This window comes from Nocardia sp. NPDC020380 (assembly GCF_044386975.1).
In the GTDB taxonomy this organism is placed as follows: Bacteria; Actinomycetota; Actinomycetes; order Mycobacteriales; family Mycobacteriaceae; genus Nocardia.
This window is the reverse complement of sequence record NZ_JBIRVQ010000001.1, coordinates 173015-229301: the sequence shown is the minus strand read 5'-3', so window position 1 is coordinate 229301 and position 56287 is coordinate 173015. Positions and strand designations below refer to the sequence as shown.

Annotated in this window: 58 protein-coding genes (2 of these 58 cut by a window edge); 31 read left to right on the top strand and 27 right to left on the bottom strand. The window is 67.8% G+C overall.

Annotated features, from left to right (window positions below):
- The 4 genes from ACH438_RS01030 to ACH438_RS01015 all read left to right on the top strand — a co-directional run.
- Window positions 1-101: the 3' end of an AMP-binding protein gene (locus ACH438_RS01030; RefSeq protein WP_396999767.1), read on the top strand. Its footprint begins 1420 nt before the window's first position; 101 of the gene's 1521 nt are visible here — the last part of the coding sequence; its start codon lies beyond the left edge, outside the window; the stop codon is at window positions 99-101.
- 216 nt (window positions 102-317) lie between these two features.
- The gene (locus ACH438_RS01025; RefSeq protein WP_396999765.1) at window positions 318-1880 is read left to right on the top strand and encodes a hypothetical protein; all 1563 of its coding nucleotides are present in this window, start codon (window positions 318-320) and stop codon (window positions 1878-1880) included.
- Window positions 1881-1904: 24 nt separating this feature from the next.
- Entirely contained in the window at window positions 1905-2777 is an 873-nt protein-coding gene (gene folP / locus ACH438_RS01020; RefSeq protein WP_396999763.1) for a dihydropteroate synthase, read from the top strand.
- Window positions 2774-3712 carry a glucosyl-3-phosphoglycerate synthase gene (locus ACH438_RS01015; RefSeq protein ID WP_396999761.1) on the top strand — a complete coding sequence of 313 codons (939 nt, stop codon included), beginning with the start codon at window positions 2774-2776 and terminating at the stop codon, window positions 3710-3712. The genes folP and ACH438_RS01015 overlap by 4 nt, the downstream gene beginning before the upstream one ends.
- A gap of 69 nt (window positions 3713-3781) precedes the next feature.
- Here the strand turns inward: ACH438_RS01015 and ACH438_RS01010 are convergent, their stop codons facing one another.
- From ACH438_RS01010 to sigE, 5 genes are all read right to left on the bottom strand, one after another.
- The gene (locus tag ACH438_RS01010) at window positions 3782-4618 is read right to left on the bottom strand and encodes a hypothetical protein (protein ID WP_396999759.1); all 837 of its coding nucleotides are present in this window, start codon (window positions 4616-4618) and stop codon (window positions 3782-3784) included.
- A gap of 59 nt (window positions 4619-4677) precedes the next feature.
- Entirely contained in the window at window positions 4678-5079 is a 402-nt protein-coding gene (tatB, locus tag ACH438_RS01005; protein WP_396999757.1) for a Sec-independent protein translocase protein TatB, read from the bottom strand.
- A 62-nt stretch (window positions 5080-5141) separates the two neighbouring features.
- Window positions 5142-6737: a S1C family serine protease gene (locus tag ACH438_RS01000; protein WP_396999755.1), complete on the bottom strand. Its 1596-nt coding sequence runs from the start codon at window positions 6735-6737 to the stop codon at window positions 5142-5144.
- A gap of 10 nt (window positions 6738-6747) precedes the next feature.
- Window positions 6748-7143 carry a hypothetical protein gene (locus ACH438_RS00995; RefSeq protein WP_396999753.1) on the bottom strand — a complete coding sequence of 132 codons (396 nt, stop codon included), beginning with the start codon at window positions 7141-7143 and terminating at the stop codon, window positions 6748-6750.
- Window positions 7144-7214: 71 nt separating this feature from the next.
- On the bottom strand, window positions 7215-7928 hold the full coding sequence (gene sigE, locus ACH438_RS00990; RefSeq protein ID WP_396999751.1) for an RNA polymerase sigma factor SigE: 714 nt from the start codon (window positions 7926-7928) through the stop codon (window positions 7215-7217).
- Window positions 7929-8160: 232 nt separating this feature from the next.
- Between sigE and ACH438_RS00985 the strand changes: the two genes are divergently transcribed.
- The 6 genes from ACH438_RS00985 (at window position 8161) to ACH438_RS00960 (ending at window position 13208) form a co-directional block, all read left to right on the top strand.
- Entirely contained in the window at window positions 8161-8808 is a 648-nt protein-coding gene (locus ACH438_RS00985) for an O-methyltransferase (protein WP_396999749.1), read from the top strand.
- Window positions 8809-8949: 141 nt separating this feature from the next.
- Window positions 8950-9585, top strand: a complete 636-nt coding sequence (locus ACH438_RS00980) for a TetR family transcriptional regulator (protein WP_396999747.1) — start codon at window positions 8950-8952, stop codon at window positions 9583-9585.
- 51 nt (window positions 9586-9636) lie between these two features.
- Entirely contained in the window at window positions 9637-10596 is a 960-nt protein-coding gene (locus ACH438_RS00975) for an ATP-binding cassette domain-containing protein (protein ID WP_396999745.1), read from the top strand.
- The gene (locus ACH438_RS00970) at window positions 10593-12245 is read left to right on the top strand and encodes an ABC transporter permease (RefSeq protein ID WP_396999743.1); all 1653 of its coding nucleotides are present in this window, start codon (window positions 10593-10595) and stop codon (window positions 12243-12245) included. The genes ACH438_RS00975 and ACH438_RS00970 overlap by 4 nt, the downstream gene beginning before the upstream one ends.
- Window positions 12246-12463: 218 nt before the next feature.
- Window positions 12464-12694 carry a hypothetical protein gene (locus tag ACH438_RS00965; protein ID WP_396999741.1) on the top strand — a complete coding sequence of 77 codons (231 nt, stop codon included), beginning with the start codon at window positions 12464-12466 and terminating at the stop codon, window positions 12692-12694.
- Between the two features lie 94 nt (window positions 12695-12788).
- Entirely contained in the window at window positions 12789-13208 is a 420-nt protein-coding gene (locus tag ACH438_RS00960) for a hypothetical protein (RefSeq protein WP_396999739.1), read from the top strand.
- A gap of 44 nt (window positions 13209-13252) precedes the next feature.
- On the opposite strand, the gene ACH438_RS00955 is transcribed toward ACH438_RS00960, so the two are convergent.
- The 3 genes from ACH438_RS00955 to glgC form a co-directional block, all read right to left on the bottom strand.
- Window positions 13253-14470, bottom strand: a complete 1218-nt coding sequence (locus tag ACH438_RS00955; RefSeq protein WP_396999737.1) for a hypothetical protein — start codon at window positions 14468-14470, stop codon at window positions 13253-13255.
- A 77-nt stretch (window positions 14471-14547) separates the two neighbouring features.
- On the bottom strand, window positions 14548-15732 hold the full coding sequence (locus ACH438_RS00950; protein ID WP_396999735.1) for a hypothetical protein: 1185 nt from the start codon (window positions 15730-15732) through the stop codon (window positions 14548-14550).
- 89 nt (window positions 15733-15821) lie between these two features.
- Window positions 15822-17036 carry a glucose-1-phosphate adenylyltransferase gene (glgC, locus tag ACH438_RS00945; protein ID WP_396999733.1) on the bottom strand — a complete coding sequence of 405 codons (1215 nt, stop codon included), beginning with the start codon at window positions 17034-17036 and terminating at the stop codon, window positions 15822-15824.
- A gap of 286 nt (window positions 17037-17322) precedes the next feature.
- Here glgC and glgA point away from each other — a divergent pair, with 286 nt between their 5' ends.
- Window positions 17323-18480 carry a glycogen synthase gene (glgA, locus tag ACH438_RS00940; protein WP_397000705.1) on the top strand — a complete coding sequence of 386 codons (1158 nt, stop codon included), beginning with the start codon at window positions 17323-17325 and terminating at the stop codon, window positions 18478-18480.
- Window positions 18481-18497: 17 nt separating this feature from the next.
- Here glgA and ACH438_RS00935 read toward each other — a convergent pair whose 3' ends face one another.
- Complete coding sequence (locus ACH438_RS00935; RefSeq protein ID WP_396999731.1) at window positions 18498-18983, bottom strand: GNAT family N-acetyltransferase; 486 nt, start codon at window positions 18981-18983, stop codon at window positions 18498-18500.
- Between the two features lie 81 nt (window positions 18984-19064).
- On the opposite strand from ACH438_RS00935, the gene ACH438_RS00930 reads away from it, so the two are divergent.
- A complete protein-coding gene (locus ACH438_RS00930; protein WP_396999729.1) occupies window positions 19065-19952 on the top strand; it encodes a LysR family transcriptional regulator in 888 nt (295 codons plus the stop codon).
- Here the strand turns inward: ACH438_RS00930 and ACH438_RS00925 are convergent.
- The 9 genes from ACH438_RS00925 to ACH438_RS00885 all read right to left on the bottom strand — a co-directional run bounded on the left by ACH438_RS00925 (window position 19934) and on the right by ACH438_RS00885 (window position 28553).
- Complete coding sequence (locus ACH438_RS00925; protein WP_396999727.1) at window positions 19934-21019, bottom strand: putative RNA methyltransferase; 1086 nt, start codon at window positions 21017-21019, stop codon at window positions 19934-19936. The two genes, ACH438_RS00930 and ACH438_RS00925, sit on opposite strands and share 19 nt — an antisense overlap.
- Window positions 21020-21114: 95 nt before the next feature.
- Window positions 21115-21282 carry a DUF3117 domain-containing protein gene (locus tag ACH438_RS00920; RefSeq protein ID WP_396999725.1) on the bottom strand — a complete coding sequence of 56 codons (168 nt, stop codon included), beginning with the start codon at window positions 21280-21282 and terminating at the stop codon, window positions 21115-21117.
- A gap of 165 nt (window positions 21283-21447) precedes the next feature.
- The gene (locus tag ACH438_RS00915) at window positions 21448-22023 is read right to left on the bottom strand and encodes a DNA-3-methyladenine glycosylase I (RefSeq protein WP_396999723.1); all 576 of its coding nucleotides are present in this window, start codon (window positions 22021-22023) and stop codon (window positions 21448-21450) included.
- The gene (locus ACH438_RS00910; RefSeq protein WP_396999721.1) at window positions 22020-22502 is read right to left on the bottom strand and encodes a DivIVA domain-containing protein; all 483 of its coding nucleotides are present in this window, start codon (window positions 22500-22502) and stop codon (window positions 22020-22022) included. Before ACH438_RS00910 ends, ACH438_RS00915 begins: the two co-directional genes overlap by 4 nt.
- Window positions 22503-22580: 78 nt before the next feature.
- The gene (locus ACH438_RS00905; protein ID WP_396999719.1) at window positions 22581-23717 is read right to left on the bottom strand and encodes an Mrp/NBP35 family ATP-binding protein; all 1137 of its coding nucleotides are present in this window, start codon (window positions 23715-23717) and stop codon (window positions 22581-22583) included.
- Between the two features lie 221 nt (window positions 23718-23938).
- The gene (locus tag ACH438_RS00900; protein ID WP_396999717.1) at window positions 23939-24811 is read right to left on the bottom strand and encodes a lytic transglycosylase domain-containing protein; all 873 of its coding nucleotides are present in this window, start codon (window positions 24809-24811) and stop codon (window positions 23939-23941) included.
- A 193-nt stretch (window positions 24812-25004) separates the two neighbouring features.
- Window positions 25005-26486, bottom strand: coding sequence for a lytic murein transglycosylase (locus ACH438_RS00895; protein ID WP_396999715.1), 1482 nt, complete (start codon window positions 26484-26486; stop codon window positions 25005-25007).
- A 157-nt stretch (window positions 26487-26643) separates the two neighbouring features.
- The gene (locus tag ACH438_RS00890) at window positions 26644-27231 is read right to left on the bottom strand and encodes a DUF1003 domain-containing protein (protein ID WP_396999713.1); all 588 of its coding nucleotides are present in this window, start codon (window positions 27229-27231) and stop codon (window positions 26644-26646) included.
- Window positions 27228-28553, bottom strand: a complete 1326-nt coding sequence (locus ACH438_RS00885) for a magnesium transporter MgtE N-terminal domain-containing protein (protein ID WP_396999711.1) — start codon at window positions 28551-28553, stop codon at window positions 27228-27230. The genes ACH438_RS00890 and ACH438_RS00885 overlap by 4 nt, the downstream gene beginning before the upstream one ends.
- Before the next feature lie 72 nt (window positions 28554-28625).
- On the opposite strand from ACH438_RS00885, the gene ACH438_RS00880 reads away from it, so the two are divergent.
- From ACH438_RS00880 to ACH438_RS00840, 9 genes are all read left to right on the top strand, one after another.
- Window positions 28626-29606: an HpcH/HpaI aldolase/citrate lyase family protein gene (locus ACH438_RS00880; RefSeq protein WP_396999709.1), complete on the top strand. Its 981-nt coding sequence runs from the start codon at window positions 28626-28628 to the stop codon at window positions 29604-29606.
- A gap of 12 nt (window positions 29607-29618) precedes the next feature.
- Complete coding sequence (locus tag ACH438_RS00875; RefSeq protein WP_396999707.1) at window positions 29619-30110, top strand: general stress protein; 492 nt, start codon at window positions 29619-29621, stop codon at window positions 30108-30110.
- 3 nt (window positions 30111-30113) lie between these two features.
- Complete coding sequence (locus ACH438_RS00870; RefSeq protein WP_396999705.1) at window positions 30114-30689, top strand: suppressor of fused domain protein; 576 nt, start codon at window positions 30114-30116, stop codon at window positions 30687-30689.
- 31 nt (window positions 30690-30720) lie between these two features.
- Complete coding sequence (locus tag ACH438_RS00865) at window positions 30721-31575, top strand: PHP domain-containing protein (protein WP_396999703.1); 855 nt, start codon at window positions 30721-30723, stop codon at window positions 31573-31575.
- Between the two features lie 10 nt (window positions 31576-31585).
- Entirely contained in the window at window positions 31586-31852 is a 267-nt protein-coding gene (locus tag ACH438_RS00860) for a hypothetical protein (RefSeq protein ID WP_396999701.1), read from the top strand.
- A 50-nt stretch (window positions 31853-31902) separates the two neighbouring features.
- Complete coding sequence (locus ACH438_RS00855) at window positions 31903-33471, top strand: FAD-binding protein (RefSeq protein WP_396999699.1); 1569 nt, start codon at window positions 31903-31905, stop codon at window positions 33469-33471.
- Window positions 33472-34091: 620 nt separating this feature from the next.
- Window positions 34092-35300 carry an NADP-dependent malic enzyme gene (locus tag ACH438_RS00850; protein ID WP_396999697.1) on the top strand — a complete coding sequence of 403 codons (1209 nt, stop codon included), beginning with the start codon at window positions 34092-34094 and terminating at the stop codon, window positions 35298-35300.
- Window positions 35301-35590: 290 nt separating this feature from the next.
- Window positions 35591-36775: a sensor histidine kinase gene (locus ACH438_RS00845; RefSeq protein WP_396999695.1), complete on the top strand. Its 1185-nt coding sequence runs from the start codon at window positions 35591-35593 to the stop codon at window positions 36773-36775.
- Window positions 36772-37431, top strand: coding sequence for a response regulator (locus tag ACH438_RS00840; RefSeq protein ID WP_396999693.1), 660 nt, complete (start codon window positions 36772-36774; stop codon window positions 37429-37431). The genes ACH438_RS00845 and ACH438_RS00840 overlap by 4 nt, the downstream gene beginning before the upstream one ends.
- 70 nt (window positions 37432-37501) lie before the next feature.
- Here ACH438_RS00840 and ACH438_RS00835 read toward each other — a convergent pair whose 3' ends face one another.
- The 7 genes from ACH438_RS00835 to ACH438_RS00805 all read right to left on the bottom strand — a co-directional run bounded on the left by ACH438_RS00835 (window position 37502) and on the right by ACH438_RS00805 (window position 43464).
- Entirely contained in the window at window positions 37502-37828 is a 327-nt protein-coding gene (locus ACH438_RS00835) for a hemophore-related protein (protein WP_396999691.1), read from the bottom strand.
- 124 nt (window positions 37829-37952) lie between these two features.
- Window positions 37953-39329: an ATP-binding protein gene (locus ACH438_RS00830; protein WP_396999689.1), complete on the bottom strand. Its 1377-nt coding sequence runs from the start codon at window positions 39327-39329 to the stop codon at window positions 37953-37955.
- The gene (locus ACH438_RS00825) at window positions 39326-40000 is read right to left on the bottom strand and encodes a response regulator transcription factor (RefSeq protein ID WP_396999687.1); all 675 of its coding nucleotides are present in this window, start codon (window positions 39998-40000) and stop codon (window positions 39326-39328) included. Before ACH438_RS00825 ends, ACH438_RS00830 begins: the two co-directional genes overlap by 4 nt.
- Window positions 40001-40046: 46 nt before the next feature.
- Entirely contained in the window at window positions 40047-40727 is a 681-nt protein-coding gene (locus tag ACH438_RS00820) for an ABC transporter permease (RefSeq protein WP_396999685.1), read from the bottom strand.
- Window positions 40724-41407, bottom strand: coding sequence for an ABC transporter permease (locus ACH438_RS00815; RefSeq protein ID WP_396999682.1), 684 nt, complete (start codon window positions 41405-41407; stop codon window positions 40724-40726). The genes ACH438_RS00820 and ACH438_RS00815 overlap by 4 nt, the downstream gene beginning before the upstream one ends.
- On the bottom strand, window positions 41404-42552 hold the full coding sequence (locus ACH438_RS00810) for an ABC transporter ATP-binding protein (RefSeq protein WP_396999680.1): 1149 nt from the start codon (window positions 42550-42552) through the stop codon (window positions 41404-41406). The genes ACH438_RS00815 and ACH438_RS00810 overlap by 4 nt, the downstream gene beginning before the upstream one ends.
- A 15-nt stretch (window positions 42553-42567) precedes the next feature.
- The gene (locus ACH438_RS00805; RefSeq protein ID WP_397000703.1) at window positions 42568-43464 is read right to left on the bottom strand and encodes an ABC transporter substrate-binding protein; all 897 of its coding nucleotides are present in this window, start codon (window positions 43462-43464) and stop codon (window positions 42568-42570) included.
- A gap of 243 nt (window positions 43465-43707) precedes the next feature.
- On the opposite strand from ACH438_RS00805, the gene ACH438_RS00800 reads away from it, so the two are divergent.
- The 5 genes from ACH438_RS00800 to ACH438_RS00780 all read left to right on the top strand — a co-directional run bounded on the left by ACH438_RS00800 (window position 43708) and on the right by ACH438_RS00780 (window position 48155).
- The gene (locus ACH438_RS00800; protein ID WP_396999678.1) at window positions 43708-44697 is read left to right on the top strand and encodes a glycine betaine ABC transporter substrate-binding protein; all 990 of its coding nucleotides are present in this window, start codon (window positions 43708-43710) and stop codon (window positions 44695-44697) included.
- A 166-nt stretch (window positions 44698-44863) separates the two neighbouring features.
- Window positions 44864-45028 (top strand): hypothetical protein, encoded by a 165-nt coding sequence (locus tag ACH438_RS00795; RefSeq protein WP_396999676.1) that lies wholly within the window; start codon window positions 44864-44866, stop codon window positions 45026-45028.
- Between the two features lie 83 nt (window positions 45029-45111).
- Complete coding sequence (locus ACH438_RS00790; protein WP_396999674.1) at window positions 45112-45972, top strand: Crp/Fnr family transcriptional regulator; 861 nt, start codon at window positions 45112-45114, stop codon at window positions 45970-45972.
- A 52-nt stretch (window positions 45973-46024) separates the two neighbouring features.
- Window positions 46025-46531: a hypothetical protein gene (locus tag ACH438_RS00785; RefSeq protein WP_396999672.1), complete on the top strand. Its 507-nt coding sequence runs from the start codon at window positions 46025-46027 to the stop codon at window positions 46529-46531.
- 1 nt (window position 46532) lies between these two features.
- Window positions 46533-48155: an MFS transporter gene (locus tag ACH438_RS00780; protein WP_396999670.1), complete on the top strand. Its 1623-nt coding sequence runs from the start codon at window positions 46533-46535 to the stop codon at window positions 48153-48155.
- Here ACH438_RS00780 and ACH438_RS00775 read toward each other — a convergent pair.
- Window positions 48108-48737 carry a TetR/AcrR family transcriptional regulator gene (locus tag ACH438_RS00775; RefSeq protein WP_396999668.1) on the bottom strand — a complete coding sequence of 210 codons (630 nt, stop codon included), beginning with the start codon at window positions 48735-48737 and terminating at the stop codon, window positions 48108-48110. The genes ACH438_RS00780 and ACH438_RS00775 overlap by 48 nt on opposite strands.
- A gap of 87 nt (window positions 48738-48824) precedes the next feature.
- Between ACH438_RS00775 and ACH438_RS00770 the strand changes: the two genes are divergently transcribed.
- From ACH438_RS00770 to ACH438_RS00755, 4 genes are all read left to right on the top strand, one after another.
- On the top strand, window positions 48825-50327 hold the full coding sequence (locus ACH438_RS00770) for a flavin-containing monooxygenase (protein ID WP_396999666.1): 1503 nt from the start codon (window positions 48825-48827) through the stop codon (window positions 50325-50327).
- Between the two features lie 25 nt (window positions 50328-50352).
- Complete coding sequence (locus tag ACH438_RS00765; RefSeq protein WP_396999664.1) at window positions 50353-51183, top strand: SDR family NAD(P)-dependent oxidoreductase; 831 nt, start codon at window positions 50353-50355, stop codon at window positions 51181-51183.
- Window positions 51184-51192: 9 nt separating this feature from the next.
- Window positions 51193-52107, top strand: coding sequence for an alpha/beta hydrolase (locus ACH438_RS00760; protein ID WP_396999662.1), 915 nt, complete (start codon window positions 51193-51195; stop codon window positions 52105-52107).
- A gap of 112 nt (window positions 52108-52219) precedes the next feature.
- Entirely contained in the window at window positions 52220-54013 is a 1794-nt protein-coding gene (locus tag ACH438_RS00755; RefSeq protein WP_396999660.1) for an AMP-dependent synthetase/ligase, read from the top strand.
- A gap of 52 nt (window positions 54014-54065) precedes the next feature.
- Here the strand turns inward: ACH438_RS00755 and ACH438_RS00750 are convergent, their stop codons facing one another.
- Complete coding sequence (locus ACH438_RS00750) at window positions 54066-54938, bottom strand: LysR family transcriptional regulator (RefSeq protein WP_396999658.1); 873 nt, start codon at window positions 54936-54938, stop codon at window positions 54066-54068.
- Window positions 54939-55016: 78 nt separating this feature from the next.
- Here ACH438_RS00750 and ACH438_RS00745 point away from each other — a divergent pair, with 78 nt between their 5' ends.
- On the top strand, window positions 55017-56287 hold the 5' portion of the coding sequence (locus ACH438_RS00745; RefSeq protein ID WP_396999656.1) for an MFS transporter. The gene runs 142 nt beyond the window's last position; the window shows 1271 of its 1413 coding nt (coding positions 1-1271); it begins with the start codon at window positions 55017-55019; its stop codon lies beyond the right edge, outside the window.

Sequence of the window (56287 nt, the reverse complement as noted above, 5' to 3'; positions counted from 1 at the left end):
GCATCGACATCGTCGCCGAGCTGCCCCGCGACGACAACGGCAAGGTCTACAAGCAGCGGATCCGGGAACTCCTCACCGCCGCTGGCAATCACGGCGCGTAGTCGGCGGGCCCACCTTCGAGTGGTGCTGACGATATCCAGCAATATTCTGAGAACATACGTTCGATTTGGAATATGATCGCTGGATGAATCCGGGTCGGAGCGGTGGATGGTACGAGCTGAGGACTCGACTGTGCACAGGGCATCGGGATGCGTAGAGCTCGCCGCGAAACCCCGTTCGTGGTCGCGGCCCCATCGTATGCGCGGATTCGAACCCGTTTGCACGTCACCGATTCGGAGGCTGCGGCGTTGTTCGAAATAGGCAATTTTCTCGGTGGACTGTTCCGTACGGGGCTCGCCGCGCGAGTTGAGAGCGGTCATCTGGACCACAGGCATCAGGCCGAAGACCGGGCCGCGAGGAAACGTGACTTGACTGCGGTGTCGTCGTCCAGGTGGGCCGGTGCGATCACCCGCGCGGTCGAGGATCAGTATCAGACAGGTATCCGTGGACTGGTCGCGCACCTGCGTAGTCTCGATGAGGCGATCGGGATGCTCGAAAAGCGTTGCGCTCTTTCACCTGGCGAACGGGATGGGAAGGTTGCCGGCTACCGCACTGGAGCCGAAAGGTTCGAGAAGACGCGTCGACTGGCTGTGCTGAGAGGTAGGGCCGAGGAGACGAAACGGCGGTTGGAGGATGGCCGGCCCTCGATGGTTGTGGGCGGTAAGCGGTTGTGGCGCAACCGAAACAATCTCGATGCCGCCGGCCTCACCGAATCGGAGTGGCGTGAACGCTGGGATACGGCACGGATGTTCCTTACTGCGGACGGTGAAACCGGCAAAGCGGGTGGCAACGAGACCATCCGTGTTTCACCGGCCACCAGGCAACTACGCATCAAGGTTCCCGCTGCGCTGGTGGATCGATTCGGAACGCACCTGATCATCGGCACACCGGTAAGTTTCAGTCACCGCCGGGAACAGTGGCAGGAGCGCATTCGCGCGAGTCGCGCGGTCCGATACGACATGGTCTATGACCCGGAACGCGGAAGGTGGTACCTGGACGCTTCGTGGCGCGTCGAGCCGGAACCGCAACTTCCACTCGCCGTACTTCGGGCCGGTCGCGTTCTCGGCGTGGATATGAATGCCGGGCACTTGGCGATATGCGTCGTGGATAGCTCGGGCAATCCGGTCGATGAACCGTGCACGATCAATCTTGTTGTACAAGGCTTTCCGGCGACTACGCGCGACGGCAGACTTCGAGCTGCTGTTACCCAGTTGCTCGATCGTGCCGAGGCTGCTGGATGTGCCGCGGTGGTGATCGAGAACCTCGACTTCGCCGACGCACGGTCGAGCGGTCGCGAGACGATGGGCCGAGGAGTGCGGGGCAGACGATTTCGCAGAACCGTCGCAGGTATGCCGACCGCGAAGTTCCGGGATCGACTGCGGGGCATGGCGGCTCGGCGAAACCTTGCTCTGATCGCGGTCGACCCCGCACACACCTCCAAAACCGGTGGCAAACATTGGCGCAAACCACTTCAGCATCGAACTTCCGATCGAGACGTCACCGTCCACGATGGTGCGGCCGTCGCGATCGGCAGGCGCGCACTCGGATACAAGCTTTCGCGTCACCCCGCAGGACCCTGTGCTCGACAGCGGACGAGTACAGGCATGCCACGGGGCTCGGCGGCTGCGCTTAACCGGGTTCGGGCGACGTCCGGTGGGCCCCGCCCCACCACCGGCCCCTACGAGGAGGCCGGAGCGGTTCGGCGGGCAGCGCCGCACGTCAGCGACCAAGACCGTTCGGGTCGCATCGAGCGAACTTACTATCGCTTGCTAACAGGTTAGGAACGGTAGGTACAGTCGAGAGTTATGTGTGCGCCGTTGCCGACATTGTGCGGGAAGCCGGTGGCGACGGATCGGGCGCTGGTGATGGCGATCGTGAACCGGACGCCGGATTCTTTCTATGACAAGGGCGCGACCTTCAGCGACGAGGCCGCCATGGCCGCGGTCGCGCGGGCGGTCGCCGAGGGCGCGGATCTGGTCGATATCGGCGGCGTGAAGGCCGGGCCGGGCGCCGAGGTGGACGCCGCCGAGGAGGCCCGCCGCACGGTGCCGTTCGTGGCCGCTATCCGCGAGCGTTTCCCGGAGCTATTGATCAGCATCGACACCTGGCGGGCCGAGGTGGCGCGGGCGGCGGTGGCCGCGGGCGCGGACCTCATCAACGACACCTGGGCGGGCGCGGACCCGGAGCTGGTGGGCGTGGCGGCGGAACTCGGGGTGGGCATCGTGTGCAGCCACACCGGGGGTGCGATTCCGCGGACCCGGCCGCATCGGGTGCGGTACGCCGATGTGGTGGGGGAGGTCGTCGAGACGGTCGTGGCGGCGGCCGAGAACGCCGCGGCGGCGGGTGTGGCGAAGGACTCGATTCTCATCGATCCGACGCACGATTTCGGCAAGAACACGTACCACGGGCTCGAATTGTTGCGTGCAGTGGACGTTCTTGTGAAAACCGGATGGCCCGTCTTGATGGCGCTGAGCAATAAGGATTTCATCGGAGAGACTCTTGGTGTCGGCCTGTCCGAGCGATTGGAGGGCACATTGGCAGCGACTGCTTGGTCGGCCGCCGCGGGCGCCCGCGTTTTCCGGGTGCACGAGGTGGCCGCAACACGCCGGGTGGTGGACATGATCGCCGCGATCCAGGGTCTCCGCCCACCCGCCCGAACTCTGCGAGGTCTCGCATGAGCAAGAAACATCTGCCCACCGACTGGGCGAGCACCCACACCTTCGACCGTCCCGACTGGTCCGTCGACGCACTCGTCGAGGCCAAGGGCGACCGGACGGTCTCCGTCGTGTTGCCCGCACTCAACGAGGAAGACACCGTCGCCGACGTGGTGGCCAGCATCCGGCCCCTGCTCGGCACGCTGGTAGACGAACTCGTGGTGCTGGACTCCGGCTCCACCGACGCCACCGCGGAGCGCGCAGCGGCCGCGGGAGCCACCGTGGTCAGCCGCGAGCAGGCGGTGCCCGAACTCGAGCCGGTCCCCGGCAAGGGCGAATGCCTGTGGCGGTCGCTGGCCGTCACCTCCGGGGACCTGATCGCGTTCGTCGACTCCGATCTGATCGACCCGGATCCGCGGTTCGTGCCGAAACTGCTCGGCCCGCTGCTCACCGTGGACGGCATGCATCTGGTCAAGGCGTACTACCGCCGTCCGCTGCGGCAGGGCGCCACGGTGGACGATCACGGCGGTGGCCGCGTCACCGAACTGGTCGCCCGGCCGCTGCTGGCGGCGCTGCGTCCGGAACTGTCGAATGTGCTGCAGCCCTTGGGCGGCGAGTACGCCGGCACCCGGGAACTGCTCACCTCGGTGCCGTTCGCGCCGGGCTACGGCGTCGAGATCGGGTTGCTGCTCGACACCTACGACATGCTCGGCCTGCCCGCCATCGGCCAGGTGAATCTCGGTGTGCGGCAGCACCGCAACCGGCCGCTCTCGGATCTGGGCGTCATGAGCCGCCAGATCCTGGGCACCGTGCTGGGCCGCAGCGGCGTGCGGGACTCGGGTGCGGCGCTGACCCAATTCCCGCTCGTCTCGGGTGAATTCACGGCGCAGTCCACCGAGGTGTCGCTCGTGGACCGGCCGCCCATGAACACGCTGCGTCCCGAATGGGCCGCGGCCTGAGGGCTTTTCACCGCGCGCTTTCCAAGAGAGTGGACGGAATGCTTTTCAGCATTCCGTCCATTCTGCTTTTCAGCGGTCGTGCCGATAGATCGGCGTGAGCAGATCGGCCTCGATCGGCTCGCCGGTGTTCCGGTCGTAGCGGACGCCGACCACCGCCGAGAACGGGTGGGTGCCCGCCCGCTCGTGCAGGGTCGCGAGTCTCGTTGCCAGCAGCCGGATTGCGCCCAGCGAGGCCGGCGGGTGCAACCCGTCGATGACCAGGACCGTGCCCTTGCCGTCCGGGCGGGGAACACGCGCCAGATACGCGATGTCGTACGGTTCGGTGCCGCCCGGCCGGTACACGCGGCGGGCGGCGCGATCCTCGATACCGCGGCGCACTCTCCCGGCGCGCGCCACGGTGCGGCGCAGCCGCGGGTCCGCCGCCACCAGATAGCGCAGGCTTGGCGACAATTCGGGCCCGCCGAGCACGATCAGGCCCTCCCGATCCAGGTCCAGTGGCCGCCCCGGCAGGAACCGCTGCACCTGGGCCTGGAAGCCCAATTCCCGCAGCAGCTCGACCAATCGGTGCGGCGCCGCCGGATCGGGGGCGCCCACCAGGGCGATGGATCGCGTGGTGCTGCGCACGTCCGGGGTCAGGATGGTGAGCGGACCGTGGCCGAAGAACAGGCCCTCCGGTACCGGCCCCTGCGTGCTGACCTGATGGATGCGCGCCCGCGAGAGTCCCGCGGCCGCACCGATTCTGGCGAACGTCCAGCCCTCGGCATGCAGTTCGCGAATGACGGCGCGGCGTATCCGGGTCAGCTCATTGATCTGCTGTTGCGCGGCAGCCACGCCTTCGGTGGCGGCTTTCAGGCGTTCGACCTTGTCTTCGATCGCGAATACCCGTGCCACCTCGTCGGCCGACATGTGCGCAGTCTAGATAGCTGGACAGGATCTGGCGTCAAGTCCACTGGACGGATTCGATCTCAGGTGGCGTCCGGATCCACCGGCGGACGTTCGTTGCGCTCCAGCGGTTTCTGCGGTTTCGGCATCGAAACATCCGAATAACCGCTGCTGGGGGGCGTGACAGGCTTGTCGAAATTACCCGTCAAGAATGAATCGTCGCCATCCAGAAGGTGTTTGGTGACCATCGATTTGGGATTCATACTGCGCAGTTCGTTCAGCTGCTCGAGCGGTTTCCGGATCTCGTCGAATTCCGGCCCGAGCTCCTCGCGCAATTGGTTCGTCGCACCCGTCGCGTAATCACGAACCTGCCGGAGGGTATGCGCGGTCCAGCGCACAGCGCCGGGCAAACGCTCCGGGCCGAGAATCACGAGTGCGGCGACGAGGAGAACGAGCATCTCGCCCCAGCTGATATTGCCGAACACGGGACCAGATTACCTGTGCCCGATTCCGGCGTTTTCGCCGCCGCACCCGTGCGGGAACATGTTTACTTCTGGTCCGACTGGAGTTTCACCGGGACGTCCACTTCGCGTCCGTCGCGAATCAGCTTGATGGTCACCGTTTCACCGGGCTGATGCGACTGCACGGCCACCGTCAGCTCCTCCGGGCCCGTCACGTCACGGTCGCCCACCTTCACGATGACATCGCCCTCCACGATGCCCGCCTGGGCCGCCGCGCTACCCGCCTGCACATCCGCCACCGCGGCGCCGCTCATCACGTCGTTGGAGACGATCTGGGTCTTGGCGCTCACGCCCAGCACCGCGTGCTGGACCGTGTGGTTGGGGTCGTTGATCAAGGTCTGCGAGATGCGCTTGACCTGATCGATCGGAATCGCGAAGCCCAGGCCCACCGAACCACCGGACTCGGACTTGATGGCCGAGTTGATGCCGATCAGCCGGCCCTGCATATCCACCAGTGGGCCACCGGAATTGCCGTGGTTGATGGCGGCGTCGGTCTGCACGGCGTCCAGGGTGGCGTCGGTGTCGGTGCCCTCGCCGCCCACCTTCACCGGGCGGTGCAGCGCGGACACGATGCCGGAGGTGACCGTCTCGTCCAGGCCCAGCGGCGAACCGATGGCCAGCACGTCGTCACCGACCCGCACGTCATTGGAACTGCCGAGCTGGATGACGGACAGGTTCCTCACATCGACCTTCAGTACCGCCAGGTCGGTCTTGATATCGCGGCCCACTATGGTGGCCGGCACCCGATTGCCGTCGGAGAAGACCACCTGCAGCTTGGCCTTGCCGGTCTTGTCATTGGCGAACAGCGAGATCACGTGATTGTTGGTGATGATGTAGCCCGCGCCGTCGATCACCACGCCGGATCCGGTGGATCCGGTGTCGCCGACCCAGTTGCGCACGGTCACCACGGTCGGCATGACCGTATTGACCACCTTGCTGATCTGGTTGTGCGAGGCGTTCCCGGCCGGCGCGGACGCCAGCGACACCTTGTGCGAGGTCAGGGAGGTGGTGGATTCGGCGGTGAGCCGCCCGACCAGTCCACCGGCCACGCCGATGACCAGCGCCACCACGCCCAGGATCGCCAGCGCCTGCCATGCCACCCCGCGGCCGAACAGCACCTCGCGGGCGCCCAGCTTGCGGCCCGGCACCAGCGGTTCCGGCGCGGGCACGCCGACGGCCGGAGTGCCCAGGCGGACCGCGGAATTCGGATCCCGCCACGGATCGGCCGGCCCGGCCGCCGCGGCCTGCTCGGCCTGCGCCTCCGGATCCCGGCCCAGCAGCTTGGTGGAACCCTCCGGCCGGCCGAACGCCTCGGCCAGCACGGCATCCGGCGGACGGTTCTGGATCTCGAGCGGTTCGGGCGCCTTGGCGGGCGCCACGCCATTGGGTCGCGCCCCGAACGAGCCGCTCTGCCCGCTCGGGCGGCGGAAGGCGCGCGCGGTATGTGTGTCGACATGCGGCCGATAAACCGGCCGCGGTCCCAGGACCGGTGCGTCCGACGGCCTCAGGTTCCCCCGATCGGCCGCCGAATCAGAAGTCGCGGCAGTCTCGGTCGACCGCTGCGCAGTACCGTCGGGCCCCTCACCCGGTACCGGGCCCGTGTTCTTCGATTCGGTGGTCACGCGATGAACTCTACTTGCGCCACCACGCGGTCCACCGTCTGCTGTCGAACGAATCTTGGCGCAGGCCGAAGGAAGTCACGCCCCAGGACAGCACGCCGCGATCGGCGGACCGCTCGGGCTCGGGCGTCGCGCCCGGGAGCTCGGACATCGGAATCCGGCTCAAGGTGTCGTGCAGCCGCAGCGGCGCCGAAATCTGATCGGAGGACTGCCGCAGCGCAATCCGCGCCTGCTGCTGCGCCTCCACCTCGGCCGCGCACTCCACGCACACGGAAAGATGATGGGCGGCACGCAGATACGCGTTCATTCGTAGCTCGCCGTCCACATAAGCCACGATGGCCTCGCTGGCCAGGTGCTCGGTGGGAGCGAAACGAGGCGGACGACGGGGCGGTCTGTCCTCGCCACTCATACGCTGCACACACCCTTTCGGACGATTCGAGCTGTATCGGGAATGCCGAGGTGCGGGCTCAGGGCCCGCCCTCACCCGACCTCTTCGGTGGCGGCGAAACGCCGCTCCACTCCATTATGCTCGAGGTGCTCGCGCAGTGCCTGACGTCCTCGGTGGATACGGCTGCGCACGGTGCCCAGTTTGACGCCCAGCGTCGCGCCGATCTCCTCGTACGACAGTCCTTCGATGTCACACAACACCACCGCGGCACGGAACTCCGGCGCCAGCGCGTCCAGCGCCGACTGCAGGTCCGGGTCCAGATTGGCGTCGTGATAGAGCTGCTCCGGGCCGGGACCGTCGGACGGCACCCGGTCGTAGTCCTCCGGCAGCGCCTCCATGCGGATGCGGTTGCGGCGGCGGACCATGTCCAGGAACAGGTTCGTGGTGATGCGGTGCAGCCAGCCCTCGAAGGTGCCGGGCTGATAGTTCTGCAGGGATCGGAAGACGCGGATGAAGGTCTCCTGCGTCAGATCCTCGGCGTCCTGCGGATCACCGGTGAGGCGGTAGGCCAGGCGGTACACGCGGTCGGCGTGCTCGCGGACCAGCTCGTCCCAGGTCGGCATCTTGGTGCGGTCGCCGCTGGCGTCGAAGGCCGCGGTACCGCTCAGGTTGGCCGGATCTTCGGCGAGCAGGGCCGCACCGGAGTCGGCGGACAGAATGAAATCGCCGCTCAGCGAGGTGTCGCCGGCGAGCGGCTGAATCTGCGGGTGCAGAGTGTTGGCGTGTTCACGCGCCGCGTCGACCATGTGGATGGGATTACCTCCTACTCGGGACCGTGAACGTCGTTCCGGTTACAACCGATCGGTTGGATCAGTTCTTCCCGGCCCGGGATCACGATCGCTGGCCTGGCGTGACGCTTACTCTGGTCGGTCGTGATGAGGCCGCAGTATGTGGAGGCTGAGGGACACCTGAGAAAAATCGCGGGCCCGTCCGGTCGCCGCCACGCGATCATGCCCCCGCGCCGTTAGCCTCTAGGGCGTGAGCCAGACTCCCGCGGCACAGAACCTGCAGCGCAACCTCGCCTACGTGGAGGAATCCGTCGCCGAGGACGAGATCCTCGTCGGCGCGCGCGAACGCGCCGTCGAACTCGGCGCGGCGCCGGTGCCACCCGCGGTCGGGGCCCTGATCGGCATGTACGCCCAGCTGCTGGGCGCACGAGCCGTGGTCGAGGTCGGCACCGGGGCCGGCGTCAGCGGGCTCTGGCTGCTGGACGGCATGCGCGAGGACGGCACCCTCACCACTATCGACTCCGAACCCGAGCATCAGCGCGCGGCCCGCGAGGCGTTCCGCTCCGCGGAGATCACGCCCGCCCGCACCCGGCTCATCAACGGGCGCGCCCTGGATGTGTTGCCGCGCTTGGCCGATGGGGCCTACGACCTCGTATTCATCGATGCCGCACCGCTGGAGCACCCGCAGTACGTGGCGCAGGCCGTGCGGCTGCTGCGCGAGGGCGGAGCCATCCTGTTGCACAACGCTTTACTAGGCGGCCGGGTACCGGACCCGGCCCAGCGCGATCCGCAGACCCAGGCCGTGCGCGCCGCCACCCGCGCCATCGCCGAGGATCCGGACCTGACCAGCGTGCTCATCCCCGTCGGCGACGGACTGCTCTGCGCCTCGCGCGGCTGAACCACCCGGTGACGCGCGGCCGTTCGTGCCGCGCGCCACGGGGCCGATCGCGCTGCGCGTGGTCAGGAATTCATAAATTCCGCTTCGACACGCCCGGCCGGCTATTGCCAATGGATTGAACGACTGTTTAGCATTTTGAACATGCGTTCAACCGACGATCTCACCACCCGGGCCCGGATTCGCGATGCGGCGATCACCGTGTTCGGCCAGGAGGGATTCGCGGTGGGGGTCCGGGCCATCGCCGCCGCGGCCGGCGTCTCGCCGGGCCTGGTCATGCACCACTTCGGCTCCAAGGACGGCCTGCGCGAGGCCTGCGACGCCTGGGTCCGCGAGACCGTCCGGACCGCCAAGATGCAGTACATCGAGAACCCCACACCCGGCAGCCTCATGGAACAGCTGGGCCGGATCGAGGACTTCGCACCGCTGATGGCCTATCTGGTCCGCAGCTTCCAGGTGGGCGGCCCGCTCACCCGGACCTTCTTCGAGCACATGGTCGAGGACGCCGAGCAGTACCTGCGCGCGGGCATCGCCGGCGGCAGCATCAAACCGCTGCGCGACATCCCGGCCACGGCGCGCTTCATCGCCACCAACAACGGCGGCGGCATGATGATGTTCCTGCAGCTCTACGCCACCGAGCACGAGGGCCCGATCGACTTCCGGAAGGCCCTGCGCGAGTACGCCGATCGCATGATGCTGCCCGCGCTGGAGATCTACACCAACGGCCTGCTCACCGACTCGTCCGCACTGGACACCATGATCCAGCACGAGCAGCACTAGCTCATTCGCAGCACAAACCCATCCAACGTCGTTTTCCTGCAAGGAGATTCGATGAACGTCCCAGCCGCCCCGGTGATCGAAATCCGGGACCTGCACAAGAACTTCGGGCAGGTGCACGCGCTCGACGGCCTCGACCTCGAGGTCGCCGAAAGCGAGGTGCACGGATTCCTGGGGCCCAACGGCGCCGGGAAATCCACCACCATCCGCGTCCTGCTCGGCATCCTGTCCCGCACCTCGGGCGAGGCCCGGGTCTTCGGGCGCGATCCGTGGACCGACGCGGTCGCACTGCACCGCGACCTCGCCTACGTCCCCGGCGATGTCACGCTGTGGCCGTCGCTGTCCGGCGGCGAGACCATCGACCTGCTGGCCCGCATGCGCGGCGGCATCGATCAGGCACGCCGCGCCGAGCTCATCGACCGCTTCGAACTCGACCCGAAGAAGAAGGCGCGCACCTACTCCAAGGGCAACCGGCAGAAGGTCGCGCTGGTCTCGGCGTTCTCCTCCAACGCGCGGCTGCTGCTGCTCGACGAACCCACCTCCGGCCTGGACCCGCTGATGGAACAGACCTTCAACGAATGCGTGAGCGAGGCCGTCGCGCGCGGCACCACCGTGCTGCTCTCCAGCCACATCCTTTCCGAGGTGGAGAAGCTGTGTAAGCGGGTCACCATCATCCGCGCCGGCAAGACCGTGGAGACCGGCGCCCTCGCCGATATGCGGCACCTGTCCCGCACCTCCATCACCGCCGAATTGACCGGCAGCCCGGGCGATCTCGGCCGCATCCCCGGCGTCAGCGATATCGACATCGAGGGCAACACCCTGCACTGCCAGGTAGACGCCGAACACCTCGGCGAACTCATCCGCGTGCTCGGCGACGCCGGCGTGCGCAGCCTCGTCAGCCAGCCGCCGACGCTGGAAGAGCTGTTCCTGCGGCACTATTCGCTCAACGGCGACGCGCCCGCCGCCGGCGAGCGGCCCGCGTCCACCTCCGCATTGCAGCAGGCCGCGAAATGACCGCCATTACCGCCACCGCACCGCGAGCGCTCGAATCACCGTTGCGCTCAACGGATTTCACCGGCACCGGGCAACTGCTGCGGCTGTACCTGCGCCGCGATCGCGTGGTGCTGCCGCTGTGGGTCGTCATCCTGTCGCTGCCGCTGGGCTCGGTCTACATCAAGAGCATCGCGAAGGTGTATCACACCCCCGCCGACCTGGCGAACTTCGTCTCCAGCGTGCTCGCCAGCCCGGCGCAGCTGGCCATGTACGGGCCGATCTACAACAACAGCCTGGGCGCGGCCGGCATCTGGAAGGCGGGCATGTTCCATGTGCTCGTCGCCGTCGCCACCATCCTGACCGTCATCCGGCACACCCGCGCCGAAGAGGAGACCGGCCGTGAGGAATTGGTCGCCTCCACCCGCGTCGGGCGGTTCGCTGGTCTGACCGCGACCCTGCTGCTGGTCTACGGGGCTTGCCTGCTGATCGGGCTGCTCGCCTTCGTGAGTCTCGCGAAAAGCGATGTGCCCGCCGCGGGTTCGCTGGCCTTCGGGCTGGCGCTGGCCGGGTCCGGTGCGGTGTACGCCTCGGTGGCTGCCGTCGCGGCCCAGCTGAGCACCGGCGCCCGGGTGGCGCGCGGCATCGCCTTCGCGGTGCTCGCCGTGACCTACACGCTGCGGGCCATCGGTGACGTCCGCGCCGGAGCCGGACCCACCAGCGTCCTCACCTGGCTCTCCCCGCTGGGGTGGGCGCTGCAGGTACGGCCCTATGCCGGTGATCATTTCGCCATCCTGCTGCTGCAGCTGGCGCTGGCGGTGGTGCTCACCGGCGTCGCGTACTACCTGCTGGCGCACCGGGATCTGGGCGCGGGCCTGATCGCCGAACGACCCGGCGCGGCCACGGCGGGACCGCTGCTCGGCGGTCCGTTCGGACTGGCCTGGCGGCTGCAACGCGGCACGCTGCTGGCCTGGACGGTCGGGCTCGGACTGTACGGCCTGCTGCTCGGCAGCGTGGTGCACGGCATCGGCAACGAGCTCGGCAGCAGCCAGGGCATCCGGGATGTCATCACGCGCATGGGCGGCAATGCCGCGCTGGAGCAGGCGCTCATCTCCTTCGCGTTCGTGTTCATCGGGATCGGCGCGGCGGCCTACGCGGTGTCGGCGGCGCTGCGGCTGCACGCCGAGGAGTCCTCCGATCGCGCCGAGATCGTGCTCACCGGCGCGGTGTCCCGGATCCGCTGGGCCGCTTCGCATCTGAGTTTCGCGCTGCTCGGATCCGCGCTGGCCATGGCGGTCACCGGACTGCTGGCCGGACTGCTCTACGGCCGGGCCGCCGGGGACGTGCCCGGCAAGCTCAGCGAAACCATGGGCGCCGCAATGGTTCAGCTGCCCGCGGTGTGGTTCTTCCCCGCCGCCACCCTGCTGCTGTTCGGGCTGCTGCCGCGCTGGACCACGGTGGCGTGGGGCGTGCTGTCCGCCGCCATCGCGGTGTACCTGCTGGGATCGATTTCCGGCTGCCCCCAATGGTTCCGTGATCTCGATCCGTTCGAGCACGCGCCGCACATCCCGGGCTCGGCGTTCACCGCGACGCCGTTGATCGTCCTGCTGATCATCGACGCGATCCTGATCGCGGCCGGACTGATCGGATTCCGCGGGCGCGATCTGCGTTAGCCGCGCGCCCGCGCGGGCATACGAACGGCGTCACCGGAAAACCGGTGGCGCCGTTCGCTGTTTCCCAGGGGTTTGCTTGCGCTGCAGCACATCTCCACCGGCGGTACGGTGCACCACAACTCGCCGGGCCGGGCAGCGCAAAGGCAGTGGCGGGGGCTGGATCCGGCCCGGGTTCCGGTGGTACCCCAAAGGGGAACGATTTTCCAGGACGCAAGGATATGGATGAAGACATGTTCGAAGGCGTGATGCTCGGTGTGCATCTGCCGGCCGGCTGGCTATGGGGCGGACTGGTTTTCTTCGGTCTGATCCTGGGCGCGGGACTCCTGGTCCTGCTGCTGGTCAGCGGCGCGCGGTTCGACGAACAGTCGCCCGCGGTCTCCCCGACCCCGGGACCCTGCGCACCGTTCTGCATTTCCAGCACACCCCCCACCCCCAGCTACCCGCAGTAACGACTGCCCGGTGTGATTCGGGGCCACAACCAGGTTTCCGCTCGGGCTGCACGGATACTCCACGAGAATCAGTTCGAGGATCGAAGGTTTTCCCATGGGGCAGCGGACTCCGGCCGTGGTAGGCCTGTATCTCCAGGAAGCCGGGCAATGGCGCCGGATCGCCGAATTCCGGCTCACCGCCACCGGCCACGCCACCTTCCGGGCGGTCGACCCCGTCGAAGGACTCGTCGCCCGCGTCTGGTTCCACCAAGGCGTCGACCTGCCCGGTGAGGACCGCACGGTGCTGCCCGAGGACGGCGCCGACTTCCTGCGAGCACTGCTGCAGCCGTTCGGTTTCCGCGACTACCGCTTCCGCGACGACAGCCCCGGCCTGCGCCGCACCGGCCGCAACGGCCATGAACCCGTCCGCCACGCACACGACGACACCGGACGCGCCGACGCCGCAAAGGATTCCGCCTGCACCGGCCGGCCCGCCGCCTGGCGCGCACTGGATTCCGACGTCATCCGCTTCTGATCCGGCGATATCACGCACTCCCGCAACAGTTCTCGCCGGAACAGCTACATGCTGTTGGCCAGCAGCGCGTACTCGGCAGTGGCCTGCTGCTGCGCATCCACGGCCGTATCACTGTTCACCACCGCCAGATAGCGCTTGTACGGGACAAAACAGCGGTATGCCTTGCCGTCTCCACTGCCGTTGTTGTGCAGGCACTTCGCATCGGGCACCTGTGGTGGCGAGGTGTCCGCCGAATACGAATTGCCGACGTAGGCGATGAGATCCGCCACCAGCCCCAGGCCGGCCGCGGTGCTTCGAGTGCGGAGGATGACATCGGTATCCACGATGCCGATCTCGTCCACTCCGGCTTTGTCGATCATCTGCTGCCGGGCCGCCTTATCCGTTGACGCGTCGATCAATTCGTCGGGGTTGTAGACTGCGAAATTCGATGGATCGGGTACCCTCGCAGGATCCCGCTGTGCCACCACCGCGCGGGCCAGCAGATCGCCGGGATCGACTTGCAGAGTATTCAATTTGTCGGTGGGAGTCGCTTGGAAGGCATCCACCGCCGGTACCTCGGCATCCAGGGCCTTGTGCGCCAAAGACAATAGTTCCTGCTGGTCGGCGCTGAGCGTGGTGACGAACAACCGGACGACGAACTGTTTGCGCGCCATCCACACGGCAACCGTGGCGACACCCGGCCGCCAATGGATCAGCGCGTTCGGATAAGCGTCGATCGACAATCGCTGATTCTGTTGCAGCGCCACTTCGAAGTCGGCGGCCTCCAACTCCTGTGCGGCCAGCGTCGCGTCATCCGCCGTGTCGAAACGAAGCAGCACGACGGACACCGCGTTCAGATTCGGCTGTGTGGGGTCGACGCTCGGCGGCAACGTGCGGTCGGCGCCACCGGACGCGTAATCCACGATGAATCCACGGTTCTGCAGCACCGGCACCGACACCCCGGACATCCCGTCGACCTTCACCACATCGTCCATCTGATCCTTGGTGTGCACGCCCACCGGCCAGCCGACGTTCAAGGTCGGGTCGATGCGCACCGTCGGCACGACCGCCGCGGACATCCGCATGCCTTCCAGCAGATCGCCGTGTCCCTGTGCGTCCTGGTTGTAGTGGAAGCGGCTCACCGGATAGTTTCCGACAGCCAGTGTGCGGACATCGATCTCACCGGCGATCGGATGCCCCTGCGCAGCGCAGCCGCTCACCACCAGCATCGCGCCCAGGCAGATGAGTCCGATAATCCTTGTCGCCCTGGCATTTCGGCCCATGACGATCCCTCCCCGCACAGCAGACCGCTGTTCATTCGATTGTCTGCCGAATATGCGGGTGTGTCAGGGTTTTCGGGTCACAGACTATTGGCGAGCAGCGCGTATTGTGCCGTCGCGCGCTTCTGCGCATCGCCCTCGGTCGCGCTGTTCACCACGCCGACATAGCGTTTGTAGACGACATAGCAGCGGTACGGTTCGGAACCCGTCGGGTGATGCACGCATTTCGTGTCCGGCACTCCGTCGGGCCCGTTTCCGGAGGTTTCACCCAGACTGGCGATGAGGCCCGCGACCAGATCCAGCCCGCCCTTCGCATCCCGCACGCGGAAGAGGAAACTGTCGTCGGCTTCGCTCAATTCGTCCATGCCGGTGTCGGATACGAGCCGGGACCGCAGCGCCATATTGTCGTCCAGCATGATCAGGAAGTTCGGGCCGTACACCGCGAACTTGTCCGGATCCGGAGAACGGTTGTCGCGGTCGGCGACCAGGGTGCGGGCCAGCATCCGGTCCGGGTCCACCGGCAGCTGATCCAGCTTGTCCGACGGGGTGGGCTGGAAGGCGTCCACCGCCGGCACCTCCGCGTCGAGGGACTTCTTCGCCCACGACAGCAGATCGGTCTGATCGGCCGACGGCCGGGACGCGAACACCGAGATGACGAACTGGCCGCGCGGCATGGTCACGCCGATGGTCGGCACACCCGGCCGCCAATGCGAGAAGGCATCCGGATAGTCGGGCAGCGTCAGCTTCTGGTTCTGGTTCAGCGCCACACTGAAATCGGCGTCCTCCAGCTCCTTCGCCGCCAGCTTCGCATTGTCGGCCGAGGGGAAACGCAGCAGGCGCAGTGTGACGGTGGTGCCGTTCGGATCCGGATCGCCGTTGATGTCCTCGCGATCCGAGCCACCCGCCGCGAATCCGACGATGAAACCGCGATTCTGCAGGATCGGCCGCGCGGACGAGGACAGCCGGCTCACGCTCACCACATCGTCGACGGAGGTCAGCACCTGGCCGTCGCGGCCCACGTTCAGGCTGGAATCGACCTTGAGGGTCGGCACCACGGCATCGGCCATCCGCATGCCCTCCAGCAGCGCGCCCTTACCGCCCGAATTCTTGTCGTAGGTGTAGCGATTCACCGGGTAGGTCCCGGTGTCCAGCTTGCGGACATCCAATTCGCCCGGCACCGCATGGCCCTGCTGCCCGCAGCCCGCCACCAGCGCCGTCAATGCCACGCAGGCGAAGCCCGCTGTGATCCGTGCCCTGCGGCCCATATCGATCCCTCCCGCGCGCCTGCCGGCGGCACTCCCTCACCGATTTTCGGGCCCGGACTGTGCGCTGTCCACTCCGAAACGCGAGGTGATCAGACCCAGACGCCCTTGCCGACGGTCACCACGCCGCCATTGCTCACCGCGAAACGATCCCGGTCGCGGTCCAGATCCACGCCGATGATCTCGCCCTCCGACACCACCACGTTCTTGTCCAGAATCGCGTGCCGCACCACCGCGCCGCGCCCGATCCGCACACCCGGCATGAGCACACTGCCCTCCACCGTCGCGCCGTCCTCCACGAACACGTTCGAGAACAACACCGAATTGCGGACCGTGGCCGCCGACAAGATGCTGCCCGCACCCACGATCGACTCCTGCGCCAGCCCGCCGCGCCCGAACTTGGCCGGCGGCAGATTCTCCGCGGCGCCACGAATCGGCCAATGCTTGTTGTAGAGATCGAAGACCGGATCCACGGACACCAGATCCATGTGCGCCTCGTAGAAGGCGTCCAAGGTGCCGACATCACGCCAATAGCCGCGACTGCGGTCGGTCGCGCCGGGCACCACATTGCCATTGAAGTCGTAGACCGCGGCCGCACCCGAGCGCACCAGGCCCGGAATGATGTCGCCACCCATGTCGTGGTCGGAATCGCCGTCGTCCGCGTCCGCGCGGATCGCGTCCACCAGCACCTTCGTGGTGAACACGTAATTGCCCATGGACGCGAAGGTGACATTCGGATCGTCCGGGGTGCCGGGCGGATGCGCCGGCTTCTCCAGAAAGCCGGTGATGCGGCCGGATTCATCGGAGTCGATGCAGCCGAACGCACTCGCCGTACTGCGCGGCACCCGGATGCCCGCCACCGTCACGCCCGCACCGGATTCGATGTGTGCCTGCACCATCTGCTCCGGATCCATCCGGTACACGTGATCGGCGCCGAACACCACGATGTACTCCGGGTCCTCGTCGTAGATCAGGTTCAGCGACTGCATGATCGCGTCCGCCGATCCGGTGTACCAGCGCGGACCCAGCCGTTGCTGCGCCGGCACCGGAGTGATGTACTCGCCGCCGAACCCCGACAGCCGCCACGTCTGCGAGATGTGCCGGTCCAGCGAATGCGACTTGTACTGCGTGAGCACACAAATCCGCAGGTAACCGGCATTCACCAGATTCGACAACACGAAATCGATGAGCCGGTACGCGCCACCGAAGGGGACCGCCGGCTTCGCGCGGTCCTTGGTGAGCGGGAAGAGTCGCTTGCCCTCGCCACCGGCGAGCACGATCCCGAGTACGTGCGGCTGGCTCCTCACACCGCCAAAACTACCGGTACTAATCGAACACGGAATGTCCGTGTGGTCCCGTGTTCGCTTACTTTCGGCGGGGTGTCGCCCACGGCGCGTCGTGGCGATTGGAGCCGCGACGAGCAAGCGTCTAGTTTGAACCGTGCCCGCTCGTTCGCGGCCCGGCTCGGTCTGGACTGACGGAGCGGGGGAGCGAAGCGGAGGAGCGGAGGAGGGAAGACCGAGCGTGCAGGGCCGCGAACCGCCGCAGCGAAGCGGAGGCAAATTGGACACAGCGCGCGGACTACGCGTTGCGATGATGACCCGCGAGTACCCGCCCGAGGTGTACGGCGGGGCGGGCGTGCATGTCACCGAACTGGTTCCACGACTACGGCAGCTGTGCGATGTCACCGTGCACTGCATGGGCGTGCCGCGCGCGGACGCGGTCGTGCACATGCCGGACCCGATGCTGTACGCCGCCAACTCCGTATTGCAGATGATGTCCGCGCAGCTGCGCATGGCCGATGCCGCGGGGACGGCCGATGTCGTGCACTCGCACACCTGGTACACCGGGCTCGCCGGGCACCTCGCCGCCGAACTCTTCGGGATTCCGCATGTGCTGACCGCGCATTCGCTGGAACCGCGGCGGCCCTGGAAGGCCGAACAGCTGGGCGGGGGATACCGGCTCTCGTCCTGGTCCGAGCTCAATGCCGTCACCTACGCGGACGCCGTCATCGCGGTGAGCGCCGGCATGCGCGCCGACGTCCTCGCCGCCTACCCGGACATCGATCCGGGCAAGGTGCACGTGGTCCGCAATGGCATCGACGCCGACGTGTGGCATCCCGGCGGGCCCAAGATCGGCTCCCGGGACATTCTCGGCGAACTCGGCGTGCGCATGGACCGGCCCATCGCCGCCTTCGTCGGGCGCATCACCCGGCAGAAGGGCGTCGCCCACTTACTGGCCGCCGCACGGCATTTCGATCCGGACATTCAGCTCGTCCTGCTGGCCGGAGCCGCCGACACACCCGCCATGGAGGCCGAGGTCGCCGCGGCCGTCCGTGAACTGTGCGCCACTCGTGACGGCGTGTACTGGGTGAAGGAGATGCTGCCCACCGAGCTGGTGCGCCAAGTGCTCGCGGCCGCAACGGTTTTCGTGTGTCCCTCGGTGTATGAGCCGCTGGGGATCGTGAACCTGGAGGCCATGGCCTGCGGGACGGCGGTGGTGGCCTCCGATGTGGGCGGGATTCCCGAGGTCGTCGCCGAGGGCGAGACCGGGCGGCTCGTGCACTACGACGAGACCGCGCCCGAGGAATACCGGCAGGGCCTGGCCCGCGCCGTCAACCGGGTTGCCGCCGATCAGGTTTCGGCCGCGCAAATGGGTGTCGCGGGGCGGGCGCGGGCCATTGCCGAATTCGATTGGAATCAGGTCGCAGCCCGCACTGCGCGGATCTACGACTCTGTTCGCAAAAGCTAGAGCCTCTGTTCGTAAAGCTAGGCCGTCGGAACTCGGTCCTGCAGTTCGAATTTCATGAACACGTCGGCGCGGTCATAGGGGATGGGCCGCAGTTCCGCCGGCGGCACATGCACGAAACCCACCGATTCGTACAGGTGTACCGCATCGGTCAGCCGGGCATTGCTCGCCAGGAACAACGTGGTGGCGCCGTGCAAGCGGGCGTATCCGACGGCCGCGTTCAACAGCAGCCGGCCGATCCCGCGCCCCCGCGCCCGCGGCGTCACCGCCATTTTCGAGATCTCGAAGACGCCCGGCTCCTCCGCGACCAGGGCGACACAGCCGACGATGTCCTCGCCGTCCCGCGCCACCAGCACCTGCCCGCCTGCCGCGACGATCTTCTCCGGATGGTCGAGGGTGGCCAGATCGGCGGGCTCGACACCGAACAGGGCATCGATCCACTCCAGATTGAGGGTCTTGAACGCGCGAGCATCGGCGGCCGTGGACATGGGCTTGATGAGAGTCACCCGACAAGCATCACTTGCCTGCAACCATAACGTCCAATACTTGATAGCTCGGATTGATATGTTCAACTTATGGTTGATGGTGTGGAGCTCCGGCACCTCCGATACTTTCTGGCGGTCGCCGACGAACTGCACTTCGGGCGCGCCGCCGCCCGGCTGCACATCGCCCAGCCCGCCCTCACCCAGCAGATCCAGCGATTGGAAACCCTGCTCGGCGCCAAACTGCTCGACCGCACCTCCCGGACCGTCGCCCTCACCCCCGCCGGCGCGGTGCTGCAGGAGCGTGCCATCGCCCTGCTCGGGCACGCCGACCGCGACCTCGCCGAGATCACCCGCATCGGGGAGGGCAGTCAGGGCACGCTCTACCTCGGCTTCGTGCCATCGGTACTGCCGCTCGAACCTTTGCGCGGTGTGCGCGCGTTCCGGGAGCAGTTCCCGCTCGTGCAAGTCGAGCTGGCGGAAGGGTTCACCAGCCACCTCATGGAACGGCTCGCCACCGGCGGCCTCGATCTGGCCATCGTCCGCGATCCCGATCCCCGGCCCGGCACGGTGACCGCGCCGCTCATGACCGAACCGTTCGTGGCCGTGCTGCCCGCCGATCATCCGGTCGCGGACCGCAGCAGCCTCACGGGCGCGGAACTCGCCGACTATCCGATGGTGTTCTTTCCGCGCGCCGCAGGCGAACTCGCGTACGAGAAGAATCTGTCGCCTTTGCTGAAATCGGGCCGGCGTCCCCGCATCGTCCAGGAAGCCACCAACTGGACCATCGTTCTGTATTTGGTGGCGGCCGGTCTCGGGGTCACTGTCGCCCCGCGCAGTGCCACTTTCACCGCTCCGGCGTCGGCACGAATCATTCCGCTCGCCGACTGCGATGCGGAAACGACCATATATATAGCCAATCGAGCCGGCGACGAACGTCCCCTGGTCCGCAATCTGCTGGACCTGATGCCGTTTCAGGCCCTCGGTCGATAGACCGCGACGGTCACCGACGCCGTCACCGGCAGGGGATCGGGCAGCGCCGCAATCCGATCCGCGCGCTCCTGCGCCGCATGATGCGCCGACGGGCCCATGCCCGCGACATTCGCGATATCCGCATGCGTGAGCGACATCGAATACTCGACCGCGACCTGCTCGACCGCCTCGAACCGCTCGCCCAGCGATTCGGCCAGCCGATCCTGTTTGGCCGCATCCACACTCACCATGCCCAGCGGCCCGACGATCTCGCCCAGATGCCGCGGCGTCGGCGTGACCACGACGAATATCCCGCCCCGGCGCAGCACCCGCGCCACTTCATCGGCATTGCGCGGCGCGAAAACACACACCACCGCATCCACGGCGCGATCGCGCACCGGCAACCCCCGCCAGGCATCCGCGAGCACCGCCCCGGCGCTGACGTGAGCCCGCGCCGCCCGCCGCGCCGCCGCCTTCGAAACATCCAGGGCAATCCCTCGCGCCCGCGGCAGCGAATCAAGCACGGCAGCAAGGTAATAGCCCGTCCCCGCCCCGATCTCCAGTACAGCGGTGCCACCGCTACGGCCGGCAGCTCTTGCCGGGGCTTCATCGTCGGAACGTTGCGCCGCCAGCAGTGCGGCGGCCAGCCGGGCCGCCGACGTCGCCACCATCGCGCTGCCGGGCGTGGCGATACCGCAGCCCTGCCTGGCAATAGTGGTGGTTCGCATCGCCGAAGCACGATCCGCAGAGTCGGACTCGGTCGAGCCGACCCGCTCGGCGGTGAGGGCGGTGGTGAGGGTGTGGGTGATCGCCTCGGCCAAGGGGGCGAAGTGGCCGGCGGATTGGAAGGCGGCGCGGGCGTCGAGCATGGCCGGCGTGTCACCGGTCATCTTGGTGGCGGCGCCGGTGAGGAGGCTGACGTAGCCCTGTTTCGCGAGGTCGAAAGTGTGGCCCGCGGGGCAGCGCAAGGTCCGGGCCTCAGGGTTGAGAGGCCGGGCGCATTCCGGGCAGGCCAATAGATCGGCGCAGGTGAGAAGCCCGTCCACAGGGGACGGCTCGGCTGCACCGATGGGGTCTCGGGTATTCACCGAAGCACCGATGGACTGGCGCCGGTGAGACCAGTGCCAGTGAGCCGGCTTCCCGGAGGATCGTCGAGGCTCACCGGCACGGGCAGGTTCGGGTACTAGCTGGTGACACTCTTCAGTTCTTCACCCAGCGCTGCGGCTTCCTCCGGAGTCAGCTCGACGACCAGACGCCCGCCACCCTCGAGTGGAACCCGCATGACGATTCCACGCCCTTCCTTGGTTGCCTCGAGGGGACCGTCCCCGGTGCGGGGCTTCATGGCCGCCATCCTCTGCTCCCTCCAGATCTGCGCGGTCTGCTGCGCACTTTCATGGAACTCCAGTTGTCACCAACCAGGCGGCCCGCCGGCTCGTGGCGGGCCACACCAAGCCCATTCTTCCCTATCGCGGATCGGGGCGGGTACCTGAGTTCCAAAAACCGACCGTCGTGCCGTCTACGAAGTACTCACATTCACCCAGCAATCGGCCACGTGATCGTCTACCATCCCGGTCGCCTGCATGAGCGCATAGGCGGTCGTGGGTCCCACGAACTTGAATCCGCGGCGCTTGAGTTCTTTTGCGAGAGCGGTGGATTCGGCTGTGACAGCGGGCACATCGGACATGCTGCGCGGGCGTTTCCGGGGGGCCGGAGCGAAGGACCAGAGCAGGTCGTCGAGGCTCTCGCCGAGGTCGCGGGCAACCTGCGCGTTATGGATGCTGGCCTCGATTTTGGCTCGATTGCGAACTATGCCCGCATCCGCCATGAGGCGTTCCGCATCCCGTTCGTCATACGCCGCCACCTTCTCGATGACGAAGCCGTCGAATGCGGCGCGGAAGGCGGGGCGCTTGCGCAGAATAGTGATCCACGCCAAACCCGACTGGAATGCCTCCAGGCACATCCGTTCGAACAACGCGTCATCACCGTGCAGCGGACGTCCCCATTCGCTGTCGTGGTAATCCCGATAAAGCAGCGAACCCTCCGACCAACCGCATCGGACCTTGCCATCCGCAATCGAATCCGGCGCGCTCATTTCTCGCTCGGCTCCTCGATGGATTCCGGTTCACCCGTCAGAACCCGGGGCACCGGAGTGGAAGTGGATTCACCCGGCTCGGCCACCACGGGCCGCGGCGCCGGATCCGGTCCCGCCAAACCCTCCAGCGGCCGCTCCGCCGGCTCATCGCCGTCGGGCGCGTCCGCGTCCGCCGGCTGCTCCCCGTTCTCCGTATGCACCTGCGTGCCGGCCAGTTCCCGCTCCAGCTCATCGATGCGGGCCGCCAGCCGGGTCAGCGCCCAATCCACCTCGCCCGCCTTGTATCCCCGGAACACCTGCTGGAACCGCAACGCCCGCACATCACTCCCGTCGATGCCCTCGGCCGGTAGCACGGTGACCGTGGTGCCCTCCGGCAGCGGCCCCAGCTCCTCCGAGCGCCCGAACAGCGCACTCGCCACGAGGAACAGCAACGCCGCCACGAGACCGACGATCAGCACGTACAGAAGCATCGTGAGCATGCCCCGAGCTTAGGTGCACGCCACCCGGATACGCCCCCGCACCCCGGCGGAAACCGGCCCTCGAATTCGGCCCTTCAGCTACAGGTGGCGGGTGGTGTCGATGTTGAGGGACATGCCGGCCAGGCCGCGGCGGCGGATGGCGAGTTTGTCGGCGATTTCGCGCAAGGCCTTGCCGGAGGCGGAGTCCGGGGCGCGGAGGACGATGGGGGTGCCTTCGTCGCCGGCTTCGCGGAGTTGTTGTTCGATCGGGATCTGGCCCAGGAGGGGGACATTCGCGCCGATTGCCCGGGTGAGGTTGTCGGCGACGGTCTGGCCGCCGCCGGAACCGTAGAGGTCCATGCGCGAGCCGTCGGGCAGATCCAGCCAGGACATGTTCTCGATGACGCCGGCGATCCGCTGCCGCGTCTGCAGGGCGATGGACCCGGCCCGCTCGGCCACCTCGGCGGCGGCCAGCTGCGGGGTGGTGACGACCAGGATCTCCGCGTTCGGGATCAACTGCGCCAGCGAGATCGCCACGTCACCGGTGCCGGGCGGCAGATCCAGCAGCAGGATGTCCAGGTCGCCCCAGAACACGTCGGCCAGGAACTGCTGCAGCGCCCGGTGCAGCATCGGCCCGCGCCACACCACGGGCGTATTGCCCTGGGTGAACATGGAGATGGAGATGACCTTCACGTCGTGGGCCTGCGGCGGCATGATCATCCGCTCCACCTGGGTGGGGCGCTGATCGGTGCCCAGCATGCGCGGCACGGAGTGACCGTAGATGTCGGCGTCCAGGACGCCCACGGCGAGACCGCGTTCGGCCATGGCGGCCGCGAGATTCACGGTGACACTGGACTTTCCGACGCCGCCCTTACCTGAGGCGACCGCGTAGACGCGGGTCAGCGAGCCGGGCTGCGCGAACGGGATGACCGGTTCGGCGGCGTCGCCGCGGAGCTTCTTGCGGAGTTCGGTGCGCTGCTCGTCGTTCATGACGTCGAGGCCGACCGTGATGGCGCCGACCCCGGCCACGTCGGCGACCGCTTTGGTGACGCGTTCCTGGATAGCGGATTTCATCGGGCAGGCCGAGGTCGTCAGGTAGATCACGACGTGGACGCTGCCGTCGTCGCCGATCTCGACGCTCTTCACCATGCCCAGCTCGGTGATCGGTTTCCGGATCTCCGGGTCGTTCACCTTCGCGAGCGCGCCCCGCACATCCGATTCCATAACCACTGGCATGACGCCAGTCTAGGTTGAGCCAACTCTCGGGGCTCGCGGCTCCCCCTCCCGGCGCCGGGGCTTCGCCCCTGAAACCCCAACCGCGGAACGGCGCTGAACTCCTAAGGGGCGCGGCGTCGAACTCACGGGTGTGTGGCGTCGAACCCACGGTGTGTGGCGTCGAACCCGCAAGGGTGGTGCGGTGTCGAACCCGTGGGCGGGGCCGCGCTGGATCAGCGTCGTCAGATGCGGGGGAGGGCGGCTTGCTTGGGGAGTTGGCCGGTGTCGTAGGCGGACTCCCAGGCCATGACGTTGGCTACGTAGGCCATGGAGTTGTTGTAGCGGAGGATGGCGCGGGTCTGCTGGGCCGGGTTGCGCATGTCGAGGCCGCCGTCGCAGAGGTATTTGCCGGCGGTGAGGGCGGCGTCGTACATGTTCTGGGGGTCGGAGATGCCGTTGCCGGTGGCGTCGGCGGCGTACTTGCGCCAGGTTTCCGGGAGGAACTGCATGGGGCCGACGGCGCGGCGGTAGGGGCCGGAGAGGCCGTCCAGGTCGCCGCCGCTGGAATCGTGAACCACGTTGTTACCGGCCAGACTTCCGTCCAGGACGGGCCCGTAGACGGGTTCGATCATATTGCCCTGGCTGTCGGCATTGCCGCCGTAGCCGTGCGTGGATTCCACCCGGCCGATACCGGCCAGCATGGACCACGACATGTGGCATTCCGGATTCTCCGCCGCCAGAATGCCTTCCGCGTTCTTGTAGGCGGCCATCGCGATACCGGGCACGCCGAGCGGTCCGGCGGGGAGGTTCGCGCGTTCGCGGTTGGCGGGCTGGGCCACGGTCTTCACGATCGGGGGCGCAACGGGCACAACCTGTTTCGCTTCGTGTAAGACGGGGTCCGGGGCGGCGACCGGCATGGCGGCCGCCTCTTGCCTGGGTAGTTGTTCGTCGGTGTCGCCCGAGAACTGGTGGTGCACAGTCGAAGTCAGGGCGTCGACGAGATTGCTGTCGGATGCGCCGGTGACGGTGGCGAGACCGGTGGGCACCAGCCCGGCGAGTGCGATGACCGATCCGCGTCGAACTTTCAGGACCGGGGGTTTACGGTGACGTCCCACTTTGTGGTGACCCTCCATTGCCATCGGTGGTTGCCGGGTGCTGCAAGTGAAACAAGGCTACCGCATTCGAGACCTTTCCGTTACGACTCCGTGACAATCCTTGATGGAGCGTTTACGCGGCCGCGATGCAGGTACTCCGACAGGCCGGCCCCACCGCCCGGAAAGGGCAGGTCGGGCCGGCCTGTCGACGGTGTCAGTTGGCCGGGGCGGGAGCCGGCATGGGCAGCACCGGAACCGGAATGGTGATACCGAACGGCAGTGTGATCGCCGGTGCGGGAACCGTTGTGGTCGGCGCGGATTGGGGCGCCTGCTCGGCCTGCGGGGCCGGCGCCATCGGGGCCGGATCGGTGGTCCTGGCGGGCTGCTGCTGTTCGGGCGCGGCCGGCTGACCCTGGTTCGGCTGCACCGCGGGCTGTGGCTGGTTCTGCGGCTGATTCGGGTTCTGCACCGTGCAATTCGCGGTGGCGGGGTCGGGCGTGACCGGCTTGCCGTCGGGTCCGAACTTCTGCTCCTGCGCCTGCCCCGGCTGCACGCCGTCCTGCGGCTTGGCGTCGGCGTTCGCGGCCTTGTTCGCGTCGTCGGCCGGTTTGGCGTCGTCGGGCTTGGCGTCCGGCTTGTCCTGTTGCGCCGGAATCGTGGCTTGCTGGCAGGGATTCACGGGCGCGGGCGCCGGGCAGAAGATGCCGCACGGGATGGGCGGCAGGCCCGGGATGGTGATCATCACCTGGGTCGGCTGCTGCGTGGTGGCGGCCGGCTGCGGCGCCTGGGTGGTGGTGGTCGTGGTGTCGGCGGGCAGGCTGCCGGAGGCCACGGTGATGTCCGGGCCGCCGTTGGCGGGCCACGAGTTGGGCGGGATCAGATCCGGCGAGATGCTCACCTGGGTGGGCGCGGCGCCGGTCTTGTACGCGTTCGCCCAGCTGAGCACGTTGGACGCGTACGCCATCGAATTGTTGTAGCGCAGTACGGCTTTCAGCTCCTGCGCCGGATCGGCGAGATCCAGTCCGCCGGAGCACAGGTACTTGCCCGCGGCCAGGGCGGCGTCGAAGACATTGTTCGGGTCGGGTGTCCCGCTGCCCTTGCCGTTGGCGGCGTAGGCGGCCCAGGTGCCGGGCAGGAACTGCATGGGCCCGATGGCGCGCACATAACTGCCGTCCGTGGCCTTGATCACCTCGTTACCGGCGAGCGTCCCATCCAGTGCCGGACCGTAGATCGGCGAGGTGGTGGTGCCCGCGGCGTCGGTGCGGCCGTTGTTGGCGTGATTGGACTCGATGCGCCCGATGCCGGCCAGCAGGTACCAGGGCAGGTGGCAGTTGGGTTCGGAGGACTGCATGGCCAGTTCCGCATTGCGATACGCGGCCAGCACCAGTTCCGGAATGCCGAGGACGCCGGTGCCGCCGGGCAGGGCGACGTCCTGCAGCGGCACGCTGCCGGGCAGCCGGCCGTCGGCGGGCGGGGTCATTGCGCTGAGTTTGCGGGGGGCGTCCGGAGCCGCCGGAACCAGCCCCACGAGCTGATCCGAGGACGGCGCGGCGCCGGATCGGTCCCCGTTTCCGGCGGCCGAGGCGGCCAGCAGCGCTTCCGGCGCGGCCTGTGGCGCGGCGGCGGTGTGCACTGTCGTGTTGGTGGCCGAACCGGCGGTGACCAGGCCCGCTATCAAAAGCGCCGACGCTGTCACCGGTGCAGATATTCTCTTCGCCACCACACAATCCCCTCGGTCGTGCGGCCGGATCCCGGTGACGACACTCATACTGCGGCAGTGTCTGGGTCGGTCGCTCGGAACAACGTGATCCAGGTTACCCAGCAGTCACCTCATTCGTCACGAACTTGTGTGGTCACTCGCTATCTTCTTGCGACGGAATCGCGACCTCGGGGCGCCTCCGCTCGGTAGTCTTCTTGGCCTTCTTCACCCGCACGACCTCGCCGTCCGCCGCCAGCTTCTCCAGCCTGAACAGCGCTTCCTTGATGTCGTCGAGCTCACGCCGAACATAGTCGCGTGTCGCCACCTCGCCCACCGCGAGGCGCACCGACGCGAGTTCGCGCGCCAGGAATTCGGTGTCCGCCTTCGTCTGGGCCGCCCGCCGCCGATCCTCGTCCAGCGAGACCCGGTCGCGATTGTCCTGCCGGTTCTGCGCCAGCAGGATGAGCGGCGCCGCGTAGGCGGCCTGGGTGGAGAAGGCCAAGTTCAGCAGGATGAACGGGTACGGGTCCCACTGCAGGCGGAGTGCGAAGACGTTCAACAGGATCCACACCACCACGATCACGGTCTGGATCACCAGGTAGCGGCCGGTGCCGAGGAAGCGGGCCACCTTCTCGCTGGCGCCCGCCAAAGCCTCGGCGTCCCAGTCGAACCCGCGGAAGCGTGATTCGACGGGCGTCTCCAGCCGCTGCCGGGCACTGAGTTTCTCGATGCGCTCGCTCATGAGCGGCCTCCCGTTCCCTCCATCACGGGCTTGCCGTGCACATCGTGTTGATCCTCGTCCTGCTCGCGCCAGTCCTCGGGCAGCAGGTGGTCGAGCACGTCGTCGACGGTGACCGCGCCCAGCAGGTGATTCTCCGCGTCCACCACCGGCCCGCACACCAGGTTGTAGGTGGCGAAGTAGCGGGTCACGGCGGTGAGCGGCGCGTCGGGCCGCAATTGCACCAGATCGGTGTCGACGATACCGCCGACCAGGGCCGCGGGCGGTTCGCGCAGCAGCTGCTGGAAATGCACGCAACCCAGGTAGCGGCCGGTGGGGGTGGCGGTGGGCGGGCGCACCACGAAGGCCATGGAGGCCAGCGCGGGCGTCAGTTCGGGATCGCGGATGCGGGCCAGCGCCTCGGCGACCGTGGTGGAGGCGGTGAGCACCACCGGTTTCGGGGTCATCAGGCCACCGGCGGTGTAGGGCGCGTGCTCGAGCAGGCGGCGGACCGGTTCGGAGTCCTCCGGATCCATCAGCGCCAGTAGCGATTCCGCTTCTGTCTCGGGCAGTTCGCCCAGCAGGTCGGCGGCGTCGTCGGGGTCCATGGCCTCGAGCAGGTCGGCGGCGCGTTCCACGCCGAGCTGTTCGAGCAGTTCCACCTGGTCGTTCTCGGGGAGTTCCTGTACGACGTCGGCGAGGCGTTCGTCGTCGAGGGCGGCGGCGACCTCGATGCGGCGCTTGCCCGGTAGTTCGCGCAGCAGGTGCGCGACGTCGGCGGGCCGCATGCCCTCGAACTGGGCCAGCAGCGAGGTGACGTCCTGTCCGGGCAGGTTCAGGTCGTTCTGGGTGAGGCCGCGCACCTGCGCCCAGTCGACCACGTGCACCGACCCGCGCCGGCCGAAGCCGACGCTGAGCCGCCGGCGTTCGCGCACGGCGACCCGGGACACCACCCAGTCGCGGGTGCGGGACTGTTCGATGCCGAGGTCGACCACCACCACATCGGTGTCGAGCAGCTGCGGCAGTTCCGGGTCGACCACCCGGACCGTGGAGTCGAGCAGCTGCGCGACGGCCAGCACCTCGCCGGGGCGCTGTTCGAAGCGCCGCACGCTGATGGTGCCGGTGGTGAGGGTGACCGCGCCGGGCTCGATGCTCTGCACCCGCAGCATCGGTACGAAAATCCTTTTGCGCGTAGGCAATTCGACGAGAATGCCGAGTGTGCGCGGCTGTTGCCGGTCGTATCGGATGGAGACCACCAGATCGCGGAGTCGACCGATGGACTCGCCGTCCGGTCCCAAAACCACCAAGCCCGCTACCCGGGCGGCGAATACCTTCGTCGCTGCCATGGGTGATAAGGCTAGTGGTCGCGTCGGTCCGTAATGTCGCGCCACGAGTTCTCACCCCCGAAGGAGTGACCCATGACATCGCGTTCGCGCCGCTCGGTCCTGGCGGTCCCCGGCAGCAATCCGCGCATGATCGAGAAGGCGAAGGGCCTGGCCGCCGACGAGATCTTCCTGGACCTGGAGGACGCCGTCGCGCCCGGAGCGAAGGCGGCCGCGCGCGCGAACATCGTCGCGGCGCTGAACTCGGACGGCTGGGGCGCGCAGATTCGCGTTGTGCGGGTCAACGATTGGACCACCGAGTACACCTACGCGGATGTGATCGCCGTGGTCGAGGGCGCGGGCGCGCACCTCGATGCCCTGCTGTTGCCGAAGGTGACCGACGGCGGCCAGGTACAGGCGCTGGATCTACTGCTGACGCAATTGGAGAAGGCGCACGGACTCGAGGTCGGCCGGATCGGTATCGAGCCGCAGATCGAGAATGCGATCGGGTTGCGCAATATCGATGCCATTGCGACGGCGAGCCCGCGCGTGCGGACCCTGGTGTTCGGCCCGGCCGATTTCATGGCGTCCATCAATATGCGCACCCTGGTCGTGGGTGAACAGCCGGAGGGCTACGAGCCGGGTGACGCGTATCACCACATCTACATGACCATCCTGCTGGCGGCGCGCGCCCACGGCCTGCAGGCCATCGACGGCCCGTACCTGGCGGTGCGCGATATCGACGGTTTCCGCCGCAATGCCGCGCGCACGGCCGCACTGGGTTTCGACGGCAAGTGGGTATTGCACCCGGATCAGATCACCGCGTGCAACGAGATCTTCAGCCCGCGGCAGACGGATTACGATCGCGCCGAAGAGATTCTGGACGCGTACGCCTTCCACACGTCGGCGGCGGGCGGTGCGCGGGGCGCGGTCATGCTGGGGGACGAGATGATCGACGAGGCCAGTGCGAAAATGGCGCAGGTCATAGCCGATAAGGGACGGGCGGCGGGAATGGCGCGAACCACGCGTTTCTTTGAAAACGGGCACGGCGATCCCCCGTCGGACGAGCAGAAATAGCATGATGGAGTCATGACGAATCCCATGGGGAACGCGAACCGGAACCGTCCGGGTCTGCCCACGCCACCGTCGGGCTGGCCGATCGGCTCGTATCCGACCTATGCGGAGGCGCAGCGGGCGGTGGATTACCTGGCCGACAACCAGTTCCCGGTGGAGGGCGTGACCATCGTCGGTGTCGACCTGATGCAGGTCGAGCGGGTGCTGTACCGCTTGACCTGGGGGAAAGTCATTGGCGGCGGCATGGTTTCGGGCGCCTGGCTGGGCCTGTTCCTGGGTCTGCTGCTGAGCCTGTTCACCTCCGGCGGCGCCTTCGGGCCACTGATCGTGGGCCTGGTGGGCGGCATCATCTTCGGGCTCATCTCGGCGACGATTCCGTATGCCGCCACGCGCGGGCAGCGGGATTTCGCGTCCACCATGCAGTTGGTGGCGGGCCGGTACGACGTCCTGTGCGATCCGAAGACGGCCGAGCAGGCGCGGGACATGCTGGCCCGGCTGGCCATCTGATCCATGGACGTGCTGGACAAGGTCCGGGCGGGCGTGCTCGGGCATTTCGGTGTGGATTCCGCGGATGTGGCGTCGGTGACCTTCCTGGGGCTGGAGCCGATCGACATCCTGCGTATCCCGGACGGTGAACTGGTCCACTATGTGACGCTGGGCGGCTCCCGGCATCCGATGACGGATCCGGCTGCGGCACTGGCCGATCCGGTGCGCGGACCGCGCGCGGAACTGGCGCTGACCCTGCTCGGCGGGGTGGGCGCGGGTTCGGGCCTGACCCGGGCCCTGGGTGTGCTGGCGGCCGCGCCCGCGGTGGAAGGTGTTGTGCTGCAACCGGATGGGCTGCTGGATCTGGGGGAACCCCTGTGGTCCGGTGCGTCCTTCACGGCGGTATTGCTGGGCGCCGCCGATATTCCGGAGGTGGAGTTGCCGGAACCCGCTGAGCCCGTGCGGTTCCTGACGGTCACGCCGATCACGGCGACCGAGGCGGCGTGGGTGCGGGTACGCGGGGCGTCGGCCCTGCGGGAGGCATGGCGGGAGGCCGATATCGACATCCGCGATCCGGCCCGCGGCGCGGCCTCGCTCTAGTGCCGGCCGGTGCACAGGCAAGATGGACCGTGTGCGCATCGATCTCCACACCCATTCCACTGCCTCGGACGGCACGGACACCCCGGCCGAGCTGATCGGTAAGGCCGCGGCCGCCGGTCTCGACGTGGTGGCTCTGACCGACCATGACACCACCGCCGGCTGGGCCGAGGCGGTCGAGGCGCTACCTCCGGGGCTGACGCTGGTGCGGGGCATGGAGATGTCGTGTGTGGGGGACGGGGACGACGGCTGGCCGGTCCCGGTGCACCTGCTGGCGTACCTGTTCGATCCCGCGGACGAGTCCTTCGCGCTGGAGCGGGAGCGCCTGCGGGCCGAGCGCATCGTGCGGCTGCGGTCCATGGCCGAGCAGATGGCCGCCGACGGCCTGCCCGTCGATCCCGATCGGGTGATGGCGTCGGCGGGTCCCTCGGCGGGTCGCCCGCATCTGGCGCGGGCGCTGGTCGAGGCCGGGGTGGTGCCGAGTGTGGACGCGGCCTTCCAGGATCTGCTCGCCCCGCACGGCCGGTACTACGTGGAGAAGGCCGACACGCCGCTGCGGCGGGCCGTGGAGATGGTGGCGTCGGCGGGCGGGGTGAGCGTGGTGGCGCATGCGCGGGCTCGCAAGCGTGGCCGCCTGCTGGCCCTGGACCACATTCGGGAGCTGGCCGAGCACGGTCTGGCCGGGCTCGAGGTCGACCACATCGATCACAGTCCCGAGGATCGCGCGGTGCTGGCGGGCCTGGCGGGCGAGCTGGGGCTGCTGACGACCGGCTCGTCGGACTACCACGGCGCGAACAAGACCATCCGGCTCGGTGAATTCACCACCGAGCCAACGCAATTCGAGGAAATTGTGGGCAAAGCGACGGGAGTGCCGGTGATCACCGCATGAGGCGGCCCGCATGAGGGTGCTGCGCGGGGTGAGCGGGGCGGTCGCGGGCGGGACGGTGGTACTGGCGCTGGTGGTGGCCGGGGCGGCGATCATGGGTTTGCAGCGGGGCTTCCCGGGGCCCGGCTGGGCGGATGCGGCGTGGCATCTGGCGGCCGCGGCCGGGGTGGTGTCGGCCCAGGTTTATGCGGATCGGCATCGTGGTTTCCGTACTTTTTGTGGATGTGTGGTCGTTTTCGCAATAGCCGGATGTCTGCTGTGGGCGCAGTGGTGGAATTGAAATACGCATAACGGTTGCGAGCAGTTGAACTTTCGCCGAACATTTCGGATGTGTCCGAATTCGAGGCGGATGTGCTGGTGCTGGGTGGTGGCCCGGCCGGAGCGTGGGCGGCGCTCGCGGCGGCGGCGACCGGAGCCCGCGTGCTCGTGGTCGACAAGGCGCGCTGCGGCTGCAGCGGGCCCACCGCGCGTGGCAGCGTCACGTTGTGGAACATTCCGGCGGGCCCGGCACGAGAGGAGGCCGTACGCCGGAACGTCGTGCTCAGCGGCGGCCTGGGCGACCCGGACTGGATGTACCGGGTGCTGGAGGAGACGCACCGGCGTGTCGGGCAACTCGTGCAGGGCGGCTTCCGCTTCCAAGGGGAACGCGCCAAGCGGCCCACCCGGGTCTATCTGGACGGCGCGAAATATCTGGGCCGGATGCGGCGCAGTCTCGTCGTCGCCGGGGTGCGGATCCTGGACCATCACCCCGCACTGCAACTGGTGACCGACGGCGACGGCGTGGTGTCCGGCGCGTCGGGGGTCGCCCTGCGCGGCGGATTCCGCAACTGGACCGCGCGGGCCAAGGCGGTGGTGGTGGCCACCGGCGGCTGCGCCTTCCTGTCCGGCGGCGCCGGCACCGATGTGGACACCGGCGACGGGCTGCTCATGGGCGCCGAGGCCGGGGCCGAGCTATCGGGCATGGAGTTCTCCAACGCGTATTCGCTGTCGCCCACGGCGAATTCGCTGCGGCCGATCGGCTCGCGCGGGCCCGTGGTCTTCGCCTCCGACCAGATCATGCACTTCGCGACCCTCTACGACGAATCCCTCGCGGTGCTGTGCGGGCACGGATCCGGTTCGCGCACACAGGCTTTCGCCGCCATCGCGGACGGCCGCCGGGTCTACGCGGCGCTCGACGAACTGCCCGACGCGGTACGCGCCGAACTGCTGCACCACGACGGGCCCAACCCCACCGGCCGGGTGCCGCTGCGCGCCGTGCTGGAGGGCACCGTCCGCGGGACCGGCGGCCTGCGGCTGGCCGGACTCGATTGCGCCACAACGGTTCCCGGACTGTACGGCGCCGGTGATGTCACCACCCGCGAACCGGTCACCGGCGCGGTCAGTGGTTTCGGCGGGCAGAACGGCGCCTGGGCCATCTCCTCCGGGGTGTGGGCGGGCGCGGGCGCCGCGGCGTTCGCCGGGACCCGGCGCAAGCTGGCCAAGCCGCGGCCGGTGCCCGGCGCGGGGTTGAGCCTCAAATCGCGGATCGATCCGCGGGCCGTCGTCGGCCTGGTACAGGAGCACACCCTGCCGCTACGGCGCAGTTACTGGCGCAGTGACGGCAGTCTGCGTGACAGCATCGCCGAACTCGACGGCCTGTGGCCCGCTACCGAATTCGATCTCGGCGGCTCCGGCGCGGACCGCCTGCCCGCCCGGCAGGCCGCCGCCCTGCTGGCGGTGGCGCGCTGGACCAAGTACTCGGCCCTGGCCCGCACGGAGACGCGCGGCATGCACCGCCGCACCGATCACCCGGATCCGACCACCGATCTCCGTCTGCGGCTGCTCTCGGGCGGCGTGAACACGGTCTGGGTGCGCCCGGACCCCGTCGAGTCGGCCGCGCCCGAGGCCGCGCCGGCCTGAGTGCGGCCCGCCCACGTCCGGGTGGGCCCGGCCGGGGGTGAAGCTCCGCCGGTTTCGCTTCGGCCGTCGCTGTCCGGCCGATCGCCCGGCGGCGCGAGGTCACCTCACCGTCGCGGGTGCAACCCTGCCTGACACCTCACCGCGCCCGGTGCGACCGCGTTGTGACAGTTCACCGGAATGGCTCTCCGACAGGGGAGTTTCCGTTCATCTCTGCGTGATTCGCGTCGCCTACCCTTCGATGATGGTGCGGCGGCGGGACGGCCCGAGGGGCGATTTGGCACCCCGTCGCAGCTACTGGCAGAATGGTTCGATCCCGGCCGCAGCCACCGCCCGGCCAGGGAGACTCGGTGATCACGATCCGCGACTCGCGGGGTCGTTCCGCATCACCCCGGCGACAGGACCCACCCGTCCGGTTCACGCTCGGCGAGCTGTGCCGCGCTACGCTTCTCCGCGATCCGTATTACTTTGTCCCGTAGCCACGATGTGGTGGCATGGGTTTCACGGAAACGGTTCGTCGTGAGGTTGTCCGGTGCGCCCGAATAGAGCACTGAAACCCTAATTTCCTATTACCGAACGGTAACCGTCAAACGGTTGAGTCCGCACCGAGATGGAGTGAAATCGTGTCATCCGTGACTGAAGCAGTGAATGCCCCCACGGCCCCGTCCGCGAACCTGTCCGACATCACCACGGAAGAAATTTTCGCCGGTCATCTTGGCGGCAAGCTTTCGGTCGAACTCACCGCGCCCCTGGACACCCAGCGCGATCTGTCCATCGCCTACACCCCGGGTGTGGCGCAGGTCTGCCGCGGCATCCACAAGGACGAGTCGCTGGCCAAGACCTACACCTGGGCCGAGCGCCTGGTGGTCGTCGTCTCCGACGGCACCGCGGTGCTGGGCCTCGGCGATATCGGCCCGCGCGCGTCGCTGCCGGTGATGGAGGGCAAGGCGGCGCTGTTCAAGAAGTTCGCCGGGCTGGACTCGATCCCGATCGTGCTGGACACCAAGGATGTCGACGAGATCGTCGAGACCCTGATCCGGCTGCGCCCGAGCTTCGGCGCGGTGAACCTGGAGGACATCTCCGCGCCGCGTTGTTTCGAGATCGAGAAGCGGGTCATCGAGGCCCTCGACTGCCCGGTCATGCACGACGATCAGCACGGCACCGCCATCGTGGTGCTGGCCGCCCTCAAGGGCGCGGCCGCGGTGCAGGGTCGGGACATGTCCGGCCTCAAGGTCGTGGTGTCGGGCGCCGGCGCGGCCGGTGTGGCCTGCACGGACATCCTGCTGGCCGCGGGTGTCTCCGACATCGTGGTGCTGGATTCGAAGGGCATCGTGAGCAAGGATCGCGGCGACCTGAACTCGGTGAAGGCCGAGCTGGCGCAGCGTTCCAACCCGCGCAATGTGACCGGTGGCCCGGCCGAGGCGCTGGCGGGCGCCGATGTGTTCCTGGGTCTTTCGGCGGGCACCATCGCCGAGGAGCTCATCGCCTCCATGGCGCCGGAGTCCATCGTGTTCGCCATGTCCAACCCGGATCCGGAGATCCACCCCGAGGTGGCGCGCAAGTACGCCGCCATCGTGGCGACCGGCCGCAGCGACTTCCCGAACCAGATCAACAATGTGCTGGCCTTCCCCGGCGTGTTCAAGGGCGCGCTGGATGCGGGCGCGCGTCGCATTACCGAGGGCATGAAGGTGGCCGCGGCCGAGGCGATCTTCGGTGTGGTCGCGCACGAGCTGTCCGTCGACAAGATCATCCCGAGTCCGCTGGACCCGCGGGTGGCGCCGGCCGTCGCCGAGGCCGTGGGCGCCGCTGCCCGCGCCGAGGGCGTCGCCTGATTTCTCGCAGTTCCCGACTCGGCCCCCGCACGGAAATCCGTGCGGGGGCCGAGTTTTTCTGCGTGTCGTAGTCTTCCGGTCGGCCGGCGGTCAGCGTCGCGACAAAATATATTTCGATCACGCTCGCTGGATTTCGGTATTAGGACATCGCGGACGAGTCACGCGAGTTCCGTGTAGTTCACCTTGATGAACATCCGGTCTCGAATGGGGAAGGCCGCACCGCAATTCGCATTCACGGAATCCGTGTCCCCCACACGGGGGAGCGGGGTCCCGCGAGGTACCGTCGCGCCATGGATGTCACCCGCTCGCTCGCCCGCCAGTCCATGGTGGTGGCGGTGGCGGCGGCGCTCGTGGACGGGGCGCAGCTGGTCATGTGCGGGGCGTTCGGCGCGGGACCGGTGCTGGCGGCCGTGCTGCTGATCGCGGTGGTGTGCGCGGATCTGGCCCTCGCGGCGGCGCCGTCGACGACGCTGGTGGTCACGGTGCTGCAGGTCGCCGTGAAGGTCTCGGCGGGCATCTTCGTGTACGTGCACGGTTTGCAGGCCCGCGTCTCGGATGTGGGCTTCCTGGTGGCCGGATATCGGGCGGGTGCGTGGCTGGCGGGCCTGCCGTCGGTGTCCGCCGTGGTGCTGCTGGCCGCCGGGGCGGCCGCGTCGAACGTACTGATGGGTGGTCCGCCGTCGAAGGATTGGCGGCTGGTGCTCATGACGGTGGGCACCGGCGTTGTGCCCTGGCTGGTCGGCCGGTACACGGCGGCGCGCGGCGCCTACATCGCCGAGCTGGAGCAGCGGGAACGCCTGCGGCAGCAGGAACATCGGGCCGCGCTGGATCGGGCGCTGACGGACGAGCGCGAGGCCATCGCCCGGGATCTGCACGATGTGATCACCCATCACGTGAGCGCCATCGGGATTCACGCCGGGGTGGCGCGAATGGCCTTGGGCCGCATCGACACCGACGCGGCGACGCGGTCCCTCACCGCGGTGGAGACCAGCAGCCGGGCCGCCATGGTCGATCTGCGGCGGCAGCTGGACCTGCTGCACGGCCGCGACCAGGCGGGGGAGCGGCAGCCCGGGCTGGCCGATATCGACGATTTGGTGCAGCGGGTGCGGGATGCGGGACTGCCGGTGCGCGTGGAGTTCTCGGGTGAGCCGCCGGTGCTGCCGGAATCGCTGGACGTCATGCTCTACCGGGTCGTGCAGGAGATGCTGACCAACGCGCTGCGGCACGGGCTCGAACCGGCGCGGCTGGCCATCGGTTACCGGCCGACCCGGGTCGAGATCCGCGAGACCAACCCGATCGCCGCGGACGACGCCCCGGTGCGGAACGGCGCCGAACTGCCGGGCGGCACCGTGCACCGCGGCCTGGAGGGCATCCGGCGGCGGGTCGAATTGTTCGGCGGCACCGTGGAATACGGTGCCGGCCGGACCGGAAACAGCTGGGACATCCTGGTTTCGGTACCGATCGGAGCGGCATGAGCATTCGGATCCTGATCGCGGACGACCACACGGTTTTCCGTTCCGGCCTGCGGGCGGTGGTGGACGCGCATCCGGATCTGGAATGCGTGGCGGAGGTCGGTGACGGCCGCGCGGCCATCGAGGCGGCGGCACGCATGCGCCCGGATGTCGCGATCCTGGATGTGCGCATGCCGAAGCTGGACGGGCTGGCCGCCACGGAAGCCATTGTGGCGGCGGGCGGTACGCGGGTGCTGGTGCTCACCACCTACGACAGTGAGGCGAACCTGTATCGCGCACTGTCCGCGGGGGCCAGTGGGTTCCTGTTGAAGAGCCTGCCGCCGGAGGAGCTGGTCGCCGCCATCCGGGTGGCGGTGCGTGGTGACGCGGTGATCGATCCGTCCATGACGCGGCGGCTGGCGTCGCGGCTGGCGGTCGGGATCGCCCCGCCGACCGAACCGCCCGAACTGGAGCAGCTCACCGCACGCGAGCGGGAGGTGCTGCTACTGGTGGCGGACGCGCGCAGCAACAGTGAGATCGCGGCCGCGCTCGGGGTGGGGGAGGAGACGGTGAAAACGCATGTCTCCCGGGTGCTTTCGAAGCTTTCCGTGCGGGATCGGATTCACGCGGTGGTGTACGCGCACCAGCACGGTCTGGTGAACGGCCCGGCGGACCAGTAGCGGCGGAGACGGGACCGGCGGGCATCGATCACGAAGATCGGTGCCCGCCGGTCGTTTCCGCGCATCCGGACTACTTGTGGCACGCCTGGCGGAAGGCGATGACGGCGGAGCGGGCGTCGTGCAGGCCCTGCCACTCGTCGGGGTGGGCCTGGCGGTAGGCCTGTCGTTCGGCCTTGCGCTGGTCCTTGGGCAGGCCGTGGATCTTCACCAGTTCGGCCTGCAGGTCCGGGTGGGCGCCCAGGTAGGCCAGGACTTTCGGCTTGCTGTCGGCGCGTGCGGCGGCCCGCGCCGCCGGGCTGCAGTCCGGTGCGTCGGCGTTCGCCACGCCCGGCACGGCCAGGGCGATGGTGGCGATGCCGGCGGCGCCGGCCAGGGCGGCGGCGATGGTGCGCTTCATTACTCACTCCTTCGTGACGGGGTTGTCCGCATCGAATCTGCCCGCGTCACCTGAAGATGCCCTGAAGCTTCCGGCTTCTTCAGCCGATCTTCAGCAATTGTCTGGCAATTGACTGAGTCCCAGGTCAGAGCGGTTCCTCGGTGAGCGGGAGGCGGAGGACGAACAATGCGCCACCGTGCCCGTTCCGGGGCTCCACACACGTGAGGTCGCCGCCGTGCGCGCGGGCCAGGCCGCGCGCGATGGACAGGCCGAGGCCGGAGCCGTCGGCGCGGTGATCGCGCGCCTGATCCAGCCGCACCAGGCGGTCGAAGACGCGTTCGCGATCCGCTGCGGGCACGCCGGGGCCGGTATCCGCCACGGCGAGTTCGGCGTAATCGTCGTCGCTGGTGACCTGGATGGTGACGGCGCCGCCGTCGGTCATGGCCTGGCAGGCGTTGGAGAGCAGGTTGAGCAGGATCTGGTTGATGCGTTCGGCGTCGGCGATCACCGGGGCGGTGGTGCCGTCGAGCCGGAACTTGATGTCCGGGTGCAGCATTCGCATACGGTCCAGTTGCGCGGCGGCCAGATCGTAGAGGCCGATGGGTTCGCGGCGCAGTTGCAGTCCGGAGTCGATACGGGCCAGATCGAGCAGGTCGTCGACGAGCCGGCCTGCGCGGTGGGCCTCCCGCACCAAAAGCAGGTGCATGCGCTGGATCTCTTCCGGGTCGGCGTCGGCGGGCTGCTGCACCACCGCCTCGGCGAGAGCGCGGATACCCGCGATGGGAGTGCGTAGTTCGTGCGCGGCATCGCCGACGAAGCTGCGGATGCGCTGCTCGGAGGCGCGGGCGCGGGCCTCCGCCTGTTCGGCCTGGTGCAGGGCCGCGGCCGTGGTGTCGAGCGCGCCCTCCAACTCGTCCAGCATCTCGTCGAACGCTTCTGCGGTGCGCCCCAATTCGGTATCGGTACGAGAGGGATTGAGCCGTTGCCCGCGCCGGCCGCGCGCGATATCGCGGGCCACCCGGGTCATCCCGTCCAGGGGCGCCAGTGCGGCCCGCACGCCGATCCAGAGCGCCCCCGCGATCACCACGATCGCGGTCGCGGTGGCGGCGGCCAGCAGCCAGGTGAGCCGGCGCTGCACCCGGGTCAGCAGCGGCGTGTCGATCTGCAGCGTGAGTTTGGCGTGGTCGATTTCGCCCGGACCGGTGAGCTGGACCCGCCGGGTCTTGACCGCGGATTCATTGGCGTGTTCCAGGGACAGGCTGCCGAACGCCTGATTGTCGGCGAGCACGAGCCGCGCGCGCACCGACCGATTGTCCACCCGCTGGATCAGTTCGGTAGGTGAAATATCTTCTTGTGCAAGCTGTCTCGCGAGCTGGATGCGATCATTGAGCAGTGTGGTCTCACTGCGGTTGACCACCACCCCGAACAGCGTGTGCACGACGATCGCGACCAGTACGAGCACCGCACCGGACACCAAAACGGATGTCCAAGTTACGCGATGCCGCAGCGAAACCGTATTCACCGGTCACCTATCCGCAGCGTGTACCCCAGCCCGCGCACGGTATGCAGCAACCGCGGCCCGTGCTCCTCCAGCTTGCGCCGCACCGCACTCACATTGACCTCGACCAGATTCGGATCGAAGTTCTCATACCCCCACACAGCAGTGAGTATCTGCGTCTTGGTCACCACCCGATCCCGATGCGCAGCGAGATAAGCCAGCAACTTGAACTCGGTGGCAGTCAAAGGAATCGGCACCGTCTTCCGGTGCACGGTCCCGGTATCCACATCGATCTCCATGTCGCCCACCGTGATCCGCTTCTGCAGCCGCCCCATCCGCCGCAGCAGCGCATCGATCCGCGCCACCAACTCCACCAGCTCGAACGGCTTCACCACATAGTCATCGGACCCCGCCCGCAACCCCCGCACCCGATCCTCGACCCCATCCCGAGCCGTCAACATGACCACCCCCGCCGCCGACCGCGCCCGCACCGACTCCAGCAGCGCGAACCCGTCCCGCCCCGGCAGCATCACATCGAGCACCACCACATCCGGCCGGAACTGCGCGAGATCCTGCTCCAACTGCCCCCCATGAGCCCGATCCAGCACCTCGTGCCCCGCGGCACTCAACCCCGCGGCGACCGCCGCCCGAATAGCTTCGGCGTCTTCGATGACAAGTATCCGTCCCGGCTGCACCTGGCCATTCTGCTGCGTCCGAGCTGAAGATTTCCTGAAGGTTGGATCACCGGGAGCGAGCGAGCTGCAGACGGCCGGTCCCGGGCACGCTCAGCCACACCGCGAACGCCAGCATCGTGTCGAGTGCCAGGGCGAGGGCGGCTACCAGGATGGCGCCTACCAGGACCTGGTCGTAGCGGTAGAGGCTGATGCCGTCGAAGATGTAGCGGCCCAGGCCGCCGAGGTTGGTGTAGGCGGCGATGGTGGCGGTGGCTACTACCTGGAGGGTGGCGGCGCGGAGGCCGGTGAGGAGGACGGGGAGGGCGTTGGGGACTTCCACTCGGAGGAGGATCTGCCATTCCTTCATGCCCATGGCTCGGGAGGCGTCTACGACCGTCGGGTCGACGTTGGCGATGCCGGCGTAGGCGCCTGCCAGGAGTGGGGGGATGCCTACGGTGATGAGGGCCAGGATCGGGGGGATGAGGCCGAGGCCCAGGCCCAGGACCACGAAGGTGAGGACGCCCAGGGTGGGGAGGGCGCGCATGGCGTTGGCGAAGCCGACTATGAGGGCCGAACCGCGGCGGGTGTGGCCGATCGGCAGGCCGATGGGGAGGGCGATGGCCGCGGAGAGCAGCACGGTGAGCAGGCTGTACCAGAGGTGTTCCAGGATCCGCTTGCCGATGCCGGTGGGGCCGGACCAGTTGCCGGCGGTGGTGAGGAAATGCCAGGCATCCACGAAAAGGTTCATGCCGCAGCGCCTTTCAGGCGGCCGCCGAGACGGGACCAGGGGGCGCCACCGGTGTGCAGCCAGGGGGTGGCGAGGCGGCCGAGCACGTACAGCAGGCGGTCCACGATCAAGGCCAGCACCAGGACGACGATGATGCCGGCCAGGATCTCGTCCGGATAGTCGCGCTGATAGCCCTGCGTGAACAGCTTGCCGAGGCCGCCCACGCCGATCACCGCGCCGACCGTCACCGTCGAGATGTTGGTGACGGCCACGACCCGCAAGTTTGCGATGAAAACCGGTATGGCGAGCGGGAATTCGACGGTCAGCACGCGCCGCCACCGGGTGAAGCCGATGGCGTCGGAGGCGTCCAGCACGGTGTCGGGCACCGAGTCCAGGGCATTCGGAACCGCGGTCACCAGCAGGGCCACGGAGTAGACGGTCAGCGCGATAACGACATTCAGCGGATCGATGGTGGCGATGCCGACGATCGGCGGAATGATCACGAACAAGGCCAGTGAGGGAATCGTGTACGCGATGCTGGCCAGGGTGGTGGTGCCGCGCCGCAGCCAGCGCATGCGATGCGCCAGCGCGCCGAGCGGGACGGCGATGAGCAGTCCGATCAGCAGCGGCAGCAGCGCGAGATACAGGTGGGTGCGGGTGTATCCCGCGATATCGCCGAAATTGTCGAGGAGATACTTCATCGGTCGGCGTCCTCGAAGAACGCGCGATTGCGTCGCTCGTCCTCGGCGGTGCGCTGCAGCGACAGTTGCTGCAGTACCTCGCGGGCCAGTACGCCGCCGATCACCGCGCCGGAATCATCCACGGCCACACCGATTTCCGAGGGCGAGGAGATGGCGGCATCGAGGGCCTGCCGCAGATCCCCGCCCGGCGGGAACAGCGATCCGCCCGCCGCGATGCTGTCCGCGAGCCGATGCCCGGCCCGCACACCCTCCACACCGGTGGTGTCGATCCAGCCGACCGGATGCTTGGAACCGTCCACGACCAGCCGCCATTCCCCCTTGTCCAAACGGATTCCGGCTACCTGTTCGGCGGTGATCAACGGAAGTTCGTGCACGGGAACGGCTTCCGCGGGCCGGAACGACAGTTCCCGATACCCGCGGTCGCGCCCCACGAATCCGGCCACGAAATCCGTTGCGGGCTGCGACAGTACGCGCTGCGGCGGATCGAACTGCTGCAGATGCCCGCCGGGCCCGAACACGGCGAGCCGGTCACCGAGTTTGATGGCCTCGTCGATGTCATGGGTGACGAAGACGATCGTCTTGCGCAGTTCCGCCTGCAGCCGCTGCATTTCGTTCTGCAGTTCGGCACGCACCACCGGGTCGACCGCGCTGAACGGCTCGTCCATGAGCAGGATGGGCGGGTCGGCCGCCAGCGCCCGGGCCACGCCCACCCGCTGCTGCTGCCCGCCCGACAACTGCGCCGGATAGCGTGCAGCCAGACCGCGATCCAGCCCCACCCGATCCAATACTTCGAGCGCGGTCTGGCGCGCCGCACGCCGCGACTGTCCTTGCAGCACCGGCACCGTGGCGACATTGTCGACGACGGTGCGGTGCGGCAGCAGTCCGGCGTTCTGGATGACGTACCCGATGTTCAGCCGCAGCTTGACCGGGTCACCCTTGGAAATATCCTGTCCGGCCACGGTGATGGCGCCCTTGGTGGGCGTGACCATGCGGTTGATCATTCGCATGGACGTGGTCTTGCCGCAGCCCGACGGTCCGACGAACACGGTGAACGAACCCGATTCGATGCGCAGGTTCAGATCGTGGACGGCGGTGGTGCCGTCCGGGTACGTCTTGGTGACATTGCTGAATTCGATGTCGGACACCGTGTTCCCCCTTGCTTACGCGACCGGCTTGTCGAGTCCCTGCGCCTGCACCCACTGCTTGGCGGCCGCGGCGGGCTCGGTCTTGCTGGCGCCGGAGACGGCGGTGTTCAGCGAGATCAGTTCGGCGGTGGTGAGTTTCGCGGAGACGGCGTTCAGCACCTTGGTGAGCTTGTCGCTCTTCTTCGCGGTGTTGTACAGCGGCACCACCTGCTGGGCGGCGAAGTTGTGCTTCGGATCGGTCAGCACCACCAGGTTGTTCTGGGCGATGGCGGGGGAGGTGGTGAAGATGTCGGCGGCCTGCACCTGGCCGTCGGTGAGGGCGCGCACGGTGGCGGGGCCGCCGCCGTCGGAGATCGGCACGAAGTTGGCGGCGGCGATGTCGAGGCCGTAGTTCTTCTTCAGGCCGGGCAGGCCGCCGGGGCGTCCGGTGAATTCGGGTGGGGCGGCGAGCTTCACGTCGGCCGAGTGCGGGGCGAGGTCACCGATGCTGTGCAGGTTCCACTTGTCGGCGGTGGCCTTGGTGACCACGACCGCGTCGGAGTCCTCACCGGGGGCGGGGGTGGCGACGGCGAGCTGGTCGCCGAGGGCCTTGGCGAGGGCGGCGTCCACGTCGGCGGGGGAGGTGGCGGTGGCCGACTTGTCCAGGTACTGCAGCAGATTGCCGGTGTAGTCGGGGATCACGTCGATGGCGCAGGAGCGGACGGCCGGGACGTAGGCTTCCCGGCTGCCGATATTGAGTTTGGTGTCGATGCTGAATCCGTTGGCGCGCAAGGCTTCCGCGTACACGTCGGCGACGGTCTCGGATTCCGGGAAGTTGGCGGACCCGACGGTGAGCTTGTTGCTGTCGCCGGAACAGGTGCCGCTGCCGCTGCTCAGTGGGTTGGAGCTGTTGCCGCAGGCGGTGAGTGCCATGGCGGCGGCGAGGGCGACGGAGGCCGCGAGTATCCGCAGCACGGTGCGGGCGGTGCGCCGGCCCTCGGTGCGGGTGGTGATGAGCTGGTGCACTGTCGTCCTTCCGAGCGGGGATGCCTTGCGGGTCCGCGCGGATGTACCCGGACGGACCCAGTTGTTCATACTGCCTGTTCTGTCCCGTCTGCGCGGCTTACCGTGGGTCGGTTTCGCGTTTCCGTGCCGCGAGACGGCAGACTGTTGCGCGTGTTCGGCAGAACAGACCCTTTCGCGCGCACTGATCGCAATGTCCGGCGGACCGGCTCCGCGTGGTCGCGCCGCGCGCTGTCCGCGGTCGTGCTGGCGACGGTCGCGGTGTTGTCCGCGGCGTGCGGCAGCAATTCGTCCGGCCCGGTGCTGGCTGTCGGCGCGGGTGACACTCCGCAATCCGATGTGCTGGCCGAGATCTACGCGCAGGCGCTGGCCCGCACCGGCGCGACCGCGGTCGTCAAAACCGGTATGGGCAACCGCAAGGACCTGCTCGCGGCTTTGGACGCCGACACCATCGTCGCCACCGGCGACGTGAACGGCGACCTCCTCACCTACCTGGACCCCACCGCCACCGCCCGCAAACCCGACGGCGACACCCCCGCCGTCAGCGTCACCCGCGCCCTGAATGCCGCTCTCCCCGAGGGCCTCATAGTCTCCGACGCCGCCGACGGCACCGACCTCCGCCCCACGGTCGTAGCCCTCACCACCCGCACCACCGAATTCCCCGCCACCCTCAAAGATCTCGCCCCCCGCTGCGAAGACCTCACCTTCGGCATCTCCACGGCCCCCGCCTTGGACGCCATGCACGCCCCCTTGGATCTCGACCGTGACGTCCGCACCCCCTTGGATTCGGTCTACGGCTGCAAAATCACCCACCCCATCACCTACACCACCGACGCCGACCTCATGAAGGCCCTCTCCACCGGCGAAGTCCAACTCGGCGTCCTCTCCGGCCCCCCGTCCTTCCTCCCCGACGGCGGCGTAGACCTCACCCCCGTATCGGACCCCGACTACGCCTTCCGAGCAGCCAACGTCCTAGCAGTAATCCGCAAGGGCGCCCTCACCGACACCCAACTCCGCAAACTCGACTACGTAGCAGGCGAACTCACCACCCCCGACCTCGCCGACATGATCCACCAGATCCGAGACAGCCACGCCATCCCCTCCTCCGTAGCTCGCACCTGGCTCGACGACCACGGCCTCTGAGTTCTGCACCGCAACCGAATTCGAGGGTGTTCGCGGATCCGCCTCGAGCGAAGGCGGTGCTGTTCACTCGAATGTTCGGTGGGACGACTGATTTTTCAGGTGTTCGGGGGGCGGGGCGGTGGCAATCTCGGGGTGATCCATCGGGATCGTCGGGAGGGAGATCGCAATGCAGACGTTCGAACGGAACGGGGTGGTCACGGCCGATCAGCTGTATCGGTGGCTGGTTCGGGCGCACAGTCCGCTGGCGGCCGCGCTCATGGCCGCGGCCGTGACCGGGGAATGGCCGCGGGGGCACTCGTACACCGAAGGGTTGATGCTGGGGCGGAGGTAGGGCGGAATCGGGTCCGTGGTCAGTCGATGCGCCTACCGTGGAGGGTTCGGGGACAGCTTCCATCCAGGACACGGAGCTGGGATATGTACAAACCTCCGCCGGTCGACTGGCTGGACAATTGGCCTTGGCCGGAGCGCACCTTCATAGCCCGTCTGCGGCCGCCGTCACGGCGGCGGCTGCTCGGGCTCGGGACGCAGAGTCTGCGGCTGCCGGGGAACGTGCTCTCGCATTACGGTGATTCGGATACCAGCGTCTATCTGCTGCGGTCCCGCGACAAGGCGGTGTCGGCGTGCGCGAAGATCACCAATGCGGACGGAAAGCTGTTGGCTATCAGGGTGAGTGGCGATGTCATCGGTGAGCTCGCGGCGCTCGAGCCCCGATCGCTGCGGTCGGCGACGGTGACCGTCTGCACCTCGACGATCGTGCACCGCATCCCGGGCGCGGAGTTCGTGCGATTCCTCGACAGCGCAGATCACCCGGACGGCTGGCAGACCCTGTGCCGGACCATCGCGGACCGGCTGGCCTGGGCGGATCAGCGCCGCCTCGACTTCGGCGGCTATTCGGTGCCGGTCCGGGTGGCGCGGTTACTGGTCGAGTTCGTGGCGTCCTATGGCCGCCGCACGCCGCCGACGGCCGACGGAAACGGTTGCGACCGGGGCACTGTCGTGCCGGTCGAGGCCTGGGAGATCACGCTCCGGCTCTCCTACGAGGAGCTGGGCAATCTGGTCGGGGCGCGGGTCGACGCCGTCGGCCTGGCGATGCGGGAACTGCGCGAGCGCGGCCTGGTGTGCCTGCGCAACCGGCACCTCCTGGTCCTGGACCTGGAAGGTCTACGGCAGTTCGGCGTGCTGACCGGCAACGGCCCGTCGAACCCGGTTTCGGCCGCCGGACGCCCGCGGCGGATACCTGCCGATCCAGGCCCAGCGGTCGGTAAGGGCGAGTAACCTGGGTTTTGTTGATCATTCATGCCGGTCTGTCACCAAGGGAGGACGAGGCATGTTGAAGAGGTTCGTCGTATCCAAATCCCTTGCGGTCTGCGCACTTACGGTGCCGCTGCTGGCCGCCTGCGGGGTATCGGCCAAGGAGCCGGAGACCGCACACAACACCACCCTCGCGACCACCGCGCAGAGCGCTTCGACACCCGCGATCACGGACGCGTATCAGAAGTTCTTCGACGGCAGCACCAACGCCGACCAGAAGATCGCACTGCTCGAGAACGGGCAGGCATTCGCGGACACCATTCGGGGACAGGCGAATTCGCCCATCGCCAAGGGCACGAAGGCCACCGTGTCCAGCGTGACTGATGCGGGACCGAACAATGCGAACGTGGTGTTCACCGTCTCGCTGAACGGCACTCCCGCACTGCAGGATCAGCCGGGCAGCGCCGTGAAGGTGGACGGGAACTGGAAGGTGTCGGCGTCCACCTTCTGCGCGTTGCTCAGCCTCGAAACGCAGGGGAAACCGCCCGCACCCTGCTCGGCTTCGACCACGCCGACCAGCTGACATGCGCGTCGCAGGGTTGGGCAGCGACGCGGAGACCGCCGCGCCCAGGTCCGGGATAGCGCTGGCCACCGTCACCGCGGTGCTGTTCGTGACGTTCCTGGACACCACGATCGTCAGCGTCACGCTCGGCAATGTGCAGTCGGACCTGCATGCGGGCGTGGTGTCACTGCAGTGGGTGGTGAACGCGTACACGCTGGTGTTCGCGAGCCTCATGCTGACGGCCGGATCGCTGGGCGACCGCTGGGGCCGCAAGCGCGTGATGATCGCCGGCTTGGCGGTTTTCGCGGCGGGATCGGTGTTGTCGGCGCTGGCGCCGACGGTCGCGGTGCTGATCGCGGGCCGCGCGGTCATGGGTCTGGGTGCGGCGGCGTCGGAACCCGGCACGCTGTCGGTGATCCGGCACGTCTACCCGGATCGGGCGCAGCGGGCGCGGGCGCTGGGCGCGTGGGCGGCGGTGTCCGGGCTGGCGCTGGCGATGGGACCGGTGATCGGCGGCCTGCTGGTCGGGGCGTTCAACTGGCGGTCGATCTTCTGGTTCAATCTGGCGGTCGGCGTGGTGGTGCTGGCGGCCGCGCTGCGTTATGTGCCGGAATCCGCTGACCCGCAACCGGGTCCGGTGGATCTGCTCGGATTCCTTTCGGGTTCGGCGTTTCTCGCGTGCGTGATCTTCGCGGGTATCTCGGGCGAGACGGTGGGGTACGGCGCGATCTCGGTGATCACCTTGTTCGTGATCGGCGGCGTCGCGTTCCTGATCTTCCTGTTCGCCGAGTTCCGGGCACGTAACCCCATGTTCGACTTCCACTACCTGAAACGCCCGATGGTGCGCAGCGCGTTGATCGTGGCGTTCGCCGTCTACTTCGGGATCTTCTCGATCTTCTTCTTCACCGCCCTGTATCTGCAAGAGGTGGTTGGCTATTCGGGCTGGCGTACCGCGGCGGTGTTCGCGCCCATGGCGATCGCCATCATCGTGGGCTCGCTGTTCGCGGGTTTCTGGGTGGCGCTGCGTGGTTCGCGCACGCCCATGATCACCGGTTGTGTGCTGGGTGCGGCCGGGATCCTGCTGACGCGGGCAATGATCGGTGTGTCACCGGATTTCGGCCCGCTGTCGCTGTCGCTCATGCTGGCGGGCTTGGGTTTCGGTATCGCGGTGGTGCCGTTGACGTCCGCGGTGCTGTCGGGTGTCCCGCCCGAGCATTCGGGTATGGCTGCGGCAGCGACGAATACGATGCGCCAGGTCGGCGCGGTGGTGGGTGTCGCGGCGCTGGGTTCGCTGGTGAATTCCTTCCTGAACGCCGATCTCGGCACGAGGCTGAATCAGCTCGGGGTCCCGTCGAGTTTCCAGGCGCTGGTCATCAATGCCATCGAGACGGGTCAGGTGCCCAATGGCGGTGATGCCGCCGCGTCGGCCCAGTTCGGCCCGATCGTCGGCAAGGTCATCAATGCCACCTATGCCGCGTTTCATCGGGGTCTCGATGTGGCCCTGCTGGTTTCGGCGGTCATGATGCTGCTGGCCGCCGTGATCACCGCGATCTCTTCCCGCGGCGACCGGTCCGGCTACGAGTTCGAGGCCCGCGGTTCAGGGCCGCAGGAGAGCGGCCGCGAGGTCGGCGTTGAGGGCCAGTGACGGCAGTGAGTCGACGAGCATGTCGACGAGTTGTTCCCGGCTGACGGGTTCTTCGCGCAGCCAGGTGAGCACGACTTCCTCGACGAACGCGATCCACCCGCGCACGGCGAGCGCCAGCCGCGGCCGATCCGGATCGTCGGCGAGGATGGGCGCCTCGGCGAGGATGCGGTCGGCGGTCGCGCTGCGCGCGTCGGCGACGAGTTCGGCCATCTCGGGCCGCGCGCTGACGGGCCCGCGCAGCAGGGCGTAGTACCCGAAGCTGTTCTGGCTGACGTAGTCGATGTAGCGCTCGACGGAGTCGCGCAGCATGGCGTACAGGTCGAGCCCGCGGTCGGGTGCGGTGCGTTCCAGGAAGTCGGCATTGGCCTGCCGCACGATGGCGAGCTGGAAGTCCTGTTTGGTGGGGAAGTAGTGGAAGAGCAGCCCGCGGGAGATGCCGGCGCGGTCGGCGATCTCGGTGATGGAGATGTCGTCGAGTTCGCGTTCGCGCAGCATGTCGACGCCGAGTGTGATCAACTGCTCGCGGCGCTGTTCGGGGGTGAGGCGAACGCGCTTGCCGCCGGTATCCGGTCTGCTGCTCACGCTGCGCTCCTTGGTCATCTGCCCAATCTTACTGAACGCGAGTCAATACTGTTGACTCCTGCTCAATAAGACCCTAGGCTCGATTGTATGAGTCGCAAGGTTACAGACAAAGCTGTCGGCAACCAGCCTGCCCGGCACTCCCATATCGTGATCGTCGGCAGCGGGTTCTCGGGCCTGGGTCTGGCCATCCGCCTGAGCAAACAAGGCCGCACCGACTACCTCGTCCTGGAGCGCGGCAAGGATGTCGGCGGCACCTGGCGCGACAACACCTATCCCGGCGCGGCCTGCGACGTCCCCTCGCAGCTGTACTCGTACTCGTTCGCGCTGAACCCCGACTGGTCCCGCTCGTTCTCCAAGCAGCCGGAGATCCAGCGCTACATCCAGGGCGTCGCCGACAAGTACAACGTCCGCGACAAGCACATCTTCGACTGCGATATGACCGGCGCGACCTGGAACACCGAGACCTCTCAATGGGAGATCCAGACCAGCCAGGGCCCGTTCACCGCGGACATCCTGGTCTCCGCCGTCGGCGCCCTCTGCGAGCCGAACCTGCCGGATATCAAGGGCATCAACGACTTCCAGGGCGAGATCTTCCACTCCGCCCGCTGGAACCACGACTCCGATCTCACCGGCAAGCGCGTCGCCGTCATCGGCACCGGCGCCTCCGCCATCCAGATCGTGCCGAACATCGCCGCCAAGGTCGCGCACCTGGACGTCTACCAGCGCACCGCGCCCTGGCTGCTGCCGCGCATGGACCGCCCCTACCTCGCCCCGGAAAAGCTGGCGTTCAAATACATTCCGGGCGTGCAGGCCGTCTCCCGCGCCGCCATCTACGCGGCCCGCGAGACCCAGGTGGTGGGCCTGGCCAAGTTCCCGCCCGCCATGCGCATCTTCGAAACCATCGCGCGCGCCAAGCTGTTCGCCGAGGTGCGGGATCCGGAACTGCGCCGCAAGGTCACCCCGAACTTCCGCATCGGCTGCAAGCGCATGCTCATCTCCAACGACTACTACCCGGCCCTGAGCCGCGACAATGTCGATGTCGTCACCGACGGCATCCAGGAGATCAAGCCCGGTTCGATCGTCACCAAGGACGGCACCGAGCGCGAGATCGACGCCATCATCGTGGCCACCGGCTTCCACGTCACCGATTCCCCGGTGTACGACACGGTTTCCGGCCGCGACGGCCGCACCCTCGCCGAGGTCTTCGACGCGGTCGGCCAGCAGGGTTACAAGGGCGCGGCCATCCGCAACTACCCGAACATGTTCTTCATGCTGGGCCCGAACGTGGGCCTGGGCCACACCTCGATGGTGTACATGATCGAATCGCAGATCAACTACATCGCCGACGCCATCGACCAGTTCGACAAGCTGAACCTGCGCACCGTCGAGGTCCGCCAGGACGCGCAGGACGCCTTCAACGCCGAACTGCAGCGCAAACTTCAGGGCGCGGTATGGTCCACCGGCGGCTGCGCCTCCTGGTATCTCGACAAGCACGGCAACAACACCACACTGTGGCCGGATTTCACCTTCCGATTCCGGAGCCTGCTCGAGAAATTCGATGTATCGGCCTATCAAACCGTTTCGGCCTGACCCGACCAATCAGAAAGTGGTAACCGTGAGCAACGATGCTTACTTCAAGGACAAGGTCTGCGTGATCACCGGCGCCGGCTCCGGCATCGGGCGCGCCCTGGCGGAGAACCTGGCCCGCCGCGGCGCCAAGCTCGCGCTCTCCGACATCGACACCGAGGGCCTCGCGGAAACCGTGCGGCGCTGTGAAAAGTACGGGGTCGAGGTCAAATCCGATCGGCTCAATGTCGCCGAACGGGAATCCGTGCTGCTCTACGCCGACGAGGTGAAGAAGCATTTCGGCAAGGTCAACCAGATCTACAACAATGCCGGCATCGCCCACCACGGCACCGTGCTCGATACCCAGTTCAAGGACATCGAGCGCATCATGGACGTCGACTTCTGGGGAGTCGTCAACGGCACCAAGGCATTCCTGCCGTACCTGATCGAATCCGGTTCGGGCCATGTCGTGAACATCTCCAGCCTCTTCGGCCTGATCGCCGTCCCGAGTCAGAGCGCCTACAACGCCGCGAAGTTCGCGGTGCGCGGCTTCACCGAGGCGCTGCGCCAGGAAATGATCATGAGCGGCAAGCCGGTCCAGGTCACCTGCGTGCACCCCGGCGGCATCAAGACCGCGGTCGCCCGCAATGCCACCGTCACCGACGGCCTGGACCAGAAGAACCTGGCCGCGCTCTTCGACAGCAAGCTGGCCATGCACACCCCGGAGATGGCCGCGCAGACCATCACCGAGGGGGTCCGCAAGGGCCACGGCCGCGTGCTCATCGGCTGGGAGGCAAAGGCTCTCGACCTGTTCGTGCGCACCACCGCCTCGTACTATCAGCGCATCGCCGCCGTGGTGCAGAAGCGCATCCTGCCGTAAGGACCGGTCATGTCACAGCTGACACTGCCCCTGCCACTCGCTCGAACCGTGCTGGGGCCGGTGTTCCGAGTACTGCTCAATGCCCGGGTGCCGTTCACGGTGCAGCGGGCCCTGATGAACGCCGGCGCGGCCGCGCAGGGCGGCCCGCGTGGCCTGCACATGGAGCGGGTCCGGCTGGGCGGGCGCCCGGCCGAACGCGTCACGGTCGGACCGGTTTCCGATTCCGCCACCGTGCTGTACCTGCACGGCGGCGGTTACACGGTCGGCTCGCCCGCCACGCATCGCGGGCTGGCGGGCTATCTGTCCCGTGAAACCGGTTGTCCCGTGCAGGTTCTGGATTATCGGCTGGCTCCGGAGCATCCGTTCCCGGCCGCCCTCGACGATGCCGAGGCCGCGTTCCTGGAACTGGTGGCCTTCGGCTACCGGCCGGAACGCATTGCGGTGGCCGGTGATTCGGCGGGCGGCGGCCTCTCCGTCGCGCTGGCCGAAAAGCTCAGGGACGTGCACGGTTTCGTGCCCGCCGCGCTCGGCCTGATCGCGCCGTGGACCGACCCCAACGAAATCCCGGAACAGGACAGCGATCTCGTCCTCACCCGGCCCTGGTCGCGGGCCTGCGCCGCCGCCTATCTGGGTGACGGTGACCCCTACGACACCGGGTACGCACCCCTACTGGCGGATCTGCACGGCCTGCCGCCCGTCTACGTGCAGGCCGATGTGGACGAACTGCTGCACGCCCAGTGCACCCGGTTCGTCGCGAAACTCCGCGAGGCCGGGGTGCCCGTGCAGTTCACCGAGAGCGTGGGGCTCTGGCATGTCGCCCAGTTGCAGGCCGCCCTCATCGGCCCTGCCGCCGAGGTGACGAAGGAACTGGGAGGTTTCCTTCGACAGGCACTTCGACCTGCGCAAACTCGGTCCATAGGATAGAGGGGGAAACTGCCGCCGGGCCGCCCGCGAACCTGTTCGGGCGGTCCGCCGGGAGTTGGCTGTGAGCGTGGCGTAAATTACCCGCCAGTAAACCCACTGTGGAAGGGCAGCGATGCGAGAGTTCGAAGTCCCGGCTACCTACACCATCCCGGAGAACGCCAATATGTCGGACGGCGCGTTCCGGCATGCGGAGAAGACTCCCGACCTGGTGGTCTTCAATACTCCGGACGGTAAGGGCGGCTGGAACGACGTCACGGCGGCGGAATTCGCCAAGACCGTGACCGACGTGGCAAAGGGCCTGGTGGCCGCCGGCGTCGAGCTCGGTGATCGCGTGGCCATCATGGCCGCCACCAGCTACGAGTGGGTCGTCCTCGACTTCGCCATCTGGGCCGCCGGCGGCTGCACCGTCGCCATCTTCGACAGCTCCTCGGCCGAGCAGGTGCGCTGGATCCTCTCCGATTCCGCCACCAAACTCATCGTCGTCCAGAACGACAAGCACCGCGCCACCATCGCCGAGATCGAAGGCGGACTGGGCGCGCTCAACGAGGTGCTGCAGATCGACAAGAACGCCATCGCCGACCTCATCGCCCGCGGTAAGGACATCGACGAGAGCGTCATCCACGAGCGCCGCGCCCAGGTGAAGGCCGCCTCCCCGGCCACCCTCATCTACACGTCCGGCACCACGGGCCGGCCCAAGGGCGTCATGCTCTCGCACGCCAACCTGTACGCGGAATCCGCCGCCGACCGGTCGGCCATGCCGGAATTCCTGCAGCCCGGCCGCAAGACCCTGCTGTTCCTGCCGCTGGCCCACGTGTTCGCGCGCGCGGTCGCGCTGGCCGCCTTCGACGCCGGCGTCACCACCGCGCACTCCGCCGACTGGTCCACCCTGGTCGAGCAGTTCGGCGCCTACAAGCCCGATTTCATCCTTTCGGTGCCGCGCGTCTTCGAGAAGGTGTTCAACGGCGCCAAGCAGAAGGCGCACGACGACGGCAAGGGCAAGATTTTCGACTACGCCTCCGACATCGCCGTCCAGTACAGCGAATCGCTGCAGAACGGCGGGCCCAACATCCTGCTCAAGCTGCAGCACCTGGTCTTCGACAAGCTGGTGTACTCCAAGCTGCGCGAGGCCATGGGCGGGCAGTGCTCGTCGGCCGTCTCCGGCGGCGGACCGCTGGGATCCCGTCTCGGCCACTACTTCCGCGGCGCCGGCGTCACCATCTACGAGGGCTACGGCCTCACCGAATCCACCGCCGCCGTCAGCGTGAACACCCCCAAGTTCATCAAGGTCGGCTCGGTCGGCCGCCCGCTGCCCGGCCACGGCGCCAAGGTCGCCGACGACGGCGAACTGCTCATCAAGGGCCCGGTCGTCTTCGCCGGCTACTGGAACAACCCGGAAGCCTCCGCCGACGCCTTCACCGAGGACGGCTGGTTCAAGACCGGCGACCTCGGCGCCCTCGACGACCAGGGCTTCATCTCCATCGTCGGCCGCAAGAAGGAAATCATCGTCACCGCCGGCGGCAAGAACGTCTCCCCGGCCATGCTCGAGGACTCCCTCCGCCAGAACGCGCTGATCAGCCAGGTCATGGTGGTCGGCGACGGGCAGCCGTTCGTCGGCGCCCTGATCACCATCGATCAGGAGACGCTGCCGAAATGGAAGGAACGCCACGGCATTCCGGCAGACACCCCGATCGAGCAGGTCATCGAGAACCCCGAACTGGTCGCGGAGATCAACGAGGCTGTCGCCGGCACCAACAAGCTGGTGTCGCACGCCGAGGCGATCAAGAAGATCCGGATCCTGCCGGTCGACTGGACGCAGGAGGGCGGCGAGCTCACCCCGAAGCTGTCGCTCAAGCGCAATGTGGTGATGAAGGAATACGCGGCCGACGTGGACGCGATCTACTCCTGACGTGAGTTGGAAAGGGTGTCAGTGCTTTCGGCACTGACACCCTTTTCCGTATTCAACGCCGGGCGAAATGTTCGATGGCCATCTCCCGGAAGCGCTGGGCGGCAACGGAAAGATAGGCGTCCGCACGCCACGTGATCCGGAGCAGACGGCGGGCGTCCGGATCGTCGATGGGGACTCCGGTGATCTCCGGTCCCGCGATCGACCGGGCCATGGTGGGGAGCAGGACCACACCGAGGCCGGTGGCCACCAGGGCGCGTAGGGAGGTCGGGTCGTCACCCTCGCAGGAGATGAGGGGCCGGCGGCATACCTTGGCGCACAAGTGCTCCAGCAGGATGCGCTGCCAGTACTCCGGACCGGTCGTGAGGAAGGGCTGTGCCGCCATTTCCGCGAGCGTCACCGACTGCCGCGCGGCCAGCGGGTGATCCAGTGAAACGCCCAGCAGTACTTGGTCGTTCATCAGTTCCAGGGTCGAGAGCCCGGGGGCGGGCGGCTGCGAGAGCACACCGAAGTCGATCTCGCCGGCCATCAGCCGCTCCGCCATCACCGTCGCGGTGGACTGGAACAGCCGGACCCGGACACCGGGATGCGCGTGCAGGAATTCGGCGACCACATCGCGGATGGACGTGACGTTCTCGGCGGCGATGGCGACCGATCCCTGGTCGAGTCCGGCCAGATCGGTCAGCTCCCGGCGGGCGTCGTCGAGTTCGCCGAGCGCCCGTTCCACGCGGGTCAGGAAGGCCGCGCCGAACCGGTTCAGCCGGATACGCCGTCCCTGCCGGTCGAAAAGCGGTACGCCGAGCTCGTTTTCCAGCCGGGTGATGGTGCGGCTCAACGAGGGTTGTGCCACCCGCATTTGCTCGGCGACGCGGCTGATGTTCTCTTCACGCGCGACCATCCGGAAGTAGCGCAGCTGCAGCAGATCCATGCTGATAACTCCAGAGGCATAGGAAGATAACCATTTTGGTCATGGAGTGCATGAGCGCGCAAGCCTAACGTCCAGTACATGACCACTCTCGCACCGCGGGTCCGGACCGAGACGGCAGCAGTCAGCAATCCCTGGATCACGTTGGCCGCCATCGCCGGAGGCCAGTTCCTGGCCGTCCTGTCCACCACCGTCATCAGCGTCGCCCTGCCGACCATGACACGGGACCTGCACGTCGGCGCCACCGCCGCCGAATGGATCGTCAACGCCTATGTGCTGGTCTTCGCCAGCCTGCTCATGCTCGGCGGCGGGCTCGGCGACCGATACGGACGCAAGGGCATGTTCCTCTCCGGCCTGGTCACCTTCGCGGTCGGTGCGCTCATCGCGGGAATCGCACCGAGCATTCCGATCCTGCTGGCGGGCAGGGTGATTCAGGGCATCGGCCCCGCCCTGCTGGTGCCGAGCAGCCTCGCCATCATCCGCGCCACCTTCACCGACGAGAAGCAGCGCGCGACCGCCATCGGCCTGTGGTCGACCAGTTCGGGGCTGGCCCTCGCGGTCGGACCGGTGGTCGGCGGCGTCATCGTCAACGGCCCCGGCTGGCGCTGGGTGCAACTCATGAACGTGCCGCTGGCGGCGCTGTTCTGCGTGGCCGCCGCTATCGCGGTGCCGAGAGTGCCGCGTACGCCCGCGCGTGCCCGATTCGATTGGCAGGGCGCGGCCTTGACCACCATCGCGGTCGCGTCGCTGGCCTTCGGGCTGATCGAAGCCCAGCACTACGGCTGGACATCGGGCTGGATGCTCGGCGCGTTCGTGCTGGCCGCCGTCGCGCTGGCGGGGTTCGTGGGATGGGAACGGCGACACGGCGATCCGCTGGTGGATATCACCCTGTTCCGGCATCCGAGCTTCGTGGTCGCCAATGTCGCCGGGATGGTGGCCTTCTTCTCGTTCGTCGGCCTGGTCGTGTACCTGAGTGCGTATTTCCAGCAGCTACAGGGACATTCGGCCATCCGCGCGGGCTTCGACGTGTGCGCGATCGGCATCGCCTTCGCCTGTGCCGCACCCATTTCCGGCCGGTTGGTCGGCCGCTTCGGGGCGCGGCCGCCCATGGTCGCCGGGCTGACGCTCGGCGGTCTCGCGGTGCTGGGACTGCTGACCCTGCAACGGGATACCGGCCTCGGCTCGATCTGGTGGCTGCTGGCCCTGGGCGGCTTCGGGATCGGACTCTGCCTGACGCCGATGACCGCGACCGCCGTGGCGGCCGTGGAACATCACTACGCCGGTATGGCCTCGTCGGTACACAATGCGATGCGGCAGCTGGGTCAGGTGCTCGGTGTGGCGGTGCTGGGTGC

What these genes read in the sequence shown, in the direction of transcription:
- ACH438_RS00780 (WP_396999670.1), top strand. Translation starts at nt 46,533, where the DNA reads ATGCGCGTCGCAGGGTTGGGCAGCGACGCGGAGACCGCCGCGCCCAGG.
- ACH438_RS01010 (WP_396999759.1), bottom strand. Translation starts at nt 4,618, where the DNA reads ATGTCGGCCGACGAGGTGGCACGGGTATTCGCGATCGAAGACAAGGTC.
- ACH438_RS00790 (WP_396999674.1), top strand. Translation starts at nt 45,112, where the DNA reads ATGTACAAACCTCCGCCGGTCGACTGGCTGGACAATTGGCCTTGGCCG.
- folP (WP_396999763.1), top strand. Translation starts at nt 1,905, where the DNA reads ATGTGTGCGCCGTTGCCGACATTGTGCGGGAAGCCGGTGGCGACGGAT.
- ACH438_RS00750 (WP_396999658.1), bottom strand. Translation starts at nt 54,938, where the DNA reads ATGGATCTGCTGCAGCTGCGCTACTTCCGGATGGTCGCGCGTGAAGAG.
- ACH438_RS00965 (WP_396999741.1), top strand. Translation starts at nt 12,464, where the DNA reads ATGGATGAAGACATGTTCGAAGGCGTGATGCTCGGTGTGCATCTGCCG.
- ACH438_RS00760 (WP_396999662.1), top strand. Translation starts at nt 51,193, where the DNA reads ATGTCACAGCTGACACTGCCCCTGCCACTCGCTCGAACCGTGCTGGGG.
- ACH438_RS00915 (WP_396999723.1), bottom strand. Translation starts at nt 22,023, where the DNA reads ATGAGCGCGCCGGATTCGATTGCGGATGGCAAGGTCCGATGCGGTTGG.
- ACH438_RS00880 (WP_396999709.1), top strand. Translation starts at nt 28,626, where the DNA reads ATGACATCGCGTTCGCGCCGCTCGGTCCTGGCGGTCCCCGGCAGCAAT.
- ACH438_RS00875 (WP_396999707.1), top strand. Translation starts at nt 29,619, where the DNA reads ATGACGAATCCCATGGGGAACGCGAACCGGAACCGTCCGGGTCTGCCC.
- ACH438_RS00845 (WP_396999695.1), top strand. Translation starts at nt 35,591, where the DNA reads ATGGATGTCACCCGCTCGCTCGCCCGCCAGTCCATGGTGGTGGCGGTG.
- ACH438_RS01015 (WP_396999761.1), top strand. Translation starts at nt 2,774, where the DNA reads ATGAGCAAGAAACATCTGCCCACCGACTGGGCGAGCACCCACACCTTC.
- ACH438_RS00910 (WP_396999721.1), bottom strand. Translation starts at nt 22,502, where the DNA reads ATGCTCACGATGCTTCTGTACGTGCTGATCGTCGGTCTCGTGGCGGCG.
- ACH438_RS00835 (WP_396999691.1), bottom strand. Translation starts at nt 37,828, where the DNA reads ATGAAGCGCACCATCGCCGCCGCCCTGGCCGGCGCCGCCGGCATCGCC.
- glgA (WP_397000705.1), top strand. Translation starts at nt 17,323, where the DNA reads ATGATGACCCGCGAGTACCCGCCCGAGGTGTACGGCGGGGCGGGCGTG.
- ACH438_RS00870 (WP_396999705.1), top strand. Translation starts at nt 30,114, where the DNA reads ATGGACGTGCTGGACAAGGTCCGGGCGGGCGTGCTCGGGCATTTCGGT.
- ACH438_RS00995 (WP_396999753.1), bottom strand. Translation starts at nt 7,143, where the DNA reads ATGAGTGGCGAGGACAGACCGCCCCGTCGTCCGCCTCGTTTCGCTCCC.
- ACH438_RS00905 (WP_396999719.1), bottom strand. Translation starts at nt 23,717, where the DNA reads ATGCCAGTGGTTATGGAATCGGATGTGCGGGGCGCGCTCGCGAAGGTG.
- ACH438_RS00770 (WP_396999666.1), top strand. Translation starts at nt 48,825, where the DNA reads ATGAGTCGCAAGGTTACAGACAAAGCTGTCGGCAACCAGCCTGCCCGG.
- ACH438_RS00955 (WP_396999737.1), bottom strand. Translation starts at nt 14,470, where the DNA reads ATGGGCCGAAATGCCAGGGCGACAAGGATTATCGGACTCATCTGCCTG.
- ACH438_RS00890 (WP_396999713.1), bottom strand. Translation starts at nt 27,231, where the DNA reads ATGAGCGAGCGCATCGAGAAACTCAGTGCCCGGCAGCGGCTGGAGACG.
- ACH438_RS00840 (WP_396999693.1), top strand. Translation starts at nt 36,772, where the DNA reads ATGAGCATTCGGATCCTGATCGCGGACGACCACACGGTTTTCCGTTCC.
- ACH438_RS00820 (WP_396999685.1), bottom strand. Translation starts at nt 40,727, where the DNA reads ATGAACCTTTTCGTGGATGCCTGGCATTTCCTCACCACCGCCGGCAAC.
- ACH438_RS00785 (WP_396999672.1), top strand. Translation starts at nt 46,025, where the DNA reads ATGTTGAAGAGGTTCGTCGTATCCAAATCCCTTGCGGTCTGCGCACTT.
- ACH438_RS00970 (WP_396999743.1), top strand. Translation starts at nt 10,593, where the DNA reads ATGACCGCCATTACCGCCACCGCACCGCGAGCGCTCGAATCACCGTTG.
- ACH438_RS00860 (WP_396999701.1), top strand. Translation starts at nt 31,586, where the DNA reads ATGAGGGTGCTGCGCGGGGTGAGCGGGGCGGTCGCGGGCGGGACGGTG.
- ACH438_RS00920 (WP_396999725.1), bottom strand. Translation starts at nt 21,282, where the DNA reads ATGGCGGCCATGAAGCCCCGCACCGGGGACGGTCCCCTCGAGGCAACC.
- ACH438_RS00795 (WP_396999676.1), top strand. Translation starts at nt 44,864, where the DNA reads ATGCAGACGTTCGAACGGAACGGGGTGGTCACGGCCGATCAGCTGTAT.
- ACH438_RS00980 (WP_396999747.1), top strand. Translation starts at nt 8,950, where the DNA reads ATGCGTTCAACCGACGATCTCACCACCCGGGCCCGGATTCGCGATGCG.
- ACH438_RS00755 (WP_396999660.1), top strand. Translation starts at nt 52,220, where the DNA reads ATGCGAGAGTTCGAAGTCCCGGCTACCTACACCATCCCGGAGAACGCC.
- sigE (WP_396999751.1), bottom strand. Translation starts at nt 7,928, where the DNA reads ATGGTCGACGCGGCGCGTGAACACGCCAACACTCTGCACCCGCAGATT.
- ACH438_RS00885 (WP_396999711.1), bottom strand. Translation starts at nt 28,553, where the DNA reads ATGGCAGCGACGAAGGTATTCGCCGCCCGGGTAGCGGGCTTGGTGGTT.
- ACH438_RS00950 (WP_396999735.1), bottom strand. Translation starts at nt 15,732, where the DNA reads ATGGGCCGCAGGGCACGGATCACAGCGGGCTTCGCCTGCGTGGCATTG.
- ACH438_RS00975 (WP_396999745.1), top strand. Translation starts at nt 9,637, where the DNA reads ATGAACGTCCCAGCCGCCCCGGTGATCGAAATCCGGGACCTGCACAAG.
- ACH438_RS00805 (WP_397000703.1), bottom strand. Translation starts at nt 43,464, where the DNA reads ATGGCACTCACCGCCTGCGGCAACAGCTCCAACCCACTGAGCAGCGGC.
- ACH438_RS00815 (WP_396999682.1), bottom strand. Translation starts at nt 41,407, where the DNA reads ATGAAGTATCTCCTCGACAATTTCGGCGATATCGCGGGATACACCCGC.
- ACH438_RS00960 (WP_396999739.1), top strand. Translation starts at nt 12,789, where the DNA reads ATGGGGCAGCGGACTCCGGCCGTGGTAGGCCTGTATCTCCAGGAAGCC.